The organism is Flavobacterium sp. RSSA_27 (genome assembly GCF_051547125.1).
Classification (GTDB): domain Bacteria; phylum Bacteroidota; class Bacteroidia; order Flavobacteriales; family Flavobacteriaceae; genus Flavobacterium.
Genome location: NZ_JBPTTN010000001.1, coordinates 230686 through 288356 on the forward strand (window position 1 = coordinate 230686; position 57671 = coordinate 288356).

Annotated in this window: 54 protein-coding genes (2 of these 54 only partly in view); 41 read left to right on the forward strand and 13 right to left on the reverse strand. The window is 35.6% G+C overall.

The window, feature by feature from the left end:
• The 6 genes from ACSVH5_RS00985 to ACSVH5_RS01010 form a co-directional block, all read right to left on the reverse strand.
• On the reverse strand, positions 1 to 270 hold the beginning of the coding sequence (locus ACSVH5_RS00985) for a Gfo/Idh/MocA family protein (RefSeq protein WP_438059597.1). Its footprint begins 1110 nt before the window's first position; the window shows 270 of its 1380 coding nt (coding positions 1-270); the start codon lies at positions 268 to 270; the stop codon falls past the left edge of the window.
• A 239-nt stretch (positions 271 to 509) separates the two neighbouring features.
• Entirely contained in the window at positions 510 to 926 is a 417-nt protein-coding gene (locus tag ACSVH5_RS00990; RefSeq protein ID WP_438059598.1) for an RrF2 family transcriptional regulator, read from the reverse strand.
• Between the two features lie 358 nt (positions 927 to 1284).
• Positions 1285 to 1464, reverse strand: coding sequence for a hypothetical protein (locus ACSVH5_RS00995; protein ID WP_438059599.1), 180 nt, complete (start codon positions 1462 to 1464; stop codon positions 1285 to 1287).
• Positions 1465 to 1500: 36 nt separating this feature from the next.
• The gene (locus tag ACSVH5_RS01000) at positions 1501 to 1899 is read right to left on the reverse strand and encodes a c-type cytochrome (RefSeq protein ID WP_438059600.1); all 399 of its coding nucleotides are present in this window, start codon (positions 1897 to 1899) and stop codon (positions 1501 to 1503) included.
• A gap of 172 nt (positions 1900 to 2071) precedes the next feature.
• Positions 2072 to 3652 carry an NADP-dependent glyceraldehyde-3-phosphate dehydrogenase gene (locus ACSVH5_RS01005; RefSeq protein WP_438059601.1) on the reverse strand — a complete coding sequence of 527 codons (1581 nt, stop codon included), beginning with the start codon at positions 3650 to 3652 and terminating at the stop codon, positions 2072 to 2074.
• A 42-nt stretch (positions 3653 to 3694) separates the two neighbouring features.
• Positions 3695 to 4009, reverse strand: a complete 315-nt coding sequence (locus ACSVH5_RS01010) for a rhodanese-like domain-containing protein (protein ID WP_438059602.1) — start codon at positions 4007 to 4009, stop codon at positions 3695 to 3697.
• Positions 4010 to 4288: 279 nt separating this feature from the next.
• Between ACSVH5_RS01010 and ACSVH5_RS01015 the strand changes: the two genes are divergently transcribed.
• From ACSVH5_RS01015 to trxA, 7 genes are all read left to right on the forward strand, one after another.
• Positions 4289 to 4924 carry a Crp/Fnr family transcriptional regulator gene (locus tag ACSVH5_RS01015; RefSeq protein ID WP_438059603.1) on the forward strand — a complete coding sequence of 212 codons (636 nt, stop codon included), beginning with the start codon at positions 4289 to 4291 and terminating at the stop codon, positions 4922 to 4924.
• 111 nt (positions 4925 to 5035) lie between these two features.
• A complete protein-coding gene (locus tag ACSVH5_RS01020) occupies positions 5036 to 5821 on the forward strand; it encodes a sulfite exporter TauE/SafE family protein (RefSeq protein ID WP_438059604.1) in 786 nt (261 codons plus the stop codon).
• 78 nt (positions 5822 to 5899) lie between these two features.
• Entirely contained in the window at positions 5900 to 7315 is a 1416-nt protein-coding gene (locus tag ACSVH5_RS01025) for an MBL fold metallo-hydrolase (RefSeq protein WP_438059605.1), read from the forward strand.
• A 305-nt stretch (positions 7316 to 7620) separates the two neighbouring features.
• Positions 7621 to 7824 (forward strand): YgaP family membrane protein, encoded by a 204-nt coding sequence (locus ACSVH5_RS01030; RefSeq protein ID WP_438059606.1) that lies wholly within the window; start codon positions 7621 to 7623, stop codon positions 7822 to 7824.
• Between the two features lie 2 nt (positions 7825 to 7826).
• Positions 7827 to 8660: a methyltransferase domain-containing protein gene (locus ACSVH5_RS01035; RefSeq protein WP_438059607.1), complete on the forward strand. Its 834-nt coding sequence runs from the start codon at positions 7827 to 7829 to the stop codon at positions 8658 to 8660.
• Between the two features lie 294 nt (positions 8661 to 8954).
• Positions 8955 to 9155 (forward strand): hypothetical protein, encoded by a 201-nt coding sequence (locus ACSVH5_RS01040; protein WP_438059608.1) that lies wholly within the window; start codon positions 8955 to 8957, stop codon positions 9153 to 9155.
• On the forward strand, positions 9152 to 9454 hold the full coding sequence (gene trxA, locus ACSVH5_RS01045; RefSeq protein WP_438059609.1) for a thioredoxin: 303 nt from the start codon (positions 9152 to 9154) through the stop codon (positions 9452 to 9454). Before ACSVH5_RS01040 ends, trxA begins: the two co-directional genes overlap by 4 nt.
• A gap of 37 nt (positions 9455 to 9491) precedes the next feature.
• Here trxA and ACSVH5_RS01050 read toward each other — a convergent pair whose 3' ends face one another.
• The gene (locus ACSVH5_RS01050; protein ID WP_438059610.1) at positions 9492 to 12605 is read right to left on the reverse strand and encodes a PAS domain S-box protein; all 3114 of its coding nucleotides are present in this window, start codon (positions 12603 to 12605) and stop codon (positions 9492 to 9494) included.
• Positions 12606 to 12911: 306 nt separating this feature from the next.
• On the opposite strand from ACSVH5_RS01050, the gene ACSVH5_RS01055 reads away from it, so the two are divergent.
• The 20 genes from ACSVH5_RS01055 to ACSVH5_RS01150 all read left to right on the forward strand — a co-directional run bounded on the left by ACSVH5_RS01055 (position 12912) and on the right by ACSVH5_RS01150 (position 31639).
• Positions 12912 to 13367: a MarR family winged helix-turn-helix transcriptional regulator gene (locus ACSVH5_RS01055; protein WP_438059611.1), complete on the forward strand. Its 456-nt coding sequence runs from the start codon at positions 12912 to 12914 to the stop codon at positions 13365 to 13367.
• Between the two features lie 13 nt (positions 13368 to 13380).
• Positions 13381 to 14013 carry an NAD(P)H-dependent oxidoreductase gene (locus tag ACSVH5_RS01060; protein WP_438059612.1) on the forward strand — a complete coding sequence of 211 codons (633 nt, stop codon included), beginning with the start codon at positions 13381 to 13383 and terminating at the stop codon, positions 14011 to 14013.
• Between the two features lie 39 nt (positions 14014 to 14052).
• Positions 14053 to 14616, forward strand: a complete 564-nt coding sequence (locus ACSVH5_RS01065; RefSeq protein WP_438059613.1) for a YceI family protein — start codon at positions 14053 to 14055, stop codon at positions 14614 to 14616.
• 191 nt (positions 14617 to 14807) lie between these two features.
• Positions 14808 to 16127: a hypothetical protein gene (locus ACSVH5_RS01070; RefSeq protein ID WP_438059614.1), complete on the forward strand. Its 1320-nt coding sequence runs from the start codon at positions 14808 to 14810 to the stop codon at positions 16125 to 16127.
• Positions 16128 to 16395: 268 nt separating this feature from the next.
• Positions 16396 to 17685 (forward strand): hypothetical protein, encoded by a 1290-nt coding sequence (locus tag ACSVH5_RS01075; RefSeq protein ID WP_438059615.1) that lies wholly within the window; start codon positions 16396 to 16398, stop codon positions 17683 to 17685.
• 317 nt (positions 17686 to 18002) lie between these two features.
• Complete coding sequence (locus tag ACSVH5_RS01080) at positions 18003 to 19403, forward strand: anthranilate synthase component I family protein (protein WP_438059616.1); 1401 nt, start codon at positions 18003 to 18005, stop codon at positions 19401 to 19403.
• Between the two features lie 70 nt (positions 19404 to 19473).
• Positions 19474 to 20067: an anthranilate synthase component II gene (locus ACSVH5_RS01085; protein WP_438059617.1), complete on the forward strand. Its 594-nt coding sequence runs from the start codon at positions 19474 to 19476 to the stop codon at positions 20065 to 20067.
• A 72-nt stretch (positions 20068 to 20139) separates the two neighbouring features.
• Positions 20140 to 21132, forward strand: a complete 993-nt coding sequence (trpD, locus tag ACSVH5_RS01090; protein ID WP_315142358.1) for an anthranilate phosphoribosyltransferase — start codon at positions 20140 to 20142, stop codon at positions 21130 to 21132.
• Positions 21133 to 21169: 37 nt separating this feature from the next.
• Positions 21170 to 21538: a four helix bundle protein gene (locus tag ACSVH5_RS01095; protein WP_438059618.1), complete on the forward strand. Its 369-nt coding sequence runs from the start codon at positions 21170 to 21172 to the stop codon at positions 21536 to 21538.
• A 67-nt stretch (positions 21539 to 21605) separates the two neighbouring features.
• Complete coding sequence (trpC, locus tag ACSVH5_RS01100; RefSeq protein WP_438059619.1) at positions 21606 to 22391, forward strand: indole-3-glycerol phosphate synthase TrpC; 786 nt, start codon at positions 21606 to 21608, stop codon at positions 22389 to 22391.
• Between the two features lie 142 nt (positions 22392 to 22533).
• Positions 22534 to 23148, forward strand: a complete 615-nt coding sequence (locus ACSVH5_RS01105) for a phosphoribosylanthranilate isomerase (protein WP_438059962.1) — start codon at positions 22534 to 22536, stop codon at positions 23146 to 23148.
• 23 nt (positions 23149 to 23171) lie between these two features.
• Positions 23172 to 24353, forward strand: a complete 1182-nt coding sequence (gene trpB / locus ACSVH5_RS01110; RefSeq protein ID WP_438059620.1) for a tryptophan synthase subunit beta — start codon at positions 23172 to 23174, stop codon at positions 24351 to 24353.
• 134 nt (positions 24354 to 24487) lie between these two features.
• Entirely contained in the window at positions 24488 to 24808 is a 321-nt protein-coding gene (locus tag ACSVH5_RS01115) for a gamma-glutamylcyclotransferase family protein (protein WP_438059621.1), read from the forward strand.
• 296 nt (positions 24809 to 25104) lie between these two features.
• Entirely contained in the window at positions 25105 to 25866 is a 762-nt protein-coding gene (trpA, locus tag ACSVH5_RS01120) for a tryptophan synthase subunit alpha (RefSeq protein WP_438059622.1), read from the forward strand.
• A gap of 12 nt (positions 25867 to 25878) precedes the next feature.
• Positions 25879 to 26331 carry a GNAT family N-acetyltransferase gene (locus tag ACSVH5_RS01125; RefSeq protein WP_438059623.1) on the forward strand — a complete coding sequence of 151 codons (453 nt, stop codon included), beginning with the start codon at positions 25879 to 25881 and terminating at the stop codon, positions 26329 to 26331.
• Positions 26325 to 26798: a GyrI-like domain-containing protein gene (locus tag ACSVH5_RS01130; protein ID WP_438059624.1), complete on the forward strand. Its 474-nt coding sequence runs from the start codon at positions 26325 to 26327 to the stop codon at positions 26796 to 26798. The genes ACSVH5_RS01125 and ACSVH5_RS01130 overlap by 7 nt, the downstream gene beginning before the upstream one ends.
• 100 nt (positions 26799 to 26898) lie before the next feature.
• A complete protein-coding gene (locus ACSVH5_RS01135; RefSeq protein ID WP_438059625.1) occupies positions 26899 to 27525 on the forward strand; it encodes a TetR/AcrR family transcriptional regulator in 627 nt (208 codons plus the stop codon).
• Positions 27515 to 28843, forward strand: a complete 1329-nt coding sequence (locus ACSVH5_RS01140) for a TolC family protein (RefSeq protein ID WP_438059626.1) — start codon at positions 27515 to 27517, stop codon at positions 28841 to 28843. Before ACSVH5_RS01135 ends, ACSVH5_RS01140 begins: the two co-directional genes overlap by 11 nt.
• 11 nt (positions 28844 to 28854) lie before the next feature.
• Positions 28855 to 29934: an HlyD family secretion protein gene (locus tag ACSVH5_RS01145; protein ID WP_438059627.1), complete on the forward strand. Its 1080-nt coding sequence runs from the start codon at positions 28855 to 28857 to the stop codon at positions 29932 to 29934.
• Between the two features lie 121 nt (positions 29935 to 30055).
• A complete protein-coding gene (locus ACSVH5_RS01150) occupies positions 30056 to 31639 on the forward strand; it encodes a DHA2 family efflux MFS transporter permease subunit (protein WP_438059628.1) in 1584 nt (527 codons plus the stop codon).
• A 118-nt stretch (positions 31640 to 31757) separates the two neighbouring features.
• Here the strand turns inward: ACSVH5_RS01150 and ACSVH5_RS01155 are convergent, their stop codons facing one another.
• From ACSVH5_RS01155 to yaaA, 3 genes are all read right to left on the reverse strand, one after another.
• Positions 31758 to 32465 carry a DNA alkylation repair protein gene (locus tag ACSVH5_RS01155; protein WP_438059629.1) on the reverse strand — a complete coding sequence of 236 codons (708 nt, stop codon included), beginning with the start codon at positions 32463 to 32465 and terminating at the stop codon, positions 31758 to 31760.
• A 68-nt stretch (positions 32466 to 32533) separates the two neighbouring features.
• Positions 32534 to 32992, reverse strand: a complete 459-nt coding sequence (locus ACSVH5_RS01160) for a DUF4440 domain-containing protein (protein WP_438059630.1) — start codon at positions 32990 to 32992, stop codon at positions 32534 to 32536.
• Between the two features lie 170 nt (positions 32993 to 33162).
• On the reverse strand, positions 33163 to 33921 hold the full coding sequence (gene yaaA, locus ACSVH5_RS01165) for a peroxide stress protein YaaA (protein ID WP_438059631.1): 759 nt from the start codon (positions 33919 to 33921) through the stop codon (positions 33163 to 33165).
• Positions 33922 to 34158: 237 nt separating this feature from the next.
• Between yaaA and ACSVH5_RS01170 the strand changes: the two genes are divergently transcribed.
• From ACSVH5_RS01170 to ACSVH5_RS01220, 11 genes are all read left to right on the forward strand, one after another.
• On the forward strand, positions 34159 to 34932 hold the full coding sequence (locus ACSVH5_RS01170; RefSeq protein WP_438059632.1) for a TSUP family transporter: 774 nt from the start codon (positions 34159 to 34161) through the stop codon (positions 34930 to 34932).
• A gap of 223 nt (positions 34933 to 35155) precedes the next feature.
• Positions 35156 to 36568, forward strand: a complete 1413-nt coding sequence (locus ACSVH5_RS01175; protein WP_438059633.1) for an adenosine deaminase — start codon at positions 35156 to 35158, stop codon at positions 36566 to 36568.
• A gap of 134 nt (positions 36569 to 36702) precedes the next feature.
• On the forward strand, positions 36703 to 39921 hold the full coding sequence (locus ACSVH5_RS01180; protein ID WP_438059634.1) for a VPS10 domain-containing protein: 3219 nt from the start codon (positions 36703 to 36705) through the stop codon (positions 39919 to 39921).
• 201 nt (positions 39922 to 40122) lie between these two features.
• Positions 40123 to 41349 (forward strand): glycogen synthase, encoded by a 1227-nt coding sequence (gene glgA, locus ACSVH5_RS01185; RefSeq protein ID WP_438059635.1) that lies wholly within the window; start codon positions 40123 to 40125, stop codon positions 41347 to 41349.
• Between the two features lie 565 nt (positions 41350 to 41914).
• Entirely contained in the window at positions 41915 to 42217 is a 303-nt protein-coding gene (locus ACSVH5_RS01190; RefSeq protein ID WP_438059636.1) for a helix-turn-helix domain-containing protein, read from the forward strand.
• Position 42218: 1 nt separating this feature from the next.
• Complete coding sequence (locus ACSVH5_RS01195; protein ID WP_438059637.1) at positions 42219 to 43796, forward strand: DNA methyltransferase; 1578 nt, start codon at positions 42219 to 42221, stop codon at positions 43794 to 43796.
• A 3-nt stretch (positions 43797 to 43799) separates the two neighbouring features.
• Positions 43800 to 45644 (forward strand): AIPR family protein, encoded by a 1845-nt coding sequence (locus ACSVH5_RS01200; RefSeq protein ID WP_438059638.1) that lies wholly within the window; start codon positions 43800 to 43802, stop codon positions 45642 to 45644.
• Between the two features lies 1 nt (position 45645).
• The gene (locus ACSVH5_RS01205) at positions 45646 to 46701 is read left to right on the forward strand and encodes a TdeIII family type II restriction endonuclease (protein ID WP_438059639.1); all 1056 of its coding nucleotides are present in this window, start codon (positions 45646 to 45648) and stop codon (positions 46699 to 46701) included.
• Positions 46702 to 47054: 353 nt separating this feature from the next.
• Positions 47055 to 47456 (forward strand): hypothetical protein, encoded by a 402-nt coding sequence (locus ACSVH5_RS01210; RefSeq protein WP_438059640.1) that lies wholly within the window; start codon positions 47055 to 47057, stop codon positions 47454 to 47456.
• A 683-nt stretch (positions 47457 to 48139) separates the two neighbouring features.
• Entirely contained in the window at positions 48140 to 48691 is a 552-nt protein-coding gene (locus ACSVH5_RS01215) for a zinc-ribbon domain-containing protein (RefSeq protein ID WP_438059641.1), read from the forward strand.
• A 254-nt stretch (positions 48692 to 48945) separates the two neighbouring features.
• Entirely contained in the window at positions 48946 to 50217 is a 1272-nt protein-coding gene (locus ACSVH5_RS01220; RefSeq protein WP_438059642.1) for an NRAMP family divalent metal transporter, read from the forward strand.
• 68 nt (positions 50218 to 50285) lie between these two features.
• Here the strand turns inward: ACSVH5_RS01220 and ACSVH5_RS01225 are convergent, their stop codons facing one another.
• On the reverse strand, positions 50286 to 51161 hold the full coding sequence (locus ACSVH5_RS01225; protein ID WP_438059643.1) for an NAD(P)H-hydrate dehydratase: 876 nt from the start codon (positions 51159 to 51161) through the stop codon (positions 50286 to 50288).
• Between the two features lie 235 nt (positions 51162 to 51396).
• On the opposite strand from ACSVH5_RS01225, the gene ACSVH5_RS01230 reads away from it, so the two are divergent.
• On the forward strand, positions 51397 to 51867 hold the full coding sequence (locus tag ACSVH5_RS01230) for a DUF1572 domain-containing protein (protein WP_438059644.1): 471 nt from the start codon (positions 51397 to 51399) through the stop codon (positions 51865 to 51867).
• 45 nt (positions 51868 to 51912) lie between these two features.
• Here ACSVH5_RS01230 and ACSVH5_RS01235 read toward each other — a convergent pair whose 3' ends face one another.
• A complete protein-coding gene (locus tag ACSVH5_RS01235; protein WP_438059645.1) occupies positions 51913 to 55098 on the reverse strand; it encodes a VPS10 domain-containing protein in 3186 nt (1061 codons plus the stop codon).
• Positions 55099 to 55258: 160 nt separating this feature from the next.
• Here ACSVH5_RS01235 and ACSVH5_RS01240 point away from each other — a divergent pair, with 160 nt between their 5' ends.
• Both ACSVH5_RS01240 and ACSVH5_RS01245 read left to right on the forward strand, forming a co-directional pair.
• Entirely contained in the window at positions 55259 to 55801 is a 543-nt protein-coding gene (locus ACSVH5_RS01240) for a hypothetical protein (protein ID WP_438059646.1), read from the forward strand.
• 33 nt (positions 55802 to 55834) lie between these two features.
• The gene (locus tag ACSVH5_RS01245) at positions 55835 to 56347 is read left to right on the forward strand and encodes a GNAT family N-acetyltransferase (RefSeq protein WP_438059647.1); all 513 of its coding nucleotides are present in this window, start codon (positions 55835 to 55837) and stop codon (positions 56345 to 56347) included.
• A gap of 40 nt (positions 56348 to 56387) precedes the next feature.
• On the opposite strand, the gene ACSVH5_RS01250 is transcribed toward ACSVH5_RS01245, so the two are convergent.
• Positions 56388 to 57671, reverse strand: the 3' portion of a protein-coding gene (locus ACSVH5_RS01250; RefSeq protein WP_438059648.1) for an adenylate/guanylate cyclase domain-containing protein. The gene runs 564 nt beyond the window's last position; 1284 of the gene's 1848 nt are visible here — the last part of the coding sequence; its start codon lies beyond the right edge, outside the window; its stop codon occupies positions 56388 to 56390.

The window sequence follows — 57671 nt, forward strand, 5'->3', positions numbered from 1 at the left end:
TGCTTTTGTATTGGATTCGAGCATATCACAAAGTGCCACTATTTCTACCCCAGGTATTTGAGTCATGCGCTCTACTGCTCCTGAACCTCTCATTCCTAAGCCAATAAAAGCCACCCTTACTGTTGGGATTGGTGCAATGGCTAAACGCAATACATCGGTTTGCCCTTTGGGGCGTTTGGGAGTCGGTGTTTTTATCATTTGCGCAGTAGCATGCGTCCATCCTAGAAAAAGACAAAAAACAAGAATAAAATTAATACAACGCGTTTTCATAATGGTTTATAGTTAGTGGATTTTTAGTAAAATTATATAGCAATACCTTCTGAAATGTAAGTAAAAGAACTGTTTTAGATTTCAATTCAGCATAAATATTCCATTCAAAAAAAATTTAAAAAAAGAAGTTAGTTCATACTCTAAAATAAGATCCTGAAATGAAATATAGCAGTCAAAATAATGAGTTAGCAACTAATATACAATTCAAGTTGCAAAAAAACGTGGAATAATTAGTGCGACTATTCCAATTCAAACAATGAACCAATAGTAATTTTTTGCATGGACTTTAGTGTTTCCTCCCGAACAGAAATCAATCCATGACGCAAGTGGCAGGTTGCTTCATTTTTACAATCCGAACAGGGTTCATAAAAATTTAATGAAGCACAAGGTAATAAAGCAATAGCGCCATCAAATAACCGATGTACATCGGCTAAGGTAATATCATGTTTGGACTTCAAAAGGTAATACCCTCCTAATTTACCTTGTTTGCTACCTACAAAATGGGCCCTTTTTAAATCTAATAGAATTTGTTCTAAAAATTTTTTAGGAATATTGGCTCCTTCAGAAATAGCAAAAGTTTTGGCAATTTCCCCTTCTTTTTGTTGTGCCAAATAAAGAAGTGCTTTTAAAGCATATTTTGTTTTTTGTGAAAGCATCGAATAGTTTTCTGCTAAAATACAAAAAAACTACTACTACCGTAAAAATTACTTATTCGGTGCAGAGCAAACGCACCATTTATTTTTTGCCACAAATCGCACTACTACTCACTAATTTTGTGATACTAAAATTTGAATGACACAAATTTTATTTTCCATTGACAAATTTGTGGTAGTTTGTGTAATTGCTTCACCTATTCGATCGTTCGGGTTGTGGCTAATTTTTATTTTTTTAAACTCATGTGCTTGCCCTGAAATTTAGAATTTTTAGCTTTTTTTTCCGCTTTCAATTCAATAAAAATCATTTGGGATATAGAAAAAGTGTCGTAAAAAACAACCTTTTTTCTATATCCCAAATTTAATTCAGATGGTAAAACAATTGAACTACAAAGCGACATAGGTAATACAAAATAAAGAAAACCACCAAACCTGCAAGTGCAATAGCAATAGAATTGATCACAATATTTGGAATCAATCGCCATCGATGCGGCACATACTTAGGCTCACGACTCAATTGTTCCTGTAACTTATTGGTCACTATTTTTAGTTTCTTTTTGATAAGGCACTTAATGATTTATTTCTCCAATGCTCGAATGTAATTTACTAATTGCCAACGTTGATCTTCTGTCAAAAGTTCTTCATAAGATGCCATTGGAGGTTTTCCGTTGGTTAATTTCCAAAAAATCACACCATCGGATTCATTTTTCACTTTAAAGGCCAAAAAATTGGCAGGTTTTTTATCTAATGTTAGTCCTGCTTCCCCATTACCTTTTCCTTTAATTCCGTGGCACAGCACACACATTTGTTCATAAATACGTTTTCCTTCAGCGGTTGCTTTAGTATTTCCTTTGAAAGGATTCTTGAAGGCATCTGCAGATTTTGGAGCTTTCCAATCTGAATCCTGTGCAGAAGCAAATTGACCTCCAATAATAAATAAAACCACAACTAATAAATAAGAAAAATTGGTTTTCATAGCGAAATCGATTTAGTATTATTAGTCAAATTTATAACAAATAACACACGAAAAGACTGATAAATATCATTAAAATTAAAATTTGCAATAAATTATACCATTTTAGCACAAAAAAGGGTAAAAAAAAACGCCTTAATACTATGTATAAGACGTTTATCTATTTTTATTTTTTTTAAAGAATGTAATCTGTATTGATAAAATTGGATTCTTTGCTATTTAATAAATCTTGCAGAATCGCATTATTGTAAGCATTATCTTTTGAAGCGACAAAAGTTCTTATCGAGAACGAGCGCAACGCATCATGAATACTCAATGTGGCAACAGCAGAATCTTTTCGTCCTGTAAAAGGGAACACGTCTGGACCTCTTTGACAAGAGCTATTTAAGTTTACTCTACAAACCAAATTGACTAAAGTATCAATTAGTGGCGCAATGGTTTTGATGTCTTTTCCAAACAAACTTACTTGCTGTCCGTAATTGGATTCCGCCATATCATTTAACGGTTCTTGAATGTCTTTGAAAGTCAAAATAGGAACGATTGGTCCAAATTGCTCTTCATGATACACTCTCATGTCTTTATTTACTGGAAACACAACTGCTGGAAAAATTGAATTTTCGGTTTTTTGTCCACCTTTCGCATTGATAACTTTTGCCCCTTTGGCAATAGCGTCATCAATTAATTCTTGAATATAATTGGGTTTTTCTACTTCTGGAAGTGGTGTAAGCATCACGCCTTCTTCCCATGGATTTCCGAATTTTAATTCGTCAACTTTTGCTGCAAAACGCGTATTAAATTCATTGGCAATCGATTCGTGAACATACAATACTTTCAAAGCAGTACAACGTTGTCCATTGAAAGAAAGTGCACCGGTAATACATTCTTGAATTGCTAAATCCAAATCGGCATCAGGTAAAATGATGGCAGGATTTTTGGCTTCTAATCCCAAAATCAAACGCAAGCGGTTTTTATTTGGGTGCTGATCTTGTAGAGCAATAGCCGATTTACTGTTACCTATCAAGGCCAATAAATCTACTTTTCCAGATTGCATTACAGGAGTAGCTACCTCTCTCCCTCGTCCGTATAAAATATTGATGGCTCCTTTTGGAAAACTACTTCTGAAGGCTTCTAATAAAGGAGAAATCAATAAAACACCGTGTTTTGCAGGCTTAAAAATTACTGGATTTCCCATAATCAAAGCGGGAATCAGCAATGAAAAGGTTTCATTTAAAGGATAATTGTAAGGACCTAAACATAGTACAACGCCTAGTGGACCACGACGTACCATAGCATTAATTCCTTGTACTTTTGAAAAATGAGCACTACGACTGTTTAATTCTTTCAAACTTTCGATGGTGTCATAAATGTATTCAACGGTTCTGTCAAATTCTTTTTCGGAATCACCTAAAGTTTTTCCGATTTCCCACATCAACAATTTCACCACTTCTTCTCTTGTTGATTTCATTTGAGAAACGAAGTTTTCCATGCATTTGATTCTATCTGCTACTTTCATGGTAGGCCATAGCCCTTGACCATTATTATAAGCGGCATGAGCTGCTTCTACAGCTTCTAAAGCTTCTGTTTCACCCATAAATGGGATAGAGCCTAATAGAGTTGGGGCATAATCTGCAGTTGAGGAAATAGTGGAGTATACTGGTGTTGTTTTTCCTGTCCACTTTTTCAACTCTCCATTTACGAGATAAGTATGTTGATTGACAAGAGTATGTATTTGATATTCTTGAGGTATTACTTCCATTAATTAACAATTTAAAAATTAATATTAGTTCTTATTGTAGCATTAGTCTGGCGCTACAATCTCACCGTTCCAGGCCAAAATACCTCCTAATAAATTGTAGGCATTTTCAAAACCTAATTCATTCATGATTTCACAGGCTTTTGCGCTTCTTGCACCAGAACGACAATACACATAATAATTTTTAGACTTATCCAACGCTTCTATAGCTGAGATAAACGCTGGACCTTGGTAAATATCAATATTTAAAGCAGATGCGATAATTCCATCATTGTATTCGTCTTCAGTTCTTACATCAAGTATAACTGCATTTGAATCGGCTTCTAATTGCTCAATCCAATCTTCTTGTGTTAAATTCATAGCTTCTTTTTTTGTAAAATTACAATGTTTTAAGTAAACAAAAAGGAGCAAAAATGTTAAATGGATAATATTTTGTAGAAAACGATATCGTAAATCACAAAAAACAACAAAATTACATTTTCACACAATTATCATTAATAAAGTATTCTATTTCATAAATAATTGTGTTATTTTTTATATTATAACACAAAATTTAGCATTTACTCAACAATGATAAAACGCAGTAAACAACTGATTTTATGCTATATTTGTGGTAGTAAAATTTATCTAAATTTATCAATGAGCGCTTCTCTAAAACAAACTTTCCCTTCCTTCTCTACACCCTTACTTGAAGCGATAGATCAAAGTGCACAAGAACAATTTATTCCAGCTGGAACAGTAATTATGCGCACAGGACAATACATCAAAAATACTATGCTTGTGATTAGTGGTAAAATTAAGATCTATCGCGAAGATGAAGACGGAGGAGAGTTTTTTATGTATTATTTGCAACCTGGTCAAGCATGCGCACTCTCTATGGTATGTGCCACTAGAAGTGAAAAAAGCCAAATTATGGCTAAGGTAGTCGAAGATGCCGAATTGTTAACAGTGCCTTTAGCTTTGATGGACAAATGGATGATGGAGCACCGATCATGGTACGAGTTTGTAGTGGCTACTTACCGTAATCGTTTCGAAGAAGTCTTAGAAGTATTAGATAGCGTAGCATTTAGAGCTATGGACGAACGTTTAGAATTTTATTTAAAGCGCCAAGTGGCTTCTTGTGGTTGCAAAGATTTAAAATTATCACATCAAGAAATTGGTATGGATTTGAATACTTCGAGAGAAGTTATTTCGAGACTCTTAAAAAAAATGGAGCAAAGAGGTTTAGTAAAATTGCACCGCAACCATATCGAGGTTTTGACTACACAAATTTAAAAACAAGCTTCTTCCCCATTAAGAAAAAATCAGTACAAAGTACTCAATGTGACTAAAATTACCAAAGACTAAAAAGTAAAGTCACATCTTTGCAACACAAAAAAAAGAAACATGGAATATATTGGTTATTTTGCTTCAATTATTATTGGTCTTTCGTTGGGACTCATTGGTGGTGGGGGCTCTATTTTGACAATTCCTATTTTGGTTTATTTATTCAAAATCGACCCAGAATTGGCAACAAGCTATTCCTTGTTTATTGTTGGATTATCTGCCTTATTTGGTTGTTATAGCCATTATAAAATGGGAAATTTAAAAATAAAAGCCGCTTTATATTTCGCCTTTCCATCGGTCTTTTCAATTCTGATAATACGTGAAGTTATCTTTCCGCAGATTGCTTCTACCTTATTTTCTATTGCTAGTTTTCAAGTTTCGAAAGACTTTTTAATCATGATAGTCTTTTCGGTTTTGATGATATTGGCAGCTGTCTCAATGATAAGAAGAAAGTTACCCGAAATTGTATCGACTTCTACTAATTATGTTCAATTAGGACTTATTGGATTTGTCGTTGGCATTATTACGGGTTTCTTGGGTGCTGGTGGTGGTTTTTTAATTATTCCAGCCTTGCTCTTTTTTGCTAATTTACCTATGAAACAAGCCATTGGCACTTCGCTATTAATCATTTTCATCAATTCTGCTATTGGTTTTGGAGGTGATGTATACATTGGTACACCTATAAATTATAGTTTTTTGCTTTCTATAGCAGCAATGGCTTTTATAGGAATATTGATTGGAACTCAACTATCAAAAAAGATTGATGGATCAAAACTCAAGCCTCTTTTTGGATGGTTTATTTTGGTGATGGGTCTCTATATCATCACCAAAGAAGTCTTTTTTTAGCGTAAAATTATGTAACTTTAATCACCTTTTTAATCAATTATCCATATTACATTTGTGTAAATACTAAACTAAAATACCATGCAAATAGAACAAATATATACTGGTTGTTTGGCTCAAGGAGCCTACTACATCACTTCAAATGGTGAAGCTGCTATTATTGACCCATTAAGAGAAGTACAGCCGTATTTAGACCGTTTAGAACGAGATAATGTGCGTTTAAAATATATTTTTGAAACGCATTTCCATGCTGATTTCGTTTCGGGTCACTTGGATTTGAGCAAAGCAACCAATGCTCCTATTGTATATGGTCCAACTGCAAAACCTGAATTTGAAGCAATAGTTGCAACTGATAATCAGATTTTTGAAATTGGAAACCTCAAAATTAAAGTACTGCACACTCCAGGACACACTATGGAAAGTACTACTTATTTGTTACTTGACGAAACGGGTAAAGAATATGCAATATTCTCAGGTGATACCTTATTTATTGGAGATGTGGGACGTCCTGATTTAGCACAAAAAGCCGCTGGAATGACACAAGACCAATTGGCAGGTATCTTATTTCATTCATTAAGAAATAAAATCATGACACTGGCCGACGATGTAATTGTATATCCTGCACACGGAGCTGGAAGTGCTTGTGGTAAAAATATGAGCAAAGAAACGGTTTCTACAATTGGACAACAAAAAGCCACCAATTATGCCTTAAGAGCCAATATGACCGAAGCTGAATTTATAAAAGAAGTAACCGATGGTTTGCTTCCTCCTCCAGCCTATTTTGGAATGAATGTGGCTATGAATAAAAAAGGCTATGAAAGTTTTGAAAAAGTTTTACATAAAGGTATGCAAGCGCTCTCGGCAACTGATTTTGAAAGAATAGCAGAAGAAACTGGTGCATTAGTTTTAGATACGCGCAATAGTGGTGATTTTCACAAAGCATTTATACCACAATCTATTAATATTGGGATTAATGGCGATTTTGCCCCTTGGGTTGGTGCTATGATTGCTGATGTGCAACAACCGCTTCTTTTGGTTACCGAAAAAGGACGAGAAGAAGAAACCGTTACTCGCTTGAGTCGTGTAGGTTTTGACCATATTTTAGGACATCTTGAAGGTGGTTTTGAGTCATGGACAAAAGCCAATAAAGAAATTGACACCATCCATAGAATTTCAGCAGCTGAGTTCGAACAAAAGGTAAACACCGATAAAGATGTTATCATTGATATTAGAAAAGAAAGTGAATACAGCGCAGAACACGTAGCCGAAGCATATAATAAACCCCTATCCGCCATTAATGACTGGATAACCACTATCGACCCGAAACAACATTTCTTTATGCATTGCGCAGGTGGATATCGAAGTATGATTGCGGCTTCTATTTTGCAAGCGAGAGGATTTAGAAATTTTACAGAAATTGAAGGCGGTTTTGGCGCTATAGCAAAAACAACAGTTCCTAAAACCGATTTTGTGTGCCAAAGCAAAGTGTTGAAATAAGTTAGAAGTTAGAGGTTAGAGGTTAGAGGTTAGAGATGAGAAGGCAGACTTTAGAAAACCAATTAAAAAACGGTCAACACTAATCAGGGAAATTCAAATAGAAATCTAAAATTGACTATAACTTACTACAACTGCAACATATCAATTTAATCGAGAACTTAAAAGCTATACTAGAAAGCCAACAGGTCTTTGCGTTCTTTGCGTAATCCTTAGCGAACCTAGCGGTTATAAATACAAGAAGTAAAATAATACTTGAAAAAGACAATTTTTGAACAAATGAAAATTAACAACTAAAATCAATCATCATGAAAAAAAACATGGGTGTTACCGACAAAAGAATTCGAGTTTTTATAGCAGTTTTGATATTTTCGCTATACTATTTCAACATAATTGAAGGAACTTTAGGGATGATCGGATTAGGATTAGCTCTGGTTTTTGTGTTAACTAGTTTTATTAGTTTTTGTCCTTTGTATTTGCCATTTAGAATTTCGACGATAAAGAAAAAATAAGCATGGAAGATTTGAATTGTTGTGTAAAAAGTTGTGAAAAACCATTAGATGCAACTTATTGGGATTCGCAATATCAATCTAAAACTATTGGTTGGGATTTAGGAACGATTTCTAAACCAATCAAAGAGTATATTGATCAATTAGAAGATATAGCGATTGCTATTTTGATTCCTGGTTGCGGGAACTCCTATGAAGCGGAATATCTTTTAGAAAAAGGGTTTACCAACATTACAGTGATTGATATTGCTCCGACTCTGGTTGAAAAATTAAAAGAAAAATTCAAAAATACTGCTGCCATTCAAATCATTCAGGGGGATTTTTTTGAACATAAGGGTAGCTATGATTTGATTTTGGAACAAACTTTCTTTTGTGCTTTGCCTCCACAAATGCGTCAAAAATACGTTTGGAAAATGCATCAATTGTTAACCGAAAATGGAAAAATCGCAGGCTTACTTTTTAATCGCAGTTTTGAGGTAAGTCCTCCTTTTGGTGGAAGTACAACCGAATACGAACAGTTATTTAAGACCGCTTTTCATTTTAAAATTTTTGAAAATTGTAGCAACTCGGTTTCGCCAAGAGCACAATCGGAATTGTTTTTTGTTTTTGAGAAAAAATCGGAAGTGATTGTGCAATGTTACACTTTGAGTGGCATCACTTGTTCGAATTGCACCAAAACGGTACTTCAGAAAATAGGAGCTATTCCAGGGGTAATAAATGCACAAATCAACAGCACCTCTACTGATTTGATTGTTATGAGCACCAACGAAATCTCACTAGAACAATTGAAAGAAGTACTTGTTTATGAACCAGATTTCAGCATTGCACTTGTTGATTAAACTTTCAAGGTAGTTTATTTAGAAGATGAATTTTTAAAAGTCAAAGGCTTAAAAAAAGAATACCTACAAGCTTTTGAAAACCTTGAAGGAAATTGAACTCGGGTTTACAATATAAAGAATGGCAACAATGAAACCAAAGAAGCAAATTGTAGCTCCTTAACCCCGATAGCAGCGGCATCCTTTGCTTTTTTTCTTTATAAAAGCAAAGATATAGCGGATAGCGGGACGGTATTTCCTGAAAAGCCCATTTATTACTGTTCCTAAAAAAATGTAATTCAAAATAAAGACACGAAAATGAAAACACTTTTATTTACCAATTGGCATTGGATGCGATGGATTCGGTTGGTTTTTGCCCTATTCTTATTTGGTGAGGCTTATGCTACTCGAGAATGGTTTTTTATTGTTTTTGGTTCGTTTTTCTTGCTACAAGCTTTGTTTAACTGGGGTTGCGGGGCAAATGGTTGCGCCGTTCCTAAAAAAAATGATACAAAATGAATGCTTTTCAACAACTGATTCAGCAAGACCAACCCGTTTTGGTTGACTTTTTCGCTACTTGGTGTGGTCCATGCCAAATGCTAGCTCCTATCTTGAAAGAAGTAAAAGAAAGGCTTGGTGATCGTATCACGATTATCAAAATTGATGTAGACAAAAATCAAGCGATTGCGGCTCAGTACCAAGTTCGCGGTGTGCCCACTATGCTTTTGTTTCAAAACGGGAAACAATTGTGGAGACAATCTGGGGTTCCAACAAAAGAAGCACTTTTAAAGATAATTATTGAAAAATCAAACACCTAATTGCTACTAGACTGGTTACAAAGCCAAAATTATTAATTTATTTTTCTATTGGAACCCATTTTTGTATCATTTGACTCAAATCATTGGGAACTAAAGGCTTTGACAAGTAATCGTTCATACCGTATTCCAAACACTTCTCTTTTTCACCTTGCAAGATTCCAGCAGTAAGTGCAATTATGGGTACGCTTTGATAATTAGGATGTTTACGTATTGCCATTGTTGCTTCAAAGCCATTCATAATAGGCATTTGTATATCCATAAATATCAACTCAAATTGGTCGACTGAAATACAACTTATGGCTTCTTCCCCATTTTTAGCTTCGGTAATCTGAGCGTTTGGAAGGTTTCTTTTTATTAAAGTAACTGCCAAAAAGCGATTAACAGCATTATCTTCAACAATTAACACTTTTAATGGTGTAAAACTTATTTTTTTAGTTTTCGTCTCTGTTAACACTTCTTTTTGAGTAGTGATTTCAGGGGGTTGTGCTTCTTCAAATCGAACGGTAAAAAAGAAAGTACTCCCAACACCATATTGACTTTTCAATTCTAATTGACTGTTCATTAAACCTAATAATTGATTGGAAATAGAAAGTCCCAATCCAGTTCCACCATATTGTCGAGAAGTTGTAGCATCTTCTTGTTCAAATGACTGGAAAATTTTCCTTTGGCTATTTAATTTAATTCCAATTCCAGTATCTTTTAGAATAAATTCTATACTAAAAAAAGTACGTTCAACTTTTACAACTTTTAAGGTCAAGTTAATACTTCCTTCTGAGGTAAATTTTATGGCGTTATTCACTAAATTTACCAATACTTGCTTAAGACGTAACGAATCTGTCCAGACAAACTCTGGTACTTTATCGTCTATTTTCAAAGTCAAATCAATATGTTTTTGTTGGACTTGATATTTGAACAAATGAAAAGTTTGCTGTACTAGTTCTCGTATATTTACAACTTCAAGATTCAATTCTAACTTACCTGCTTCAATCTTTGAAAAATCCAAGATATTATTAATAATTCCCATTAAAATCAAAGCTGAAGTATTAATGGTATTCATGTATTCTAATTGATTTTTATCTAGATTAGTAGCAGACAATAGTTCTGTAAACCCTATAATTCCATTCAGAGGTGTTCGGATTTCATGACTCATATTGGCTAAAAAATCAGACTTGGCTTTATTGGCCTCCTCAGCTTTATCTTTAGCTTTAATTAGTTCTAATTCTAATAATTTTCTATCAGTAATGTCTCGGATTGTTCCAACTAAAACAGCTACTTCTCCATTTTCGTGGAACTTGAGAGTCCCTATTCCGTGCAACCAACGCACTTGCGCATCATTTTCTCTAATAATTTTATACTCTTTATTAAAAGATTTTTTATTTTGAATGAGTTCTGTTTGAACGTAATTGAACATCATTTCTCTATGCTCAGCATGAACAAGATTGAGCCAATCATGCGAAGTAAAAATAGTATCGCTATCAATTCCGAAAATGGAATCTAATAGTTTGGAGCGTTTCCAAATATTGGTATGCAAATCAATGCTAAAGGTGCCTAAATTAGCAATTTGTTGTGTTTCAAGTAAAAATTTTTCATTTTCAATCAACAATAATTCAGCAATTTTGCGTTCAGTGATATCACGAACAATGGTGAGTAGGTTGCCATCTGGTAGTAATTTGGAGTTCAATTCAACAATAATTAATTTATTGTTTTTAACTATAACTTTTCGTTCAGACCGCACCGATAGGCCTTGATATAATTTTTGAAATTGAAAGGGATGCTTTTCTAAATCCTCCTTCAAAACAAAGTCAAAAAGTGATTTTTGCAACAATTCTTCCTCTGTCAAACCTGTAATTTTACAGGCATTTTCATTAACACTTACAATTTTTCCTTCGGTAGTAGAAATGACGATTGCATCAAGCATGTGTTTTACCAATAATCGATACCGTTCTTCACTTTGCTGAATTTCTGCTTCTATTTTTTTTCGATCGGTAATATCTTTCACAAAACCGAGATACTCACCACTATTTAATTTCACAGCATCAAGGGACCACCAACGAATACTACCGTCTTTATGTATAAATCGCAAATCATTATTACAACTTCCCTCTATAATAATCTTATTGAAAGTTTCAAAATACAAAGCAGCGTCATTGGGATCCATAAAATCTTTAGTGGATTTTGTCAATAACTCCTCTTTTGTATATCCTGTAATACTTGAAGCCGCAGGATTCACTTCAAGAAAAAATCCTTTTTCATCGGTTACAAAAACCCCATCAGGAGCATTCTCAACATAACTTTTAAATTTTAAGGTGCTTTTTTTTACTATTTCAAGATGTTCGCTTTCTTTAATAAATGCAGCATCCCTTTTTTGTTGTTGTTCAATTTCTTTCTTTAATGAAATATCTTGAGCTATTCCTTTCAGTCCAATTACTTCCTTTTGCTCATTCAAAATAGGCATAGCGGCACCAAATATCCATTTTTTGCGATTATCCGAAAAATGAATTTGATGTTCAATCTCGTAGGGAGTTTTGGTTGCTATCAATCCCTCTATTTTTTGATTTAAAAGAGATAAATCATCTAAAGAAAAACGAGATAAATAACTAGTGTACAAATCCTTCGTTGCTTTTTCAATTTCAAAAATTGCATATAATTCATCGGACCAATACAGTTCTTTGGTATCAAAATAAAAAAACCAACTCCCTGTTTTGGCTAGCTTTTGCGCATCATTAAGTAATAATTTATTGGTTATTCCTTCTTGTTTGTTAATTTGAAATTCATTGACATCAAATGCATAAGCGTGAAATAAATTAGAAGGCACATCATACCAAAATCGCCATTGATAATAAAAACCTTGAGAAGAACTATGTAAGACTTTTGCAATAATAGTGTTAGTTGTGCCCGATTCTTTTGCAGATTGTATGCATAATTTCGTGGCCTGTGTATCCGAAGGAGCAATGATTTGAAGAAAATAAGACTGCTCTAAATATTGGCTATCATAACCTAAAGATGAAAAACTAGGGGATACAAAAACAATCTTACCCAAAAGATTGAACGTACAAAATAAATCCGTGTTTTGTTTGACAAAGGAATCATATGCACTGTAAAAAAGAAGCTCTTTTTTTAATCGTTCAATTTCTTCTAATGAATGCTCCATAGCTCAATTTATTAATAATGGAATTTTAGATATCATTGATTTTGGTAACTAAATTTAGTTAAATATAGTTAAATTTTATTGATAAACAACAACCAACTATTGATCATATGATTATTTATAATCGTATTATTCTGATCTTATTTTTATCATATTAGGATCTAATAGTCAACGAAATAATTATTTTTAAGCAATTACTATTTTTTATTTAGCAAACAAATCCAAAAAAAAAATGTTAAATTTTCAACATTTGTATATACATATAAAAAAAGTGTTACATTTGTATCGACAAATAAAGTAAATACAAACATGAAAATAGAACACGTTTTAAAAAGCACTATCGATTATAGCGAATCGACTCGAGCGATTTTAAATATCATGTATACTCAAATTGTTGTTTCTGAAAGTTTCAATGAAATTTTAAAACCTTACGATATTTCGGGAGAGCAATACAACGTTCTTAGAATTTTAAGAGGCCAAAAAGGAAAACCAGCCAATATGTGCGTAATTCAAGAACGCATGTTAGCCAAAACTAGCAACACTACTCGCCTAGTTGACAAATTGCTTTTAAAACAATTAGTAACACGAAATGTTTGCTCAGTCAATCGTAGAAAAATAGAAGTGCTAATAACCGAAAAAGGCTTGTTGCTTTTAAAACAATTAGAACCACAGTTGAAAGCACACGAAGAATCTTTTGCCAACAACTTGTCTCAGGAAGAATTACAACAACTCAATTACTTATTAGAAAAATACAGAACAAAATAAATACTAACTATCTATGAATACTTTTTTAGACCATCAAAAATGGAGATATGCTACCAAAAAATTTGATGCCAGCAAAAAAATAACAACGGAAGATCTAAACACTCTAAAAGAAGCAATTCGTTTGAGTTCCTCTTCCTACGGATTACAATTGTACAAAGTTTTCATTATTGATAATCCCGAAATTAGAGCACAATTACAACCTGCAGCTTGGGGGCAAAGTCAAATTACTGAAGCTTCTCACCTGTTTGTTTTTGCTAATCAAACCACAATTGACCAAGATGACATCAATGGTTATTTGAAAAATGCTGAACAAACCAGAAATCTTCCTGAAGGCACATTGAATGCCTATGGAGACTTTATGAAATCAAAATTAATCCCTTTGGCCGAAGACAGCAAAAAAGTATGGACTGCCAAGCAAACCTATTTAGCATTAGCCAACTTAATCAATGCTGCAGCTGAATTAAAAATTGACACTACCCCTATGGAAGGTTTTGATCCAGTACAATTCAATGCGATATTAGGTTTGGATAAATTAAACTTAAATGCAGCTGTAGTTGCCGCTGTTGGCTATCGTCATAAAGACGACGACACCCAACATTATACAAAAGTTAGAAAGTCTAACAACGAATTATTTATTACTCTATAATTTAACAACTCAAATATTAATCTAAAAACCAATTTACACATGAAAAATTTAAAATTAATTGCTTTAGCATTCGTAGCTTTCGCTACAGTATCTGTAAACGCTCAAAACAAAAAAATTGATGTTGCAACAAGTTCAATCGAATGGGTTGGAAAAAAAGTGACTGGACAACACAATGGAACTGTAAACTTTAAAGAAGGAACTCTAGTATTCAAAGGGAAAGCTTTGAAAGGTGGTTCTTTTACAGTAGATATGAATTCTTTAACGGCAACTGATTTAAAAGGAGAATACCAAGGAAAATTGAATGGCCACTTAAAAGCGGATGACTTTTTTGGAACTGCAAAATTCCCAACTGCTACTTTAGTTTTCAAAACAATTGGTTCAAAAGCGAAAGACGTTTATACTGTAACTGCTGATTTAACTATCAAAGGAATCACTAAACCAGTTTCTTTCGAAATGACTGTAAATGAAAATACTGCTACCACTGCTTTTAATGTTGATAGAACAAAATATGGTATAGAATACAATTCAAAATCTATTTTTGCTTCAATCGGAGACAAAGCCATCAATGACGAATTTGAATTGAAAGTGACTTTGAAATTCTAATTTAAACCTGCATACTAATAGAAAGCCTCAACCATGTTGAGGCTTTCTTTGTATTAAAAAATTGAAACACCTATTAAAAAATCGTAAAAAAAAGAATAAATCGTATCCAATAAACCTCTTTTTAATAATAAAACCTTAACCTTTTAAAAGAACTATAGTAATATACGACACTTACATTTGAATTGTTAATTATGACACTTTCCAAAAAAATCATTGTAAACAATCGTAAAATGAAACAAAAAGTAGTACTTATCATTTTTGTCTTGAGCTTTTTATATTCATCAGCTCAACAAGTAAAAGGAATTTATGGCGACACCAATTGGATGTTACATTGGACTAATTTTAAACCTGCCACAACAGAATACCCTGAAGCTAATGCCATTTTATCGGGTGTAATTGATCACGATACCAAACTTAGTAGTGACTACACCTATAGATTAGACGGCATTCTATATGTAACAAATAATGCCATTTTAACAATTGAACCGGGAACAATTATTAGAGGTGACGAAGTGACTTGTGGCACCATTGTTATCACTAGAGGTGCTAAAATTATTGCTGAAGGGACTCCAAAAAGCCCAATCGTATTTACTTCAAACAAAGCTACAACTGTAAGAAAGCCTGGTGATTGGGGAGGTATTGTAATTCTTGGTGAAGCTCCAATTAACAAAGCTGGTATCAACGGACAAGCTTTGCTAGATTTTAATTTTGACGCTTCAAAATGTTCGTATGGTGGACAAAACTCCGAGAGTAATTCAGGAAGCTTATCCTTCATTCGAATTGAATATGCAGGAAGAAAACTTAACAAACTCAAAGAACTTAATGGTTTGTCCTTGGCTGGTGTAGGAAAACAAACTACTCTAAATTATATTCAAATCAGTTATTCCAATGATGATTCCTTTGAATGCTATGGTGGTGATGTCAAATTGGATCATTTAATTTCATTCCGTACAACCGACGATGATTTTGATTTTACTCAAGGTGTTCAAGCAACAATGACAAATAGTATAGCCATACGCCATCCATTTTCTTCGGATGCTGCTGGATCAAGATGCTTTGAAATTGACTCCTTCGACAAAATTGAAAACTCCGATCCTTCCAAAAAATTAACTTCAATTCAAGCGAGTTATATTACCTTAGTAAATCTTGAAGAAAACAACCAAGGTTTGGTAAGAGAAGCTATTCATCTTAAAGAAAAAACGTGTTTTTCATTAAAAAACAGTGTCGTATCTGGATTTGCTCCTTTCCTTTTAATGGATGGTAAAATCGGATTAAATCCTGACAATTTATCTAAAATTGTTCTAAAAGATATTCTTATCAATAACTGTAAAGGATCCATCGAAAGTCAAGAACAAAGCTTTAATGACAAATTAAAATATTGGCCAGATCCAACTTCAATGGGATTCGAATTTTCAAATAATCCAAACTCCAATTTATTTAAATCAGAACAAATAAAAATCAATCCTGATTTTAGACTTAAAGAAGGTACACTTGTAGTGAGCACTCACTAAAGCAAAACCATTTCCAAAAAGTTCTATACGAATTTTCAACACAAACAGATTCATATTCTTCATAATAAAAACCAATTACTCATTGGTTTTTTTTTATTTTAAAAGCTTTATTTTCTGTTTTTCTTTAATAAAACGAGGCAATTCCACCAAAATCAATACTTTTTCATTTTAAGTGTTAAGTTTTTATTATAATTGTTTTAATTTATTACTTTAGTTTTTTATGTTTACCAAAAATAAAGTAAGGCCCCCACACTTTAAAACTATTAATATGAAACAAAAATTATTCTTAGTAATCTGTATTACTTGTAGTCTAACACTTTTCGCTCAAAAAAACAATGGTATAATTGGAGACTCCAATTGGATGAATAACTGGACCAATTTTAAACCCATTACTGTAGAATACCCCGAAGCCAACGAGGTATTGCCTGATGTAATTGATAAAAACACCACCTTGGTTAGTAGTAAAACCTATCAGCTAACTAACAGGGTTTATGTTACCAACAATGCGACACTTACTATCGAACCTGGCACTGTAATCAGAGGAGGTATAGGAGATATTGATTATTGCGGCACCTTAATTATTACCAAAGGAGCTAAGCTTATTGCCGAAGGAACTGAAAAAGCACCAATCGTTTTTACTTCAGACAAGGGCGCTACGGTAAGAAAACCAGGTAATTGGGGCGGTATTATTATTTTAGGGAATGCTCCAGTAAATAAAATTGACAAAGACGACAAACATCTATTAACCGATTTTAATATTGATCTTGCTAAAGCTTCTTATGGTGGGGATAAACCAGATGATAACTCTGGAATTCTAAAATATGTCAGAATTGAATTTGGAGGAAAAAAAATAAACGGATCCAAAGAAATCAATGCGCTAATTTTAGCTGGAGTTGGAAAGAAAACCAACTTAGATCACATTCAAGTGAGCTATTCCAATGGAGATGGTTATCATATTGTAGGAGGAGAAGTTGTGATGAACAATTTGATCTCTTTCCGATCAGACGATGATGACTTTGACTTTGCTGAAGGAACACAAGCAACTTTAACCAACAGCATTGCCATTAGACATCCTTTTTCTTCAGGATCTGGAAACTCAAGGTGTTTTGAAATTGATTCCTACGACAAACCAGAAAATGCCGATTTGACAAAAAAACTTACCAATGTAACTGCATCCAATATGACTTTTGTCAATATTGAAGAAAACAATCAAGGACTAATTCGTGAAGCCATTTACTTAAAAGAGAATTGCAAACTCTCTTTTACCAATAGTGTTGTTTCTGGTTACGCTCCTTTTTTGTTGTTAGGAGAAAAAATCACCTTATCCCCTGATAATTTTTCTAAAATTGTACTAAAAAATATTACATTAAACCGATGTAAAGAAAATTTAGTAAGTGAGGAACAAAGTTTTAATGGTAAACTAAAGTACTGGCCAGATCCTGAAGCTATGGGATTTGAGATTACCACTACACCAATTGTAGATTTCTTTACTTCTATTGATTTGAAAAATAATCCTGATTTTAGAAAAAAGGGTAATGCAATTTTAGTGAACAAATAATATTTATAGCACACAAGAACACCTTCAATAATTGGTTCTTGTTTGAAATTTAACATAAAACAGTAAAAGATTTATTTATATTTATCCTTTATCTTTTGATTAGTTTAATTTCATTTATATATTTGCTTCAATAAATAAATATGAGAACAATAACAAACAATACTTGGTGGTGGAATACTTTACGTCAAACGTCGTGAACAAAGCTCCTATAGTATTATTTGAACTATTATAATAAAAAGGCTTGTCATTCACGACAAGCCTTTTTATTTTACAATTATTTTTTAAAACTGAAAACAGCTCAACCTAACTATAATAAAATGAAAACATACTTATTAAATACACATTACAAACAAATCCTTGCCGATACCATTACGCCGGTGAGTGTTTATCTTAAAATACGAGATAGATTCCCCAACAGCTTATTGCTAGAAAGTAGTGACTATCACGGAAACGACAACAGTTTCTCTTATATATGCTGTCAACCTATTGCTTCTATAAAAATAGAAAACGAAATCATTACCAAGCAATATCCAGATGGCACCTCCGAAGTTATAAATATTGATGCCTCAACAAATATCCCAGCTATCATTCAATCATTTTCGAATCAATTTCAATCACAAAAAAATGATTTCAAGTTCATTAACAATGGATTATTTGGTTACATCGCGTATGATGCTGTTCGTTATTTCGAAAAAATAACCATCGCGAAGAAAGAAAACAGTACGACTATCCCAGATGTATATTATGCGGTGTATCAAAACATCATTGCTATCAATCATTTCAAGAACGAAGCCTATATTTTTAGCCATAGTTTGGATGGAAAAAACAATATCGCTGAAATCGAACAACTCCTGCAATCTCGAAATATAGCAACCTATAAATTCACAAAAGAAGGCGAAGGTTTTTCCAATCTTACGGATGAAGAATTCAAACACAACGTAGCATTAGCCAAAAAACATTGTTACCGTGGCGATGTGTTTCAATTGGTTTTATCACGACGTTTTACACAAGGTTTCAAAGGAGATGAATTCAATGTGTATCGTGCTTTGCGAAGCATTAACCCTTCCCCCTATTTATTCTTTTTTGACTATGGTGATTTCAAATTATTCGGTTCTTCTCCGGAAGCTCAGATTATTGTAAAAAACAGAAAAGCCGAAATTCATCCTATCGCTGGAACCTTCAAACGAACAGGGGATGATGAAAAAGATGCTGTTTTAGCCAAAGCTCTTTCTGAAGATAAAAAAGAAAATAGCGAACACGTCATGTTAGTCGATTTAGCCAGAAATGATTTGAGCCGTAACGGACATGACGTTCAAGTAGAAAAATACCGTGAGGTGCAATTTTTCTCCCATGTTATCCATTTAGTTTCCAAAGTTACAGGGTATTTACACGAAAAAGCCCTAACATTACAAGTGGTCGCAGACACCTTCCCTGCTGGAACGTTGAGTGGCGCTCCAAAACATAGATCGATGCAATTGATTGAAGATTATGAAAAAACCAATCGTGCTTTTTATGGAGGTGCCATCGGTTTTATGGATTTTGAAGGCAATTTCAATCACGCCATTATGATTCGAACTTTCTTGAGCAAAAACCATCAATTGCATTCACAAGCAGGCGCAGGCATCGTATCCAACTCCGATGAAGAAAGCGAAATGCAAGAAGTTTATAATAAACTAAGAGCCTTAAATACGGCATTGGATTTGGCTGAGAAAATTTAAAAATTAAAAAATGGAATGATTGAAAAATTACTAATCTTTAAATTTTTCAATCTTTAAATCACAAAATGAAATGAAAAAAATACTAGTCATAGACAATTACGATAGCTTCACTTACAACTTAGTACATTATTTAGAAGATTTAGATTGTGAAGTAACGGTATACCGAAATGATGAATTTGATTTGGATGAAATCGCTCATTTCGATAAAATTTTATTATCGCCAGGACCTGGTATCCCTGACGAAGCAGGCTTACTCAAAGCAGTAATTCAAAAATACGGTCCCACCAAAAGCATTTTTGGGGTATGTCTTGGACAACAAGCCATTGGTGAAGTCTACGGCGGTACTTTGTCCAATTTAGACAAAGTATACCACGGAGTAGCCACAACAGTAAAAACTATTGTAAATGATGAACTCCTTTTTGATGGATTGGAAGCAACATTCGAAGTGGGTCGCTACCACTCATGGGTGGTCGATACGAATGTACCCGATGTTTTAGAAATTACATCCATAGACGAAAACGGTCAAGTGATGTCTTTGCGCCATAAAACCTATGATGTGCGCGGCGTACAATTTCATCCCGAAAGTGTATTGACTCCTGACGGAAAAAAAATGTTAGAGAATTGGGTGAAAAGCCCCCTAGCCCCCAAAGGGGGAACAAAATAATTGTGATTAACAAATTTAAATCCCTATTACCCCAATAGGAACTCCCCTCTTTTGGAGGGGCTGGGGGAGGCCATGAAAAACATATTAAACAGACTCATCAATCATGAAATGCTTTCGAAAGAAGAAGCAAAAAATGTATTGATTAATATATCCAACGGAAGTTATAATCCTAGTCAAATTGCCTCTTTTTTGACCGTTTATATGATGCGTAGCATTAGCATAGATGAGTTAGCTGGCTTTAGAGAAGCATTATTGGATTTGTGTATCAAAGTAGATTTATCCGCCTACAATGCCATTGATTTATGTGGTACAGGCGGCGATGGAAAAGATACCTTTAACATCTCCACTTTAGCTTCATTTGTAGCGGCGGGTGCAGGAATAAAAGTAGCCAAACACGGTAATTACGGCGTGTCTTCTATTTCTGGTTCCAGTAATGTACTCGAAAAAATGGGCGTGCAATTTAGTAACGACGCCTCTTTTTTAGAAAAATGTATTGACCAAGCAGGTATTTGCGTCTTGCACGCACCTCTTTTTCACCCGGCGATGAAAAATGTAGGACCAATACGAAAAGAATTGGCGGTAAAAACCTTTTTCAATATGTTGGGACCAATGGTCAATCCTTCTTTTCCTAAAAATCAATTGGTAGGGGTTTTCAATTTGGAATTGGCGAGAATGTATGGCTATTTGTATCAAAACACCGAGGTGAATTTTACTATCCTTCACGCACTCGATGGCTACGATGAGATTTCATTGACGTGTCCTACCAAAACAATTACCAAAACAATGGAAGGCATGTTGCATCCAACTGATTTTGGTGTGTCCCTTTTGTCTCAAAACGAAATCGAGGGTGGAAAAACCATCGAAGAATCAGCTGCTATGTTTCTCTCTATTCTTTCAGGAAAAGGAACAGAAGCCCAAAACAATGTGGTTTGTGCCAATGCTGCTATGGCCATTGCAACCGTTACCCAATGCACTCCTTTAGAAGGATTTCAAATAGCGAAAGAAAGTTTGCTATCTGGCAAAGGCTTGGTAGCTTTGAACAAACTAAAAGAGTTAAGTAAATAAAAATTAAAAAATTGAATGATTTAAAAATTGAAAGAATATGACAAAATCGTTTGAGGAATTTGAAGTATATCAAAAAGGGATATTATTAGCAAAAAAGATTTTTCAAATAGCAAACAAAAAAGAATTTGAAAAAGAATTTGGTTTTAAAGATCAAATAAAAAGAGCAGTTATTTCAATAACCAACAATATTGCTGAAGGTTCTGAATACAACAATAATAAACAACTTATTAGATATTTAAAAATTTCCAAAGGAAGTTGTGCAGAAGTAAGAAGTATGCTAGTGTTATCTAGGGAACTTGGCTTTTGTACCCAAACGGAAATTGAAGAAAGCTATAAAATAAGCGTAGAAATATCGCAAAACTTGTCAAACTTCATAAAATATTTAAGTACTAAAATCAAAGACTAATTCTTATTCAGATTGAAATCTTTAATCATTCAATCTTTAAATCATTCAATCTTTAAATTTACAATTAATGAACATCCTAGATAAAATCATCATCGATAAAAAAAGAGAAGTCCTTCTCAAGAAATCCATTATTCCCGTTTCGCAATTGGAAGCATCTGTATTTTTTGAAAAACAGACGATTTCTCTTAGCCAAAAATTAAAAGAAAGTCCTTCTGGAATTATTGCCGAACACAAACGTCGTTCCCCTTCCAAATCCATCATCAACAACAATTTTACAGTTGAAGAAGTAGTAAAAGGCTACGAAAATGCAGGTGCTTGCGGTATTTCGGTACTAACCGACGGCAAATATTTTGGGGGTTCGCTAGACGACTTGCTTTTGGCTAGAGCCTCGGTAAATATTCCACTTTTGCGAAAAGAATTCATTGTAAACGAATACCAAATCCTAGAAGCCAAAGCCCACGGAGCCGATTTAATCCTACTCATCGCAGCAGTTTTAACGCGTGAAGAAATTCAATCGTTATCCCAATTTGCTAAAAGTTTAGGACTAGAAGTTTTGCTTGAAGTGCATAATTTAGAAGAATTAGAAAAATCGATTATGCCCACACTAGATATGATTGGAGTAAACAATCGCAACCTCAAAACCTTCGAAGTGAGTTTGGATTTTAGCAAAGAATTAGCTTCCAAAATTCCAAATGATTTTGTCAAAGTATCCGAAAGTGGCATTTCGACTGTTGAGGCCATTAAAGAATTAAAACCCTATGGTTATCAAGGCTTTTTGATTGGAGAAAACTTTATGAAAACAGATAACGCAGGCGAAGCTGCCACTGATTTTATAAAGAAAATAGCCCCCTAACCCCCGAAGGGGGAGCAAACCAATAAGTTACTAGCAACTAACCACTATTGTTATGAAACCAAAAACAAATCAGCATTCAACATCCGCACAAGAACTCCCCGCCGAGGCGGGGATGGGGGGCTTTGGCCTTAAAATCTGCGGTATGAAATACCCTGATAACATACTCGAAGTAGCAGCCCTCCTACCCGACTATATGGGATTTATCTTTTGGGAAAAATCGGCTCGTTATTTTGAAGGACCGTTGCCTGAGTTACCCAAATCCATCAAAAAAGTGGGGGTTTTTGTCAACGAAAAAAGTAATATCATCCTAGACAAAGTAGCTCAGTATGATTTACAAGCCGTACAGTTGCACGGACAAGAATCGGTAGCTTTTTGTTTGGAATTAAAAAATAAATTAGGGACTAGTGTCGAAATCATCAAAGTATTCTCAGCAGATGAAACCTTTGATTTTAGCGTATTGAAACCCTACGAGCCTGTTTGCGATTTCTTTCTTTTCGATACCAAAGGCAAATTACCAGGAGGCAACGGAACCACTTTTGATTGGACCATTTTACAAAAGTATCCTTCCTCCAAACCGTTTTTCCTAAGTGGAGGAATCGGAATTGACGAAATCGCAGCAGTAAACGAAATTTTGAACACCCATTTACCCCTTTACGCTATAGACGTAAATAGTAAATTTGAAATAGAACCTGGGTTGAAAAACATTGAAAGATTGAAAGATTTAAAAATTAAAATAACCGATGACTCTAAAAATTAGATTCATCTTAAAATATATTCAAAATGTCATACCACGTAAACGAAAAAGGCTATTATGGTCAGTTTGGAGGAGCTTACATCCCAGAAATGTTATATCCTAATGTAGAAGAATTGCGCCAAAACTATTTGGACATTACCGCTACACCCGATTTTAAAGAAGAATTCAACCAGCTACTAAAAGATTATGTTGGGCGTCCAAGTCCATTGTATTTTGCGAAGCGATTGTCTGAAAAATACAATACCAAAGTCTACCTTAAAAGAGAAGACCTCAACCATACAGGCGCACACAAAGTCAACAACACGATTGGCCAAATTCTAGTCGCCAAAAAGTTAGGCAAAAAACGCATCATCGCCGAAACAGGTGCGGGTCAGCACGGTGTGGCTACCGCTACTGTTTGCGCCTTAATGGGATTAGAATGCATCGTTTATATGGGCGAAATCGACATTGCTCGTCAAGCACCTAATGTGGCTCGAATGAAAATGTTGGGCGCTACCGTACGCCCTGCCTTATGTGGCTCTCGTACCCTCAAAGACGCCACTAACGAAGCCATTCGTGATTGGATTAACAATCCCGTAGACACGCATTATATCATTGGCTCTGCCATTGGTCCGCACCCTTATCCTGATATGGTTACCCGTTTTCAGAGTGTCATTTCCGAAGAAATCAAATGGCAATTAAACGAAAAAGAAGGTCGCGAAAATCCAGACTATGTCGTAGCTTGTATTGGTGGCGGAAGCAATGCTGCTGGGACATTTTACCATTTCTTAGACCAAGAAGAAGTGGGTATTATTGCCGTAGAAGCCGCTGGAAAAGGCGTCGATTCTGGGCATAGTGCCGCTACGAGTAAATTAGGTAAAATGGGGATTATTCACGGTTGTAAAACCCTGTTGATGCAAACCCCAGATGGACAAATTACTGAGCCCTACTCTATCTCGGCTGGGCTAGACTATCCGGGTGTTGGACCTATGCACGCGCATTTGGCTGAATCTGGTCGTGCCGAATTCTATTCCGTTACCGATGATGATGCGATGGAGTTTGGACTCGAATTGTGTAAATTAGAAGGCATCATTCCCGCCATCGAAACCTCGCACGCCTTGGCTATTTTCAAACAAAAACAATTCAAACCCTCAGATATTGTCGTGATTAACCTTTCAGGACGAGGAGATAAAGATTTAAATACGTATATTGACTACTTTAAATTGTAGTAGGGCGTTTCCACAAGGGTCGGGCTGTACGCTATATCTCTAGGGGCGAACCCCGCCCCTAGAGGATGCCGCTCCCATCCCTAACGCAAACCCTGCAACACCAGAAATGAAGTAGCCATCAACACCAAAGTACTATGCAAAAATTATTTACATACGGAACATTACAGCATCCCGAGGTGCAAGAAGATCTTTTTGGAAGAACACTCATGGGAACCCCAGAAATACTTTTGGGCTATCGTGTCAAAGAAATCCAAATCGAAGAAGAATTTGGTCTGATCAACTACCCCATCATCGTCGAAACCGAAAATCCTGAAGATACCATTCAAGGCATTGTATATGACGTGACGACCAATGATCTTCGCCAAGCCGACCTTTACGAAGGAAAGCATTATAAACGTGTAGAAGTAGTTTTGCAATCCAACCAAAAGGCTTGGGCTTATAGTTTGGTGGTGTAGACAAAATCAACCGCAAATTCGCAAATTTTAAGGTTTTACTTTTAAAATATCCGCCACAAATTACACGTACAAACACTAATTCAGAACATTTCTTTTATTCCACGAATCCTTAAGAACTAAATAATTAGTGTAATTCAATTTCAAAATTGATGATTTAGCGCCAATTTGTGTATTTCGTGGCAAACATTTTAAAATGCCAATTTGCGGTAATAACAGTTTTGAACTTAACAAAAAAGTCTCGCTTGCATTAGATTTGAGACCAAAAAACATAGAATTTTAGATAGAAAGAATAAATTATGAACCGAATCAATCAAAAATTACAAGAAGATAAAAAAATAGTGTCCATCTATTTTTCTGCGGGCTATCCAAACCTGAATGATACCGTACAAATCATTCAAGATTTAGAAAAAAATGGCGTCGACATGATTGAAATCGGATTGCCTTTTAGCGATCCTTTGGCCGATGGTCCTACCATTCAGGCGAGTTCCACTCAAGCCTTGCACAACGGAATGACCACTCAAGTATTGTTTGACCAACTAAAAGACATCCGAAAAACAGTAAGTATTCCACTAGTGATTATGGGGTATTTTAATCCGATGCTACAGTATGGTGTAGAGCCATTTTGTGCAAAATGTGCAGAAATTGGAATCGACGGATTGATTATTCCTGATTTACCTGTAGATGTCTATGCCGAAGAATACAAAACTATTTTTGAAAAATACGGCTTAAAAAACATCTTTTTAATTACGCCACAAACTTCAGACGAACGCATCCATTTTATCGATAGTGTTTCGGATGGTTTTATTTATATGGTAAGCTCGGCTAGTGTAACAGGCTCCAGTGCAGGATTTGGAAACACACAAGAAGCGTATTTCCAACGCATCGCGCAAATGAATCTAAAAAATCCTCAAGTTATTGGTTTCGGAATCCACAATGCCGAAACGTTCCAACAAGCTACACAATTTGCCAAAGGAGCTATCATTGGAAGCGCTTTCATTACTTATTTAAAAGAAAATGGAACTGCCAATATCAAAGCATTCGTGGAATCCATTCGATAACTAGTCATCAAAATGCTACTAAAAAGAACCACATCCAACGATTCTGATTTTCAAAAACTAGTCCTGCTTTTGGATCAATTTCTGCGATCTAAAGACGATGAAGATCACGATTTTTATGCACAACATAACAAAACCGACCATATAAAGCATGTAGTCGTAGCTTATTATGAAGATGAAGCCATAGGCTGTGGTGCTTTTAAAGCATTTGACGAAAAAAGTGTTGAAATCAAGCGAATGTTTGTAGTAGCATCTTTCCGAGGCAAACAAGTAGCCCATCAAATTATAGCAGAACTTGAGCAATGGGCCAACGAACTGCAATACAACAGTTATGTACTTGAAACCGGCACTAACAATCCTGTAGCCATTGCATTATATCAAAAACTAGGGTATAAAATCATCCCTAATTATCCCCCTTATGACGACGTAGCTACAAGTGTTTGTCTAAAAAAAGAAAAGCAATGCTAAAGCCAACCCTTATTACTTTAACAGAAACCAAATTGGTTGGTAAAAAAAGAAGCATGTCGTTACTTGACAATCAAACGCAAGCCCTTTGGCAGGATTTTATGCTAAATCGAAAAGGCATTACCAACAGAATAGGCAACGATTTTTATTCGGTTCAAAACTACAGCAAAGATTATTTTGAAACTTTTAATCCTGCTAAGTCTTTTGAAAAATGGGCGGCTGTAGCGGTGAATGCTTTTGAAAATATCCCCGAAAATATGGAGTCCTTTACCCTACCCACTGGGCTTTATGCCGTTTTTGAACACAAAGGAATGGATACCGCAATTTTTCAGCAAATTTTTACGGATTGGTTGCCCAACGCTCCCTATATTTTAGATCATCGACCTCATTTTGAACTATTGGGCGAAAATTACAAAAACGGAGATCCTAACTCCGAAGAACAAATATGGATTCCAATTTGTCAACAATAATTCAACTCTTAGATTATTGTTAATACTTTGTTAAATACAAAATTAAACAAGCGTTTAATTTAAACAGTTGTTTAATTTTGTTTTATCAAAAATTAAGACATTGAAAACGGAATTTACCGAAAAGCAAATCCAAATACTCGAAGTAGCTGAAACACTATTTGCAGAAAAAGGGTTTGATGGTACTTCAATTAGGGATATTTCTAAACAAGCAAAGATCAATATTGCGATGGTTTCCTATTACTTTGGATCCAAAGAACGATTACTACAGTCGTTGATTGTTTATCGAACAACTGATATTAAATCCCAACTCGAACGTTTACTACAAGAAGATCTTGAACCTATTGAAAAAGTAAATAAATTGATTGAAATTTATATCAACCGCATCAATAACAACAAGGGAATCTATCGCATTTTACATTTTGAACTCTCGTCCAAAAAAAGAGAACAAAATCTACAAGCCTTTACAGAATTCAGAAAAGGCAATCTCAAATATTTAGAATCTATTATTGAAGAAGGCCAGCGCAAAGGTGTTTTCAGAAAAGATGTTATCATTCCATTGATCACACCAACGATTTTAGGTACTTTTTTTCATTTTCACATGAACAAAATCTACTTCGAAAACCTTTTTAATTTGACTACAGAAACTTTATACAATAATTATATTAAGACAAACTTGACAAAACACATTCAACAAACTATTAAAGCTCTTTTAATTTATGAAAATTAACCCACTATTTGTCTTTGGGATTTTGTGTTGGGGAACTTCGACGGTAAGCGCTCAAGAAAAAACACCACTTAAGCTAGAAGATGCCGTACAATTGGCTTGGACCAAGAGTAACGAAATTTCTCTTGCTACAACCAAAGTAGCAACCAAAAAATACGAACTGCAAGCTAGCAAAAACAATCAGTATCCTGACTTGAAAGCATCTGGACAATACCAACGTCTTACTAATGCAAACATAGACCTCAAAACCAATTCAGGCGGTAGCGGTGGATTGACTTCTGGACCTGTAGACAGATTGATGTTAGGACAAGTTACAGCCAGTGTTCCTGTTTTTGCTGGATTTAAAATTCAAAGCAATATCGATTTACACGATAATTTATACTTGGCCGAAACTGCGAACTCAGTGCAATCTAAAGAAGAAATTGCCCTAAAAGTCGTTAATTATTATGCTAGTTTGTACAAAGCGCAAAAGACAATCGAAATTCTAAAAGAAAATCAAAAACGTGCCAAACAACGTGTAGTTGATTTTATCGATTTAGAAAAAAACGGTATTATTCCACGTAATGATTTACTAAAAGCGCAATTGCAAGTATCTAAAATTCAACTAGCAATAGATGAAGCCACCAATAATTTGAACATCGTTAATTTCTATTTGGTCAATCTTTTAAAATTGAATACGAATACTCAAATTGAAATCGTTGAGAAAGATTTTGTCAATTTTCAAATGAATAATGTGCCAACGAATGAAGAACCTGCTTTACAAAACAGAAAAGATCTAGAGGCACTTCGTTTTCAAGGAAAAGCCAGTCAATCGAATATAAAAATAGCTAGAAGCGCTTATTTCCCAACTATAGCCCTTTTAGGAGGTTATACAGCATTGGATTTACATAATGTAGTAACTCTACAAAACGCGATGAATATTGGTGTAGGTATTTCGTATGATTTAAGTAGCCTACTCAAAAACGGAGTGATGGTAAAAATAGCCGAAAGCAAAGCCTTAGAAGTTCAAAACACAGAAGCGATTTTGACTGATTACATCAAAGTGCAAGTACAAAAAGCCATTGAAGAATATCAATTGGCCATCAAACAAGATATCGTATATGCCGAAGCAATAGATCAAGCCACAGAAAATTACCGAATAGTAAAAGACAAATATGATAACGGACTATCCAATACCAACGATTTATTAGAAGCCGATGTCGATCAATTAACTGCCAAAATCAATAAAGCCTTAGGCAAAGCCAATATCATTCAAAAATACTATGAATTATTATCGGTAACCGGACAATTAACCACAACTTTCAACCCAACAAAATTATAAGTACTAGTCCCATGGAAAAGAAACAAACAAATATAAAATTCCTGATCATTTCAGTGTCATTAGTAGTACTTGGTAGTATTTATGGAATTTACAAATACCAACATGCACAATCCCATGAAGAAACCGACGATGCTCAAATTGAAAAAAAAATGGCGCCAATTATTCCTAGAGTGGCAGGCTATATTAGTAAAGTAAATGTAAAAGACAATGATTTCGTAAAAAAAGGAGATACCTTATTTATCATTGACAAAAAGGATTTCTTAGTAAAAATTGAAGAGGCCAAAGCCGCTCTAATTGCTGCAGAAGGTGGTTTTGAAGTAGCCAAAGCAGATATTGGAAGTGCTTTAGCAAGTATTTCGGTATCTGAAGCTAATGTCCTTTCGGCAAGTGGTAATATCGAATCGGCTAAAATCAGATTGGGAAGAGCCACTAGTGATTTTGCTCGTTATGAAAACTTATACAAGAACCATACAATTACCAAACAACAATACGAACAAGCATTGGCAACCAAACAAGAAGCTGAAAGTCAATTGAGAGTATTACAACAACAACAACGTGCGAGTTCTTTTCAGAAATCAGTTATTGAAGCCAAATCCAAAGTTTCGAACAAACAAACAGAAGTAGCTGCAGCCAACATCAAAAGAGCTCAAGCCGTTTTAGATGCAGCCAAATTGAATTTAACTTATACAGTAGTTACAGCCGCCATCGATGGCCAAGTGTCAAAAATAGACATTCAACCCGGGCAATTGGTACAAGCAGGACAATCCTTGTTTTATATTATCAACAACGATGAAGCTTGGGTTGTGGCAAATTTTAAAGAAACCCAATTGAACAAAATGGTGATTGGTCAAAAAGTAACCATGAAAGTTGATGCTTATCCAGACTATGAATTTGTTGGGGCTATTACTTCATTTTCCCCAGCTACTGGTTCAAGATTCTCTTTGTTACCTCCAGACAATGCCACTGGAAATTTTGTTAAAACCATTCAACGATTACCGGTAAAAATTAGTTTAGACAAAGCTAATGATGCCAATAAAATCAAACTATTGCGTCCAGGAATGAATGTCGAAGTAGACGTTCATTTGAAGTAAATAGTGATTAGTGATTAGTGAATAGTAATTAGTAATTAGTGATTAGTGGATAGTGTATAGTGATAAGCCGATGTTGGCTAATTACTAATTACCAATTACTAATCACATACAAATAAAAAAAATGGTACAAACAGAAGCAGACGACTTAATTGAATATGGTTTTAGGCGAGTAATTATTACCATTACTTGTGTGCTATGTGCGATGCTTGAAGTGGTCGATACAACAATTGTAAACGTAGCGCTCAACAACATGCGAGGCAGTTTAGGAGCTACACTTACTGATGTTGCATGGGTAATTACAGCTTATGCCATTGCCAACGTAATTATCATCCCAATGACGAGTTGGTTGTCGCAACAATTTGGGCGACGCAATTATTTTGCAGTTTCCATTATCATATTTACTGTTGCCTCTTTTTTATGTGGAAATGCAACCAATATATGGGAATTGGTGGCTTTTCGTTTCATTCAAGGATTGGGTGGTGGAGCGCTTTTGGTAACCGCTCAGACAATTGTAACAGAGAGTTATCCATTAGCAAAACGCGGTATGGCACAAGCAATTTATGGAATGGGAGTAATTGTAGGACCTACTTTGGGACCACCGCTTGGGGGATATATCGTTGACAGTTTCTCATGGCCTTACATTTTCTACATCAATATTCCAATTGGGATTATTGCCGCTTTGCTTACCCTTTCATTTATCAAAAGTCCAAAATACGGAACAAAACTAAAAGCCAATCAAGTCGATTGGTGGGGTATTGTTTTTCTAGCCGCTTTTATTGGTTCCCTGCAGTTTGTTTTAGAACATGGGCAACAAGACGATTGGTTCAATAATACTGTAATTGTTACTTTAAGTATTGTATCCTTATTTGGCTTGCTATTTTTCATTTGGCGTGAACTCACTTACGAACATCCGATAGTTAATCTTAGAGTACTCAAAGATTCCAATTTAAGAATTGGAACCATTATGTGTTTTATCCTTGGTTTTGGTTTATATGGTTCAACGTTTATTATTCCTATTTACACCCAATCCATTTTAGGATGGAGTGCTACCGATGCGGGATTATTACTAATTCCAAGTTCAATCACTACAGGAATCATGATGCCATTTATTGGTAAATTGATTCAAAAAGGCGTTCCACAAACCTATCTAGTAGCAGCTGGTTTTTTTCTCTTTTTTGTGTTTACCTATTGGATGCATCTTGTTATCACTCCCGATTCAGGAGTAGAACATATGTTTTGGCCACTCATTCTAAGAGGAATTGGTTTGGGGCTATTGTTTGTACCTATCACAACCTTATCCCTTTCAACCTTGACAGGAAAACATATTGGTGAAGGGGCAGCTTTTACCGGTATGATGCGACAGTTAGGAGGTTCATTTGGTATTGCCATCATCACTACTTATATCGCTCGCATCAATCAAGAACATCGCGTAAATTTGATTGGTTATCTCGACAACACTTCATTTGAAGTACAACAGAGAGTGCACCAACTTCAAATGGGCTTTATGTCTAAAGGATATGCCATAAACGAAGCTGCTTCGAAAGCCTATACAACACTCGAAATGATGGTAACACAACAAGCCGCCATTCTCACTTTTTCGGATATTTTTCTCTATTTGGGCTATTTGTTTTTGTTGTGCATTCCTTTTATTCTTTTGGTCAAAAAAGGAAAAAACAAAATCAATCCAGCTGATGCGATGCATTAATCAAAAAGCCGATTTCTTGTGGTGAAATCGGCTTTTTGATTGTATAAAAAAAAATGAAATATGTTCTTTGCTTCGAAATTTTAAGAAATAACTCTTTTATCTTAATTAAAACTTGCAATTAACAACGGACCGTTTTCTTCTTTTTGCCCAAAGCTCCTCGTTGTATAATTTTATCGATATATTCCGGTGCAAAAGGAGTTTTACAAGCTGTACCGCCCATATCGACAGTTACTTTTCCTATTCTAGCACCAATTTCAAGTGCTTTTTCAGTCAAATCAGGTACTGAACCACCCACTGCAATTACAAAACCATTCATGACTTGTTTTACTCTATTTTGAGCCCTATGTATATCCGATTCCACTTTTTGAAGCAAAGCCACTATTTCGTCTTTGTTTAATTCTGCATCGGGACATAAAGCCAATAAATTACTGTAGGTCGCCCACCCTGCCGCACAAACACCTTCTTGATCGGATTGCATCCACTCGAGTGCCAGTTCACGCCCATAGGCACTCTCTGCAGTGACCCAAGGCACGGTAAATTCACTAATCATATACCAATAGGCGTTTTCTGCCCATTGTTTCAAATCCTCTTTGGTCATTTTATTTTCATCAGCAATTAATCCCGCCAAGTACATGGCATCCGAATTACCGGTGGCATAAAGTTCTAAAGCCAATTGGTGATTTTTCTTTATTTTTTTCTGAATAATTTTCAAATCCTGCACTTTCACACCAAAAAATGGTTCTTTAGCACCGTGCTTTACAAATACTTTTTTGATAGCATCGCTACCGTAGGATGCTAGTTCTTGCATAATTTCATGAGTGGTCATAAGTGTACGATTTAAAAACAATCCTTAAAATTAAGGAAAATACTTTTTGCTCCACTAGCAACGCCTTTTTATTCACTCTTCATTCTAGTGGAGTGCAGCATGTCAAACTTCCAGCCTTTGTCGGTTAAAATGGCTGTAGCGCTTTCTAACCAATGCGCTTTTCGAATGACTTTATCATCAATGGAGATGATTGCATAGTTGTGGTAGGCCACCCAAGCGGTTTTATTGGTGACTTTGACATCAATAATTTCTATTTTGTTTACACGTTTTGGAATAGGCAATTTGAGCTTGGCTTTATTCAAATAGGTTGCAATGGTATCGTTATTCCAAACTTCTCCGTGCTCCAAAAGCAGGAAATCTTTGGTATAGTATTTATCAATGTTTTTAGCTTCTAATTTTGACCAGATTTCATCAAATGACTCTTGTACTAAACTTTGAAACTGTTTTTTGTGTGTTTCTATTGCACCTTGAGCGAAGGCTATTGTAGTGAAAAATAGCATTAAAAGTAGGGTGTTGCGTTTTTTCATTTATTTGTGTGTTTTTTTAATTATTAATTTTAAAATAAGTCGAGTCTGCGACTCTTTTTTTCAGCAGCTGGAGTTCCATCGGAACGGATTGATTTTGTTGCAATGGATTTCAATCCGTTGATGGGATAAGATTACGAGCTATTTATTTACATCTGTCTTTAGCGATGCTTTTATCGGGTAAAAACGAGTTGGTTGCCTTTGGATAAGTTGGCATCAAAGGCATAGCCGTCGTAATTGAAACCTTTTAGGTCGTCGATGGTTTCGGCTTGGGTGTCGAGAATGTAACGCACCATCATTCCGCGGGCTTTTTTGGCAAAAAAACTAATCATTTTTAGTTTTCCGTCTTTGTAGTCTTTGAACTCGGGCGTGATTACGGGCACTTTGAGCGACTTGGCATCTATGGCAGAAAAATATTCGTTGCTCGCCAAATTGACAAACAATTCGTCTTTTTTGAGCTCCTTGTTTAACGCTTGGGTCAAGGTGGTTTTCCAGAATTGGTATAAATTTTGGCTCTCGCCTACGGGCATTTTGGTTCCCATTTCTAAGCGATACGGCTGAATCAAATCTAAGGGTTTGAGCAATCCATAAAGCCCCGAAAGGATGCGCAAGCGGTCTTGCAACAAGGGTAATTGGTCTTCGGTAAGTGTGTAGGCGTCTAAACCAGTGTACACATCGCCGTCGAAAGCGTACACCGCAGGACGAGCGTTGCTGGGTTTGAATGGCGTTTTCCAATCTTTGTTGCGTTGCCAATTCAAGTCGGCCAGTTTATCCGAAATCGACATCAAGCTAGCTAATTCTTTGGGTGTTTTGAGTTGTAATTCGGCGTGCACGATTTTGGATTGCTTTAAAAAAACAGGCTGCGTAAAAGTGTCTACGGGTAATTCTTTCTCAAAATTTAAAGACTTGGCTGGCGATATAACAATTTTCATATATGTAAAAGTTATTTGTTATCGGTCATATATGGTATCGCCTTTTTCTTATAGGTGTTTGTTTGCAACAAACCTTTTTTTAATGGCGATTTCATAGATGACTTTTCTTTGTTTTCAAAAATACAATTTGAATTTTAGATTTCTACAGCAAATTATTGATTTGTATAATAACTTCATAACAAATGGTAATGATTACTAATTAAAATATGTATTTTTGAGGCATTCAACTTCACCTATATGGACTATTTATTGATTTGTTTGGTTGCTTTTTTGGGTTCGGGACTGACTTTATTCTCGGGTTTTGGATTAGGAACATTGCTTGTACCCGTTTTTGGTTTATTTTTTCCTATAGAAATGGCTATCTTACTATCTGCCATTGTGCACATTTTAAATAATATTTTTAAACTTTTTTTGTTAGGAAAAAAAGCGGACCTTCAAGTGCTACTAGCTTTTGGAATTCCAGCAATAGGTTTTGCTTTTGTGGGTGCCTACATGCTCACTTTTTTAGATACGTTTCCACCAATTGGCAGTTATGTTTTAGGTTCAGAAACTTTTACTCTTTTGCCCATTAAAGTTAGTATTGGACTAATTTTGTTGTTTTTTGCTTTAATCGAAATAATCCCAAATTGGTCACAACATACTTTTGATAAGAAATACTTACCCTTGGGTGGTGCTTTGAGTGGCTTTTTTGGAGGAATATCAGGAATGCAAGGCGCCATGCGTGCTGCTTTTTTGATTCGAGCGGGACTAACCAAAGAATCCTATATAGCAACAGGTGTTGTTATTGCTTGCTTCATCGATATATCAAGATTAGGAGTTTACATACAAAACTGGCATCAAAATACCCAAAATATTTCCTATTCTTTGATGATTTCGGCAACAATTTCTGCTTTCTTAGGTGCGTTTTTAGGAAATCTTTTGTTGGATAAAGTAACCTTAAAAACCGTTCAATTTCTAGTTGCAGTGTTACTTATGCTATTCGCAGTACTATTGGGTTTAGGTATAATTTAACTAGAAAAATGCCTTTATCTACCTTTACTTTATCAAAAGATGAAAGGGATTAGAAAAAATTTTATATTTCAAAGTATCGAACTAAAAAATCCTTAATAGATGCTAATTCGTCTACTTCATGTTTGTTTTTCAAAAGTAAATCTTTGGTATTTTACAGCTTACAATTAAAAACTGTCCTTTTTTTACCTATTTTTGCGCCCCAAATCGACTAAATCTAAAAAGTATGCATAAATTTTCGCTCTTTTTACTTCTTTTATGTACGGCATTTGGAACGGCTCAATCTCACGAGTCGTATTTTGAAACCATCCGAAATAACGAAGCCCAACTCACTGCTTTCTTCTCTCAAATGCCCAAAGGAGGCGATTTGCACCACCACTATTCTGGCTCTGTTTATGCTGAACCGCTGATAGCCTACGCCATTAAAAATAATTTTTACCTGAATCTAGAAACCTTAGAAGTACAACCCCAACGAGGTGCCGATGGAATTTGGGAATCTTTTGAAATGATTCAGAAAAATGGAGCGCTACCTTTGTACCAACAAAAAATCATCGAAAAATGGTCTATCAAAGACTTTAATAGCATAAGTTACCCTTCTGACAAACAGTTTTTTGAATCTTTCGGGAAATTTGAAGCGACCATCAAAGGCACTTTTGAACAAGGCCTCTTAGAGCTGAAAAATCGCGCCATCAAAGAACAAGTCAGTTATATTGAAACCCAGTTATCAACGATTCCGTGTGATATGAATACCGAGGATTTGACCTCTTATAACGAAGAACTCCGAAGCTTGGTGGCCAAAAAAGACGAAAAAGCTGTTTTCAAAGCATTGGATCAATTGTTTGCTACTTTCTCCAAAAGAGAGGCCGCAAAATACGCTACTAATTTCAACACAAACTTTGTAGCCAAAATGCATAACGCCCTAAAGATTGATGACGCTCAATTCACGATGCGCTATCAAAATTTTGTGTTGCGCTTTATGGAACCTGTAGATTTGTTTAAAAATTTGGTGATTGCATTTATTTCTGCTGATAACAGTTCACTGATTGATGGCGTGAATATCGTTTCGCCTGAAGATGGCGCTACAGCAATGAAAGATTATGAATTGCATATGTTTATGTATAAATACTGCCACAGCAAATTTCCAAAAGTAAAATACAGTATGCACGCGGGCGAATTAACCCTAGGATTGGTGCAACCTGAAGAGTTAACTTGGCACATCAACGCTGCTGTCTACACTGCGGGCGCAAACAGAATTGGACACGGAGTAGATTTGGCTTACGAAAAAAACAACTACGAGTTATTACGTTATATGGCGAAAAACAAAATCGCTATCGAAATCAATTTGACTAGTAACGAGTTTATTCTGAAAGTGAAAGAGAACCGCCATCCGTTTAGTTTGTATAAAGAATTCGGTGTTCCCATCGTAATTTGTACTGACGATGCGGGAATTTTACGTACCAATCTTACCGAACAATTTGTGCTTTTGGCTAAAAGATACCCACAGGTAAGCTACAAAGACATCAAGGAATACGTGTACAACAGTATCCGTTTTAGCTTTATCGAAGAGTCTAAAGTAAAAGATCAACTACTAGAAGATTTGGATCACCGCTTTAAAAAATTCGAAGCACAATTTAAGTAACAATAAACTCACGTCAATTGAGGAGTTACAATGAAATCGCAACTGTGCTTTTCAAAAATCCATAAAGAAAATACAATAAATAGAAGAATTTATTTAATTTTAGAGACTATTACTTTTTAAAATCAAATAAATTTATGAAAAACCAAAAAACAATCTTTCGCTTAAGTGCACTGCTCTTAAGCTTTTGTTTACTTCCCTCGCTTTCAATAGAAGCACAAAATACTGCTAAGAAAAAAGACAAAACAGCCGTTTCTTCTGGCAACACTGCTTACTTCAATGGATTAAAATGGCGCAATATTGGTCCGTTTAGAGCAGGTCGCTCATTGGCAGTAGCAGGTCACGCAGACCAACCTTTAACGTATTACTTTGGAGCTACTGGTGGTGGCGTTTGGAAAACCACCGATGGCGGCAACGAATGGTTACCTGTTTCTGATAGCACCTTTACTTCTTCCTCTGTGGGAGCTATTACAGTCGCACCTTCAGACCCAAATGTGGTTTATGTTGGGATGGGAGAAGCTGATATGCGCTCTAATATCTCGTTTGGTGACGGTATGTACAAATCTGTAAATGCAGGTAAATCTTGGAGCAAAATTGGACTCGACAAAGCCGATGCTATCGGAAACATCGAAGTGCATCCCAACAATCCCGATATTGTTTTTGTAGCCGCTATGGGTAATCCGTTTCATTCCAACCCAGAGCGCGGCATTTACCGCAGTACCGATGGGGGTAAAAACTGGAAATTGGTATTGTCTAAAAATGACAAAACCGGCGGAATGGTGGTCCGCATCGACGTGAACAATCCAAGAGTGATTTATGCGACACTTTGGGAAGCCTACAGAAATGGGCATTCTATGTCTTCTGGAGGAACAGATTCTGGTCTTTTCAAATCTACAGATGGTGGCGACACTTGGACTAACTTAAGTACCAAACCTGGAATGCCTGTAGGGCTTTTGGGAAAAATTGGAATCGCCGTTTCGCCAGTAAACTCCAACCGTTTGTATGCCTTGGTAGAAAACGACAAAGGTGGACTGTACCGTTCTGAGGATGCAGGAGAACATTGGTCACTCATCAACGAAGACAAAAACTTATGGCAACGCCCTTGGTACTATATGAATTTACAAGCCGACCCAAAAAATGAAGACGGTTTGATTGTGCTAAATGTAGACGCTTGGAAATCTTCGGATGGTGGCAAAAACTTCAAAAAAATCCCAGTACATCATGGCGATACGCATGATGTGTGGATCAATCCGAAAAACCCAGAAAATTTTATTATTGGAGATGATGGAGGCGCTGAAATTACCTTTAACGGTGGTGCCAATTTTTCGGATATTGACATTCCAACGAGTCAATTTTACCACGTATCCTTAGACAATGATTTTCCGTATAATATTTATGGTGCACAACAAGACAATTCCTCGGTTAGAATTGCTTCAAGAACCACTGGTTCTAGTATTGATAGAGAAGATTGGTTTCCAGTTGCGGGTGGAGAAGCAGGATACATTCAAGCCGACCCAACCAATTCGGACCTTACTTATGGAGGAGAATATGATGGGCAATTGAGCAAATACAATTCGAGAACCAAACAAGGACAAGACATTTCTCCTTATCCAGAATCCAACATTGGTTCTCCAGCAAAAGCCAAAAAACACCGCTTTCAATGGACCTACCCTATTGTTTTTTCTCCGCATAATCCCAAAAGAATGTATGTGACCTCCCAATATGTGTTGGTTACAGAAGACGGAGGACATTCCTTTACTGCTATAAGCCCAGATTTAACCCGAAATGACCCAAAAACCACTGGAGATACTGGAGGTCCAATTACCAAAGACCAAACGGGGGCCGAAGTCTATGCTACTATTTTTACTTTTTCAGAAGCGCCAACGGAACAAGGGGTGCTTTGGACAGGCTCTGATGATGGTTATATTCATGTTTCTAAAAACAATGGAGCAAGCTGGGACAAAGTCAACATTCCGACTTCAATGTTACCCGAATTCTCTTTGATAAGCATCATTCACACTTCGGAACATACCAAAGGGAAAGCCTATGTCGCTGCCAACAAATACATGTATGGCGACCGTACTCCTTACCTTTTCAAAACCACAGATTACGGAAAAACTTGGAAGAAAATCACCGCTGGAATTCCTGCTGATGAATATTGCAGAGTACTGCGCGAAGACCCTAACAAACCAGGCCTTTTGTATGCTGGAACCGAGAGAGGTATTTATGTTTCCTTCAACGATGGGGATTCATGGGAAAAACTGAACTTGAATTTACCGCTTACACCTATTCGTGATTTGCAAATTCACAAACGCGATAAAGATTTGGTGGTGGCGACACACGGACGTGCTTTCTGGATTTTGGATGACATTACGCCTTTGCACGAAATAATGGATAAAAAGGTAACAGGCGAAAAATACCTTTTCCAACCTAGAACTGCCTACAGAACACAAGGTCGTCAAAGCGATACCAAATCAGCGGGCACCAATGCACCAAATGGAGTAATTGTTCGTTTCTATCAAAAAACAAAAGCGACCAAAGAATTAGAACTCGAATTCTTGAACGACAAAAACGAGAGTATCATCAAGTATTCTTCGGTTAAAAATACCAAAGGCGAACCCCAAAAAGTAGCCAAAGAATTCCACCAAGACACTGAGAAAGAAAAAGCAGGTTATGTACCTAACAAAGCCGGAATGAACGTATTTGTTTGGAATATGCGCTATCCCAATGCTACCGAAGTGGAAGGCACCAATGTAATGTGGGCTGGTTCTGGCGTGGGTGCCAAAGTACTTCCTGGCACGTACAAAGTTCGTTTAATCGAAGACAAAAAAATCATTGGTGAGCAAACCTTTGACATCAAAAAAGACCCAAGAGCCGAAGGAACCGATGCCGACTTGAAAGAACAATTCGAATTCCACCAAAAAGTCAACAAAAAAGTAGACGAAGCACATTTGGCCATCAACAAAATCCGCAAGATTAAAGGACAAATCAATAGTTATGTTGGGGCCGTGAAAGATTCGGTTATGGTTAAAGAAATGAAAAAAATGACCGAGCCTACCATCAAATCTTTAGAAGAGCTCGAAGCTACTTTGATGCAGCCCAAAGCCAAAGCCCCACAAGATGTTTTGGCCTACCCAATTATGCTGAACGATAAAATGGCGGGATTGGGTTCGAATGTTTCCTCAGGAGACACCAAACCAACCAAAGGCGCTTATGAAGTGTACGACGATTTGGCTAAAAAAATCGATGCCGCCGTAGCAAAAGTCAACGAAATCGCAACGGTCAAAGTACCCGAATTCAATGCCTTCATCCAACAAAAGCAGATTCCTGCCATAGTGATTGAGGATAAAAAATAAAGAACCAACTCCAATGCAAGCCGTTTCTGAAAAGAAGCGGCTTTTTTTATTCACAAAACAAGCATCCAAAAAATATAAATACTTCAATTAATACTTGTTTAACATCAAATTATCATCGAATTCGCGGCAACTTTCTCACTTAAATTTTATAGTTTTATAAAGACAAAAAACAAAGCTTTTTTACTTCTCTAAAAATGTTTTATGAAAATAGCCCTTTACAGCAATGAATTTCCTCCGCACATTTATGGTGGTGCGGGAGTACATATCGATTTTTTAAGCCAAGAACTGGCCAAACTCGCCCAAGTAGAAGTCCGTTGTTTTGGGGCACAATCCGAAACCACCCAAAATATGCACGTGCAAGGCATCACCTCCAGCTTGACCAAGATGGAAGACCCTAGCAATGAGCACATCAAAATGTTTCATAACCTGAGCAAAAATGTCGAAATGGCACAAGCCACGCCCGAGGCCGACATAGTGCACTGCCACACTTGGTACACCCATTTGGCGGGCGTATTTACGCGCGAACTGCTACAAGTACCGCTCATTTTAACCACCCACAGTCTCGAAACCCACCGCCCATGGAAGGTCGAACAACTCGGCAACGGCTATTTTCTGTCACGCTGGTTAGAGCAACACGCCTACGCCTCTGCCGATGGTGTCATTGCCGTAAGCGAACAAATGAAAACCGATGTCATCGAAGCCTATGGCGTAGCAGCCGAAAAAGTAACCGTAATTCACAACGGCATCGACCCTGATTTTTACCAACCTACTTTTGACGACACCTTGTTAACCGAATTAGGCATCGACCCCAACATACCATTTGTGCTGTTTGTGGGTCGCATCACGCGCCAAAAAGGCATTTCGCAACTCATCGCTGCGGCACAACATTTCAATGCCAATTGCCAAATCGTATTGTGTGCAGGCGCCCCCGACACCCCCGAAATCGCCGCCGAAACCGAACAACTCATCGCCGAGCTAAAAGCCACCCGCGAAGGCGTCATCCTCATCTCCGAAATGCTTCCAAGAGAAAAAGTAAAAGTGCTCTACAGCCACGCCCGCGTTTTCGCCTGCCCCTCGCTATACGAACCCTTTGGCATCATCAATCTCGAGGCGATGTCATGCGAAACACCCGTAGTAGGAAGCGCCGTAGGAGGCATACCCGAAATCATCGTCGAAGGACAAACCGGATTTTTGGTACCCCTCGCCCCCGTTTCCCGAACCGATTTTAACCCCGCCAATCCCCAAGCCTTCCAACAAGATTTTGCCACCAAAGTCAATCTCTTGCTCGACAACGAAGCCTTGGCCAACCAAATGGGAAAAGCCGGTCGCCAACGCGTACTCCAACAATTCAGTTGGGCTTCCATCGCCAAAACCACCTTGGCCTATTACCAAGAAGTCATTGACCGTTTCGAAAAAGAAAAAGCATAATTGGGGCGTGACCCCAGTACCACAAAGGGGCGAATAGCAAACGTGTTATTCGCCCCTTTGCGTTCCCGCGGTCGGGCTATACGCGCTACTTCGGTAGCCAGCTGCTATCCCTCACGCAAATCACAGGAGTTTAAGGTAACAAAACACTAAAGAATATTTAAGAAAATATTTATCTATTTTGCAGGAAAAAGGATATATTTGAGAAATAAAAAAGTCTGAATATAGTGGAACCTATGGCTCTAATTTAGATGTGATAGCTATTATTTTATCAGACCTATATGTTAGTTAACGGTTATACTAAAAGACGACACAACCAACAAAAAATCGAACGGGAAAACGGACGGTCAAAATGCCAACGCTTCTCAAAATTAAAAGAGCTGCAAAGCCAAGCACAAGCCGACACAATTTGCAATTCATTTAATTTTGCCCAACCGCAACCAAGCCCACCTACCACCCAACTTCTTGACAAATTTGCAGACTGTTGATAATATCTTTAAAGTTTATTGCGAACAAATCAAAAAGTCTTTTTACATTTGACAATTATTGTCAAGTTAATATTTTCAAATTGAAAACGACCGGAGAAATAATCAGAGAAAAAAGAGAGAAAAAAGGGTTGCTATTGCGGCACGTTTCTGCTCTACTAGACATTGACACAGCTATACTCAGTAAAATTGAACGTGGTGAGAGAAAAGCCACACGAGAACAAATTACAAAGTTGGCCGACATTCTTGAACTCGACAAAGAATCCTTGCTTATTCAATATTTGAGTGAGAAAATTCTTTACGAAATTCAAGACGAAGACTTAGGAATTCAAGCACTCAAAGTTGCTGAAAAAACAATTAAATACGGAGTAACTAAAAACAAATAAAATGGCAGAATTACTATCAATAAAAGAAGCAAGCCAGTGGGCGACTGAGTATTTGGACAAAAATGTTACGACTTCTAATATTTCCTATCTTATCCAATACGGCAGGATAAAAAAAATTGGCGACAATGGTTCAACTCAAGTAATCAAAGAAGAATTGATTGAATATTACAAAGACCAAAAAAAAACGAGACAAGAAGAATGGAAGGAACAGCTTGGCGAAGATTTGAATTGGGCTTTATCATTTGAACAATATAAGGAAGCCGAAACTACAAAACACGTTCACAGACTTCATCCATACAAAGGAAAATTCATTCCTCAGTTAGTTGAATATTTCCTTGACGACCACACCGACAAATTCAAGAAAGAAGTTTATTTCAAGCCTGGAGACATTGTTTACGACCCATTTTCAGGAAGCGGAACGACTATGGTTCAAGCTTGTGAGTTAGGAATTCATGCAGTTGGTAATGATGTTTCTGCATTTAATACAATGATTAGTAATTGTAAGGTTACAAAATATAACCTTATTGATGTTCAAACTGAAATAGACAGAATTTCTAAAGCATTAAAATCCTTTTTAGCAGACCACAAAACGCTTGAATTTGAAGACAGACTTTTAAAAGAGTTGTATGTTTTCAACAACAAGTATTTTCCAGTTCCGGAATACAAATACAAAGTAAAACGCAAAGAGATTGACGAAAAGACTTATGGCGAAGAGAAGGAAAAAGAATTTTTGCCAACCTTTAACAAACTCGTAAAGGAGTATAAAATAAAATTGCGTCAGGACAAAGAAGATTCATTCCTTGATAAATGGTATACTCAACACATCCGTGATGAAATTCAATTTGTGTTTGATGAAATCCAAAAAATTAAAAATTCCGACACCAAAAAAATCGTCAGCGTTATTCTAAGTCGCACAATTAGAAGTTGCAGAGCAACTACTCATGCGGACTTAGCAACATTGCTTGAACCTATTACGGCAACTTATTACTGTGGTAAACATGGAAAAATGTGTAAGCCATTATTTTCTATTCTAAAATGGTGGGAAACATATTCTAAGGACACTGTAAAAAGATTGGCTCAGTATGACAAGCTAAGAAAAGATGCATTTCACACTTGCTTAACAAGTGACAGCAGAAACATTGACATTGTAGAAGGACTTAAAAAACTCAATCCTGATTTTGCAAAACTTGTGGAGAAGCAAAAAATCAAGGGAATATTTTCTTCACCACCTTATGTTGGTTTAATTGACTACCACGAGCAACACGCATATGCTTATGATTTGTTTGGTTTCGAAAGAAAAGACGAATTAGAAATCGGTCCACTTTTCAAGGGACAAGGACGAGAAGCGAAACAAAGCTACATTCAAGGGCTTAGTGATGTGTTGAATAACGCAAAAAAATATCTCGTTGACGATTATGATATTTTCCTAGTTGCAAACGACAAATACAATATGTATCCGACCATTGCAGAAAATGCAGGAATGCAAATAGTTAATCAATATAAACGACCAGTATTAAACCGAACTGAAAAAGATAAAGGTGCTTATGCTGAGATAATTTTTCATTTAAAAGATAAGTAATTAATGAAGCAAAAAATAGAGAGATACACTGACAAGTTTATTGAAGCTAATTTTGATAAAAAAGATAAATCAAAAAATCCGAGTGTTAAGTTTGAATGGTTTGTAAATTCTCTTCATTGTTGGGAATATTCCAGCCAATCCTATAATGCAAAACAGAAAATTGGTAAAGAAATTTCACTTGGAACTGCACAAGGAGGTGATGCCTTTTTCCTACTCATAGGGAATAAAATATTTTCTCTCGAAGACAATATCGAAGAAGTGATAAAAGCGATAAAGGATAATAATCATAAAATTGAATTTCACCTTATTCAGACAAAAAAGAGCACAAATGCTAAAATTGGTGACTTTATAAATTTTGTAAATATTCCAATTAAAGTTATAAAAGGTGAAGGCATATCTGGATATCAAAAAGAATTGCTTCGTCTAGCAAATTTTATATCAAAGATTAAAGAAGACCCCGAATTAGAAGCTTCTTTTGTTTTGACATTTTACACTGAGAAAGATGAAAACGATATTGCAAATCTCAGAAAGGATTGGAATTCGGATATTGAGTTTCTTAAAAATCAATATGCTGCATTTGGCAATGTTATTATTCATTTAGAAGGCTCCAAAAAATTAAATGAGCTATTTGAACAATTCAACTCAAACGAATATAAACTCATAATAAATAAGGACAATTGTAGATTAGATAAAGAGACATATTTGATTGGGTTTGTAACTGCAAGAGAACTTCTTGACTGTATAGCTCCGGAAAAGGATAATAACATAAGAGTATTATATCCAGATGTTTTTAAAAATAACATTCGTCTATATCTGGGACCAACAGAAGTAAATGAGAAAATTGAAACAACTTTATCCAACGAACCAACAAAGTTTCATTTATATAATAACGGCTTAACAATAACAACGAAGGATATAAAACCAGCAGTTGAAAATTTTATTGTTTCTCCTGTAAACATTGTTAATGGTTGTCAGACAGCAAATAGCATTTATAATATTTTTAAATCCAACTCAAAAAATATTGACTTGGTAAAAATTCCAGTAAAAATTATAATTGCCAGTGACGATGAATATGAAAAAATAACAATAAGAACAAATAGCCAAAACGGCATTTCAGAAAAAGATTTAGTTTCAATTACAAATATTCAAAAAGACTTAGAAGATGTTTTTAGTAAGAATAAATTTCTTAACAATTCATTTACATACAAGCGTCAAAACTCCATATCAGAAGGAGGATTGGGGGACTTTGATTACATAGTGAACATAAATGATATCCTAAGGGCAATATTTTCAACACTTTTATATATGCCTCATAAAGTTTCGGGCTACTTTGATAAAACCACAAGCGACTTAATTGACATTATTTTTGAAGATAGATTTATTAAACTTTATCAAGTAACTACATCGGTTTATAAAATACTAGATGATTATCTTGACGAAAAACATCCAGAAAATAAAAAACTACGATTCCATCTGCTATATCTATTTTATAAATTTATTTGCAAAGACCTAGATATTGATAATGTTGAAAGATATTTTAGGAAAGAAAAGAATAAGAAAAACTTCGAAGAGCTTGAAGGAGAAGAATTGCTAAAGCAAAATGAATTAATAAACAATATTGTTTCTCGGCATTTCAAAATTTCAAAAAATGAGACGGCTTTTCATTCAATTATCGACTACCTAATTGAAATAGTAGTTAAGGATTATACCAACTTGACTAATTTAGATACAAGAGAGAAAGAAAAAATTCTTTACAAAACTGTTGATAAAGTTCAAAGAGGTGAGCAAGTCTTTTCGAATTTTGAATTAAAATTTACAAAAACACTTAATGAATTTATAACCGAATAATATGGCATTGTCAAATAAACAAAAAGAAAAAATATCAATTGAGGTTATAAAAACCTTAGTTACTCGATTTGAAAGTTTTCCGGAAGACGCTTCAAACAATAGAAATGCGCCATTCCACAAATCATTTTTAAGAGCATTTTCAGATAAACTAAATGGTAAAGTTTCAGACACTCCATTTTTTATTAGTCTTAGTAGTTGGCTCCAAGGTTTAAATACAACCTTGGGGCAAACATTCTTTGAAAATGTTGCTCACCATTTAAGCAATGGTGAAAAAAGAGAATATACTTCAAAGCGACTTGGAAACTTACCAATAACCCAAAATCAAAGAAATCATATTGCTCAAATAATTGCAGATTTGAGCAATACTACATCAACTCCAAATCTTAACGCTGAAAACGCTTTGCTTTTTGCACAATACAATGATGCTAACATAAATGCAATGGACTTTTCCGCTGATGTTTTTATTGAGGATGCTACTAGTGTTATCGCCATTGAACTAAAATCGGTTAAACCGAATTCAGGAGAAATGAAGGGCGAAAAACAAAAAATTCTTGAAGGCAAAGCAGCACTTTACAATCACTTCCCAGGCAAACAAATTCATTTTTATATCGGCTTTCCATTTGACCCAACCATAAATCCAGCTAATGAAGCTGTAACAAGTCACAACAAGCCACGATTTCTTGGCTCTATTATCAACATGAATAAGTATTTTGCGACTAACGAATCTCTGGTTGCTAATGAACTATGGGATTTACTTTCTGGTCAACAAAATACAATGGAAGAAATATTAGCTATTATAAATACTGTTTCCACAACATCGTTTTTAGAGAAGTTTCAATTTCTAAGTGATGGGGCAAACAGAACAAGACCTGAATATTTAGCACAACTAACTGAATGGCATCTTTATTCTGAAATTGAGTTAATTAACAACAATAGGACAATTATTCAGAACATTGGAAACAACAAAGCACTCACAAGGATTTACAATAAAAATTCATTAGACGGAAAAGGGAATTACAGTTGGGACAGATATAATGAGTTACGGAAATTATTTTAAACCCAACGCATTTGGTTGCATATTTGCAAAACCGCACAAGCCCAATGTTAAAGTCAAGTTTTGCAAAAGAGCCGCCCCTACGCACAAAGATTCTGCAACATGGACAGACAACAACACAACAGAAAAGAAACACGAACTGGTAACAGGCGTTTGGCTCAATGGCGGGTGAAGTGGTTAATTTAACATTCTACCTCGCATCAAGTTTTGTGGTGTATTGACAGTTTTGTGCTCCGAAATTCGTCACTGCGCCAAGCGCAAAACGTTAGTAATTATCTTTCGACGAATTCAAAAACTTAACTCAACAAATGTTAAATTTAATCTTTTTTGAATTATGAAAAAAAGCATTAAAAGATATGAAAAATTTAAAATTTGGACATTTCTACATTATAGCCTCAATTTTGTTTTTTGGTTTTTTTCACTTTCGTGGAGTAAGAATACAGAACGAAATTAAAAACCATGGAAAAGATATTGTAGTAAAATATGTTAAGAAAAAAAGTTATCCAAAAACAACAGATTTTTATTTCACATATTACGTAGATGATTCTCTATATACAACTTCAGGTTCAGGTATAAAATACGATATTTTAAATTCAGATGCGGAAACACAAAGTATAAATAATCTGAAAAATAAGTCTTACTATTCTGCAAAATTTAATCCTAAATACCCAAACAACATTATTGTAAATCCTTACAAACAAATTACTGACACAGTAGAAATAGAAAAGTTTGGTTTTATTATGAAAGAAAAAAATTGATAAACAGAATTATTTTCTGAAACTGTATACATTAATAAAATGAAAAATTAAACCATCTGCTAACAGCTAGGGTTTAGTTGCGTGCGTAGCACGAACAATGAAACCCGTGTTGAACGGAACCGCTCTACTTCCGGCACTATGGGGTTATCGTAAAAAGAATTTGTAATTTTCAAGAGGATTTAGATCCTCTTTTTTTTGGGACTAAGATGAAGTATGGTTTTTGAGTATTTACCTTCACTATTAAGCATAAGTGCCCTTACCCATAAAATTAACTTTCACGGGGAATAGATTTTTGGCCACCACCAAGAAACCCCGCTCATCAAAGCATTCAAACCCTTGAAATATGCTGCACTAATTTCTCTAACTTCTCACCTTTTTAATCAACTTGTCCTTAGAAAACATCAAAAATGACCTTTAACTTTTTTTGGTGTTTTTTTGGTTAAGTTGCAACTTGAGAATTGCTGAAAAATGAAAATTTTGTAATACAATTACGAGAAAATTTGATAGACTTTTAGTATGTTTATGTCTTTAAAAGAAAAGTATAAAATCTACAATTTACGGATACTTTGCTCAGCGATGATTCAAATCTTAAGAATGATTTAAAGGCAATTCTAAACCCAACAAAGTGATAGAACATTAGGAGTTATAACACAATAAACATACTAGCAAGAATACAGAAAATTATGAAAAACATTTGCTCAAATTGCGAAGCTGAAAACGAAATAACTTCAAAATATTGTTCCGTTTGTGGTTACAAACTGCCACTTATTGAAAACCAAGATACAAAAACCGAAATTGAACAACCCAAAGCCACAAAACCTAAAAGAAAATTTGACTTGAAAACTTTTATAGGTTTTATCGTTGGTTTTAGTATTATGTTTTTTGTGACACAATCGTTCTTCAAACCTTCATTTGACAAACAACTGGTGGAATTCGCTAATGAGTTTAACAAAAATTGCCCAATGAATCTTGACGAATATACCCTTTTGAAAAACGTAGTTGCTTTACCTAATAAAACCGTACAGTACAACTATACACTGATAGGAATGACCAAAGCAGAAGTAAAAATTGATACGGTGAAAAAATATGTTTTTCCTGCACTTTTACTAAACCTAAAAAGCAATCCAGATATGAAGTTTTTCAGAGAAAATAAAGTAACCTTAAACTATTATTACTCTGATAAAAATGGAGCATTTGTCACTAAATATGTCGTTACGCCTGAAATGTACGAATAGAAAAAAACTAGTAATCACAAGTATCTACAAGTGGATTCGGGCAATTGGCTTTGCCAAAGCATCAGGAAAAAAGTTGGGTTTATATTTGCACCCCCTAAAAATTGGCAAATACAATTATTTAGATTACATTAGTGATGAAACTACCTCAATAACATAACGCTAGTAACAACAAGACAGCACCGACTGCTAACCTAACTAGTAACTAATTACAACTTGGTTGTGCTATTGCTGACCCTGAAACAACTCCTGAAAACATGATAATAAAGACAACATTTACTTCTAAACTTTTTAGTAGCTGGAAAAAATTGGGTCCTGGTCTTGTGACAGGCGCTAGTGATGATGACCCCTCTGGAATTGCCACTTATTCGCAAGCAGGTGCTTCATTTGGATTGGCCACTTTATGGACAGCCATTATTGCTTTTCCTCTAATGGCTTCAATTCAGCAAATGTGTGCGAGAATTGGGTTGGTCACCTCACATGGATTGACTGGAACACTTAAAAAACACTATCCCAGACCTATTTTATATCTAATGTTGCTATTTAGCTTTCCTGCCATTGTCATGAACATTGGCGCTGATATTGCCGGCATGGGTGCAGTTGGAAATTTACTGTTTCCGTCAATAGGCGCTGATTTTTTCAGTGTCCTTTTTACCATTATACTTCTAGGGTTAATTATTTATTTACCTTATCAAAAAATTGCATCCGTTCTAAAATATTTATGCATTGTTATGTTGGTTTATTTTATTGTCCCCTTTATGTCTAAACAGGATTTTAAAGAAATACTGAAAGCAACATTTATTCCGACGCTACAATTTGACAAAGATTTTATTGCCATAATTGTTGGCATATTGGGCACAACTATTTCTCCCTATCTTTTCTTTTGGCAAGCCTCGGTAGAAGTGGAAGAAATGAAAAACAAAAGGAAACATTTAATGGTAAACAAAAGAATTATTCATGAGATAAACCAAGATGTTGATTTTGGAATGACAGTTTCCGGATTTGTAATGTATTTTATAATTCTTACTACTGGAACTGTTTTATACAAAGGCGGTATTCATCAAATTGACACAGTAGAACAAGCGGCGTTGGCACTAAAACCTCTAGCTGGAAATCTAGCTTATTTGCTTTTTGCCATTGGAGTAATTGGAACAGGACTTATTGCTATTCCGGTATTGAGTGGTTCAATTTCGTACATCATTACCGAAACTTTTGGTTGGGAACAAGGACTTGACAAAAAATTTCATGAAGCCAAAGCATTTTATATCATTATTGCCATTTCGTTGTTATTAGGCTTATCCTTAAACTATATTGGCATTACTCCAATACAATCATTACTATATACAGCTATTCTCTATGGATTAACTGCTCCGGTCTTAATTGCAATGATCTTACACATTTCAAACAACAAAAAAATAATGGGCAGAAATGTCAATGGAAGACTAACTAATATCCTTGGTTTTACAGCCTTGATTATTATGACAGTTGCTGCTTTATCTTTAATTTATCTACAATTTTCAAACAAGTAACCTCAGGTCTTAGAAGATAAAATTCGTTAATGCATGCAGCGAACGTCTCCGACTTCTAGCTATTTTAATTAGGGAAGTACTATGCCATTTTCATTTCCTTTCTCCAAAAACAAAAACGCTTTACCGAGATAGTGGCAGATTGTTGAGGCAATAAAAGATTGATATCCAGTATGGGGCAAAGCAATATCTGCCGTCAATCCATGAAGATAGACACCAATAATTGCTGCATCCATGGGCGAGTACGATTGCGCCAATAAACTTGTTATCATTCCAGTTAAAACATCGCCGCTTCCGGCTGTCGCCAATGCAGGATTACCAGTGGTGTTTTCGTAAAAGTAGTTTGCGAATAGAATTTGGCTAGGTGCTCCTTTTAGCACCAAGATTAAGTGATATTGTTGTGCGAAAGCCCTAGCTTTTGATATTTTTTCTTCCTCATGCTGCCATTTTCCTATAAGACGTTCTAGCTCTTTAAGATGAGGGGTAAGAATCGATTCGGGAGGAAGTAGTGCAAACCATTGAGGATTTAGTGCCAAAATATTTAGTGCATCGGCATCAATGACCAAAGGCCTTTCTTGCATCACGAGAAAATCATAAAAAGCTTTTTGTGTGACGGGATCTTGACCCAAACCAGGTCCTATCCCTATAGCATTGGGAGTTAGTTCAAATTGAATATTGGAAAGATGTTTTTCGTTTTTATCTGTAACAACCATCACCTCTGGATTTGAAATTTGTACGATCTGGTAACCACATTTTGGAACAAAAGCAGTTACTAATCCACAACCTGTTTGTAATGCAGCGCGAGAAGCTAAGGTAATCGCTCCAATTTTTCCATAACTACCTCCAATTACTAAAGCGTGGCCTTGCCTTCCTTTGTGGGTGTCCTTCGGGATGGGTATATAGCGATTTCTGACTTCGATTAGATCAATAGGCATGGGAGAATTCATGACATTATTTTTTTTAAAGTTACAAAATAGCAGCTATAAAATAGAAAAACCTATTCTATTACTAGACTCTTTTTGTAATTTTACGAAAATAAAATTAATAGTAACAGTACTCTTATGTATCTATTTTTAATACTAGAACAAGAAAAAACTTGGGTTAAAGTCTGACTGCTAATCTTGATAATATCTTTGAAATTAAGAGATTAAATTATTTAAATTCATTTATCAGAAGAAAACTATGAATCATCAAATTACTTCACAAATCGCCCTACACCTAAAACAAGTTTACTTTGGAGGGAATTGGAGCACGTCGAATTTTAAAGATCAAGTTGCGGGGGTGACTTGGCAAGAGGCTAATTTGTCCTTGAAAGAAGGCAATAGCATTGCAAAATTGTTGTTTCATTGCAATTACTATATTGGTGGCTTGATTCAGGTTTTACAAGGTGGCACTCTAGATATTCGGGATAAATTTAGTTTTGAAAGTCCAACCATAAGTTGTGAAGCGGATTGGGAACAGTTGAAGCAGAAGTCATGGGATGAGGTAGTCCTTTTTGCTTCTTTGATAGAACAATTACCCGATAGTTGTCTTTTTGAAGATTTTGTAGAGGCAAAATACGGCAATTATTTACGAAATCTATTAGGATTAATCGAACATTGCCATTATCATTTGGGTCAAATAGCAGTAATAAAAAAAGAAATTAAGCAATAAAAAAAAGCAGTGTATCTACACTGCTTTTTTGATAAGGTTCTTAAATTAATTAGTCCAAATTCCGCCAACTCCAGCTTCCCATAATTTTTTATTGAACGCTGGAATATCTTCATTCATAATTTGCAGGCCTTTGGCTTTTAATTGTTGCCACTTTTGATCATATTCTAATTTCAAATCCTTAACGGGTTGGTTAATTTTTGCTAAAGGACTTTCGGATTGATTGATTAAATACAAAAAGTCAGCATTGAATTTATTTGGAAAATTTTCCACATCATCGTAAGCTTTTGATTTGCGCTGTACCATTGACTCGTCCCAGGTTTTCATTTTCTGAATCAACAGTTGAGCATCAGCCAATACTCTTGCGAGTTGCTGATTATTGCCTAGTTGAGTTATGAGTGTATTGATTTGCAATTGTTTTGTATACATCGAATTAATCATGGTTTGCATTTCATTGAACTGTTGCTCCATTTCCATCTTTACTTGATGGTAGGCATGATATTCGTTGTCTTTAGTTGTATACAATGGATTAGCCAGTACTTCAGTTTGAACTGTAAATTCTTGACCACCTACTAGCAGTGAAATTGAATAATTACCTGGGGCAACTTTATGTCCATCATAACTTCCTTCAATATAAACATTAGGTATTCCTAACAAAGAAGGATAGCGTAAGTCCCAAACAAAGCGATTGAGTCCTTTATTTTTAGTCACTTTAGGATCCGGTTTAGGACCTCCATCATACGTTTTAAAATCCGGATTGGCTTTTGAACTGAATGTTCTAATTAAAGCGCCATTACTATCTTTGATTTTCAACACTACTTCATCACTTTCTTTTAGTTCTGGTAATTGAAAATAGACTACCATACCCGAAGCAGGATTTACCCCTTTAGAAGCCCCTATTCCAGTGAATTCAGCATCTGTTTGATCTAACTCGCTACTACTACTGGTAAGGTATGTGGGATTTGGTGTGTACAATTTAAATGTAGTGGTATTGTTTTTTGCCTCTTTGTAATTTTGAGCAAAATCTCGAATTAAATTCAAATCATCAAGTATCCAAAAAGCTCGACCTGAAGTCGCTGCTATCAAATTATTTTGATGTACTTTTAAATCCGTTATTGGTGTTACTGGCAAATTACTTTGGAAGGATTGCCAATTAAGTCCACCATCAAAAGAAACAAATAAACCCAATTCAGTACCCGCATACAATAAATTTTTAACTGTAGTATCCTCACGAATCACTCTTGTAAATGCATTGGCGGGAATACCATTAGTAATTTTTTTCCATGATTTTCCATAATCGGTTGTCTTATATATTCCAGGTGAATGGTCATTGAATTTATACCTTGTAGTTGCTATATAAGCAGTAGCTTTATCAAAAGGAGAAACTTCAATAGCATTAATTAAACACTCGGGCAAATTGTTTGGAGTTACATTTTGCCATGTCTTACCACCATCTTTCGTTACATGAACCAAACCATCATCACTACCTGTGTAAATTACACCTTTTTCGAGAGATGATTCTTCAATATAGGCTAATGTTCCATAGTTTTCCGCTCCAACAGCTTCATTGGTATAAGGCACACCTGGTTTGCCTTGTTTGCTTTTATCATTTCGAGTCAAATCAGGAGAAACTTCGGTCCAACTATGCCCCAAATTATCTGTTCTTAAAACCAATTGAGACCCGTGAAAATAGGTATTAGGTTCATGTTTACTTCGTATAATTGGCGCATTCCAATTAAAACGGTATTTCATGTCTTTGGCATCACGTCCTAAGTATAAAATAGGGGCTGCCATTACATTGGTACTCGTCTTAGTTTGTGTATCTAATACTTCAATGGTACCTTGGTAGCTTCCACCAAGAACCAATCTAGGATTGGCTGGGTCGAACGCTAAGAAAGCGCTCTCTCCTCCTGCTGAAGCACTCCAATCTTTTTCAGTTATTCCGCCACCACTTAAATTTCGGCTTGCAATTTTCACAGAAGTATTATCTTGTTGACCACTATAAATATTGTAAGGAAATTGGTTATCAACCGCTATTCGGTAAAACTGTCCTGTTGGATAAATGTCTTGGCTACTCCATGATTTTCCTTTATTGATTGTTATGGCAGCTCCACCATCATCTGCAATAATCATGTTGTTAGAATTCTTAGGGTTTATCCATAAATTATGATAATCTCCATGTGTTTTAGAAATGTCTTCCCATGTTTTCCCGCCATCGGTGGAACGCATAGCCGGTGCACTCATAACGTAAATCGTATCTTCATGATTTGGATCGATGAATAACTCGATATAATACCAAGAACGCTGAATTAATCGGTGATCATTAGTGACTTGAGACCAAGATTTTCCAGCATCATTGGACACATACAATCCGCCTGCCTCTTTATCCCAATCGCTTTCAATTAAGGCATACACTTTATTAGGATTTGTTGGAGCAACTGCGATTGCCATTTTTCCCATTGCTGATGGTAAACCTTCTTTTAACAAAGTCCATGTAACCCCACTGTCTACTGACTTGTACAATCCACTTCCTGAACCACCACTAATGATTTGCCATGGTTTACGACCATGTTCCCACATAGCTGCATATAGTATCCTTGAATTTGTGGCATCCATGGAGAGTTCTACCCCTCCTGTTTGGTCATTTTTATACAATACTTTCTCCCAAGTGACCCCTCCATTACTAGTTTTATATATTCCTCTATCAGCAGATTTGCTGTAAAGAGCACCTTGTGCAGCCACATAAACTATATCAGGGTTTTTAGGATCTACACAAATACGAGAAATATGTTGGGTAGTTTCTAATCCTAAATGTTTCCATGTTTTTCCTGCATCAGTACTTTTATACACACCATCACCGTGATGGGTCATTACTCCTCTAACAGCATGTTCCCCCATGCCAACATATATTACATTGGGATCACTTTCTGCTACAGTTATTGCACCTATTGAACTTGTTTTAAAATATCCGTCTGAAATTGGAAACCAACTATTACCCATATCTTGTGTTTTCCATAAGCCTCCACCTGTTGTACCCATATAATAAGTCAGTGGATCAGAAGTAACTCCAGTGGCTGTTACTGAACGGCCACCTCTAAATGGACCTATACAACGCCATTTGGACACTTTAAATTGAGCATTTAAATCTGTAACATCTGTAGGGTTTGTTTTTTGTGCCCATAATGAACCACTAATCGAAGTCATTAGTAGTCCTAATACTAGTTTTTTGATCATAATACAAGTTTATTGCTTTGCTTCAAAAATATGGATTGTTCCCCTAATTATTTCATATTATAAAAAAAACTTCTTTTTTTTCCTTGAGCTAATTTTAAAATGGATTGGAAATACCAATTCGTAAAAATCTTATATTTGAACTTTCAAAATTGATTCTACCATGAAAGCTTATTTTTTCCTCACCTTGCTATTTGGCTTACTTCTATTTTCATGTAAAAAAGATGAAGAAAGTGTTTCGACAGATAAGCCAACCAATGTAGTTCCTTTTACTCAAATGGCAACTACAACTGTACCTTCAACAACTCCTGAAACTACAAGTAATTCAGCTTATGTTGGCAAAAAGGAACAAAAAGAGAGTGTCATGTATCAGTACAAGTACACTATGGTAAAAAACCAAAATGCAACTACAACAACAGCAACATCTGTTACTCCTCCTGGGATGAATCCTCCTCATGGTCAACCCAAACACCGATGCGATATTCCAGTGGGTGCCCCTTTAAATTCACCTGTAGCCAAAACTACCACTACACCAAAAACTACTGTAGTTAGTACGCCAACTGTCACTAGTACAACCAATTCCGTTCCGGCATTACTAGCTACAACTCCAGAAACACCACCAACCCCAGAGGGAATGAATCCTCCTCATGGACAACCCAAACACCGTTGTGATATTGCAGTAGGTGCTCCCTTACCCAAAGAATAATCGGCTTGGTGTCATTTAAAGAAATTTCAATACATGATTACTCAAGCTACTATAACTGATGTTGCAGCATTATCAACATTAATCAACTCGGCATATCGAGGGGAAAGTTCAAAAAAAGGATGGACCACCGAAGCGGATTTATTAGAAGGCATAAGAACTTCCGAAGATGAGTTAACTACAATTATTACTACCCCTAATCATTATTTGCTTAAATTCACTTGCGATAACAAAATTATTGGTAGTGTTTTACTAATTGCTAAACAAGATGTTTTGTACTTAGGGATGCTCACTGTTTCACCAGAATTGCAAAACAGCGGTATTGGGAAGCAATTACTGAAAGCTGCTGAAGATCATGCAAAACTTTTATCATTAAAAACTATTCAAATGACAGTAATTGGTATTCGAAAAGAGCTTTTGGCATGGTATATTCGAAATGGCTATGAAGATACGGGCAGAAGACAACCCTTTCCATTTAGTGAAAAAGACAAAATTTTAACGGACCAATCTTTGGATTTTATCGTTTTAGAGAAAAAGATACTAATTTAAAACTTTTTCTTTGTCTGAAAGAACAAATCATCAGCGTTGCTTAAATGGCTTGATTTACAAAATACATGTTCATTTTGCCCCTGTTCTTGACTTCGATAGCACCTCGAAATTCGCAATCGAAACAATCTTTAACCAATTCAAAAGTATTTTCTGAGATATTAATTTTACCCGACTCAGAATTAGATTCCATTCGAGAGGCTGTATTTACTGTATCACCCCAAATATCATAAGCAAATTTTTTCGTTCCTACAACTCCAGCTACTACAGGTCCTGTATTGATTCCAATTCGAATATCAAAACGTACATGCATCGATTCCTTAGTATTTTTGGAACGCGTTACAAAATCAATAATCTCTTGAGCTGCCAAAACCATTTTGTATGCGTGATCTGTTGTTACAAAAGGCAAACCTCCGGCACACATATAAGCATCACCCACGGTTTTAATTTTTTCCAAATTATATTTATCGATAATGGCATCAAACTTTGAAAAATAATAGTCGATGCTCTCTACTAGTTTTTCGGGTGGCAAATTTTCGGCATATGCTGTAAAACCAACAAAATCTGTAAACAAAACAGTAACCGAATCAAATTTTTTAGCCATTACTTTACCCGAATTTTTTAACTCAACTGCTGTTTCTTCTGGTAAAATATTTAATAATAAGGCATTGGAACGGTTTTTCTCAGTTTCAATAATGGCGTTTGTTTTTTTAATGAATTGATATCTTCTAAACAATCCAACCACTAAGAGACTAATTAAAAAGATAGCCACGGCTGTAGCATAAATCACATTTTGTTGTTTTTTGGCCGTCAGTTTTTGGATTTCGGACTCTTTTTCAAGCAAGTTTACTTCGGCTTGTTTTTTAGACACTTCAAAATTTGTTCTTAAATCTGCTAACTCTTGTACGGTTTTAATATTGCTTACACTGTCTTTATACGCTACATAATTTTTGAAATACGACAAAGACAAACTACTTTTTTGGGTCTTTTCATATATCTTAGAAAGTTGTAAACTTGCACTACTGATTTGATCTTTATAGCCTTTTTTTGTCGCTAATTGATAACTTCTAGTTGCTGATTGAATCGCTTTGTCCCATTTATTTTGTTGGATATAGATATCGGATAAATGGATCAAATATTCTGAAATACCATAAAAATCCTCAATAGTTTCAAGAGATTGTATCGCTTGAATTAAATTGCTTTCGGCTGCTTTATTTTTTCCTTGTTTGAAATAAATTACCCCCATATTTCCGAGTGTATAGGCCTTTCCACTAGTATAGTCTGCTTTTTCGAAATATTTACCCGATTCCGAAAAGTATTTCAAGGA

What these genes read in the sequence shown, in the direction of transcription:
- ACSVH5_RS00990 (WP_438059598.1), bottom strand. Translation starts at nt 926, where the DNA reads ATGCTTTCACAAAAAACAAAATATGCTTTAAAAGCACTTCTTTATTTG.
- ACSVH5_RS01000 (WP_438059600.1), bottom strand. Translation starts at nt 1,899, where the DNA reads ATGAAAACCAATTTTTCTTATTTATTAGTTGTGGTTTTATTTATTATT.
- ACSVH5_RS01005 (WP_438059601.1), bottom strand. Translation starts at nt 3,652, where the DNA reads ATGGAAGTAATACCTCAAGAATATCAAATACATACTCTTGTCAATCAA.
- ACSVH5_RS01010 (WP_438059602.1), bottom strand. Translation starts at nt 4,009, where the DNA reads ATGAATTTAACACAAGAAGATTGGATTGAGCAATTAGAAGCCGATTCA.
- ACSVH5_RS01015 (WP_438059603.1), top strand. Translation starts at nt 4,289, where the DNA reads ATGAGCGCTTCTCTAAAACAAACTTTCCCTTCCTTCTCTACACCCTTA.
- ACSVH5_RS01020 (WP_438059604.1), top strand. Translation starts at nt 5,036, where the DNA reads ATGGAATATATTGGTTATTTTGCTTCAATTATTATTGGTCTTTCGTTG.
- ACSVH5_RS01025 (WP_438059605.1), top strand. Translation starts at nt 5,900, where the DNA reads ATGCAAATAGAACAAATATATACTGGTTGTTTGGCTCAAGGAGCCTAC.
- ACSVH5_RS01030 (WP_438059606.1), top strand. Translation starts at nt 7,621, where the DNA reads ATGAAAAAAAACATGGGTGTTACCGACAAAAGAATTCGAGTTTTTATA.
- ACSVH5_RS01035 (WP_438059607.1), top strand. Translation starts at nt 7,827, where the DNA reads ATGGAAGATTTGAATTGTTGTGTAAAAAGTTGTGAAAAACCATTAGAT.
- ACSVH5_RS01040 (WP_438059608.1), top strand. Translation starts at nt 8,955, where the DNA reads ATGAAAACACTTTTATTTACCAATTGGCATTGGATGCGATGGATTCGG.
- trxA (WP_438059609.1), top strand. Translation starts at nt 9,152, where the DNA reads ATGAATGCTTTTCAACAACTGATTCAGCAAGACCAACCCGTTTTGGTT.
- ACSVH5_RS01050 (WP_438059610.1), bottom strand. Translation starts at nt 12,605, where the DNA reads ATGGAGCATTCATTAGAAGAAATTGAACGATTAAAAAAAGAGCTTCTT.
- ACSVH5_RS01055 (WP_438059611.1), top strand. Translation starts at nt 12,912, where the DNA reads ATGAAAATAGAACACGTTTTAAAAAGCACTATCGATTATAGCGAATCG.
- ACSVH5_RS01060 (WP_438059612.1), top strand. Translation starts at nt 13,381, where the DNA reads ATGAATACTTTTTTAGACCATCAAAAATGGAGATATGCTACCAAAAAA.
- ACSVH5_RS01065 (WP_438059613.1), top strand. Translation starts at nt 14,053, where the DNA reads ATGAAAAATTTAAAATTAATTGCTTTAGCATTCGTAGCTTTCGCTACA.
- ACSVH5_RS01070 (WP_438059614.1), top strand. Translation starts at nt 14,808, where the DNA reads ATGACACTTTCCAAAAAAATCATTGTAAACAATCGTAAAATGAAACAA.
- ACSVH5_RS01075 (WP_438059615.1), top strand. Translation starts at nt 16,396, where the DNA reads ATGAAACAAAAATTATTCTTAGTAATCTGTATTACTTGTAGTCTAACA.
- ACSVH5_RS01080 (WP_438059616.1), top strand. Translation starts at nt 18,003, where the DNA reads ATGAAAACATACTTATTAAATACACATTACAAACAAATCCTTGCCGAT.
- ACSVH5_RS01085 (WP_438059617.1), top strand. Translation starts at nt 19,474, where the DNA reads ATGAAAAAAATACTAGTCATAGACAATTACGATAGCTTCACTTACAAC.
- trpD (WP_315142358.1), top strand. Translation starts at nt 20,140, where the DNA reads ATGAAAAACATATTAAACAGACTCATCAATCATGAAATGCTTTCGAAA.
- ACSVH5_RS01095 (WP_438059618.1), top strand. Translation starts at nt 21,170, where the DNA reads ATGACAAAATCGTTTGAGGAATTTGAAGTATATCAAAAAGGGATATTA.
- trpC (WP_438059619.1), top strand. Translation starts at nt 21,606, where the DNA reads ATGAACATCCTAGATAAAATCATCATCGATAAAAAAAGAGAAGTCCTT.
- ACSVH5_RS01105 (WP_438059962.1), top strand. Translation starts at nt 22,534, where the DNA reads ATGAAATACCCTGATAACATACTCGAAGTAGCAGCCCTCCTACCCGAC.
- trpB (WP_438059620.1), top strand. Translation starts at nt 23,172, where the DNA reads ATGTCATACCACGTAAACGAAAAAGGCTATTATGGTCAGTTTGGAGGA.
- ACSVH5_RS01115 (WP_438059621.1), top strand. Translation starts at nt 24,488, where the DNA reads ATGCAAAAATTATTTACATACGGAACATTACAGCATCCCGAGGTGCAA.
- trpA (WP_438059622.1), top strand. Translation starts at nt 25,105, where the DNA reads ATGAACCGAATCAATCAAAAATTACAAGAAGATAAAAAAATAGTGTCC.
- ACSVH5_RS01125 (WP_438059623.1), top strand. Translation starts at nt 25,879, where the DNA reads ATGCTACTAAAAAGAACCACATCCAACGATTCTGATTTTCAAAAACTA.
- ACSVH5_RS01130 (WP_438059624.1), top strand. Translation starts at nt 26,325, where the DNA reads ATGCTAAAGCCAACCCTTATTACTTTAACAGAAACCAAATTGGTTGGT.
- ACSVH5_RS01140 (WP_438059626.1), top strand. Translation starts at nt 27,515, where the DNA reads ATGAAAATTAACCCACTATTTGTCTTTGGGATTTTGTGTTGGGGAACT.
- ACSVH5_RS01145 (WP_438059627.1), top strand. Translation starts at nt 28,855, where the DNA reads ATGGAAAAGAAACAAACAAATATAAAATTCCTGATCATTTCAGTGTCA.
- ACSVH5_RS01150 (WP_438059628.1), top strand. Translation starts at nt 30,056, where the DNA reads ATGGTACAAACAGAAGCAGACGACTTAATTGAATATGGTTTTAGGCGA.
- ACSVH5_RS01155 (WP_438059629.1), bottom strand. Translation starts at nt 32,465, where the DNA reads ATGACCACTCATGAAATTATGCAAGAACTAGCATCCTACGGTAGCGAT.
- ACSVH5_RS01160 (WP_438059630.1), bottom strand. Translation starts at nt 32,992, where the DNA reads ATGAAAAAACGCAACACCCTACTTTTAATGCTATTTTTCACTACAATA.
- yaaA (WP_438059631.1), bottom strand. Translation starts at nt 33,921, where the DNA reads ATGAAAATTGTTATATCGCCAGCCAAGTCTTTAAATTTTGAGAAAGAA.
- ACSVH5_RS01170 (WP_438059632.1), top strand. Translation starts at nt 34,159, where the DNA reads ATGGACTATTTATTGATTTGTTTGGTTGCTTTTTTGGGTTCGGGACTG.
- ACSVH5_RS01175 (WP_438059633.1), top strand. Translation starts at nt 35,156, where the DNA reads ATGCATAAATTTTCGCTCTTTTTACTTCTTTTATGTACGGCATTTGGA.
- ACSVH5_RS01180 (WP_438059634.1), top strand. Translation starts at nt 36,703, where the DNA reads ATGAAAAACCAAAAAACAATCTTTCGCTTAAGTGCACTGCTCTTAAGC.
- glgA (WP_438059635.1), top strand. Translation starts at nt 40,123, where the DNA reads ATGAAAATAGCCCTTTACAGCAATGAATTTCCTCCGCACATTTATGGT.
- ACSVH5_RS01195 (WP_438059637.1), top strand. Translation starts at nt 42,219, where the DNA reads ATGGCAGAATTACTATCAATAAAAGAAGCAAGCCAGTGGGCGACTGAG.
- ACSVH5_RS01200 (WP_438059638.1), top strand. Translation starts at nt 43,800, where the DNA reads ATGAAGCAAAAAATAGAGAGATACACTGACAAGTTTATTGAAGCTAAT.
- ACSVH5_RS01205 (WP_438059639.1), top strand. Translation starts at nt 45,646, where the DNA reads ATGGCATTGTCAAATAAACAAAAAGAAAAAATATCAATTGAGGTTATA.
- ACSVH5_RS01210 (WP_438059640.1), top strand. Translation starts at nt 47,055, where the DNA reads ATGAAAAATTTAAAATTTGGACATTTCTACATTATAGCCTCAATTTTG.
- ACSVH5_RS01215 (WP_438059641.1), top strand. Translation starts at nt 48,140, where the DNA reads ATGAAAAACATTTGCTCAAATTGCGAAGCTGAAAACGAAATAACTTCA.
- ACSVH5_RS01220 (WP_438059642.1), top strand. Translation starts at nt 48,946, where the DNA reads ATGATAATAAAGACAACATTTACTTCTAAACTTTTTAGTAGCTGGAAA.
- ACSVH5_RS01225 (WP_438059643.1), bottom strand. Translation starts at nt 51,161, where the DNA reads ATGAATTCTCCCATGCCTATTGATCTAATCGAAGTCAGAAATCGCTAT.
- ACSVH5_RS01230 (WP_438059644.1), top strand. Translation starts at nt 51,397, where the DNA reads ATGAATCATCAAATTACTTCACAAATCGCCCTACACCTAAAACAAGTT.
- ACSVH5_RS01235 (WP_438059645.1), bottom strand. Translation starts at nt 55,098, where the DNA reads ATGATCAAAAAACTAGTATTAGGACTACTAATGACTTCGATTAGTGGT.
- ACSVH5_RS01240 (WP_438059646.1), top strand. Translation starts at nt 55,259, where the DNA reads ATGAAAGCTTATTTTTTCCTCACCTTGCTATTTGGCTTACTTCTATTT.
- ACSVH5_RS01245 (WP_438059647.1), top strand. Translation starts at nt 55,835, where the DNA reads ATGATTACTCAAGCTACTATAACTGATGTTGCAGCATTATCAACATTA.